The organism is Streptomyces sp. NPDC059874, assembly GCF_042731135.1.
GTDB lineage: Bacteria > Actinomycetota > Actinomycetes > Streptomycetales > Streptomycetaceae > Streptomyces.
On the sequence record NZ_JBHWJY010000042.1, the window covers coordinates 1 to 55103 of the forward strand.

Below are 55103 nucleotides of genomic sequence, written 5' to 3' on the forward strand. Positions count from 1 at the left end.
ATCCACCGAAGTGGACGGGGTATCAACTTCTGGCGTTGATTTTTGGCACGCTGTTGAGTTCTCAAGGAACGGACGCTTCCTTTGTACTCACCCTCTCGGGCTTTCCTCCGGGCTTTCGTTCTGCTGTCTTGCGTTTCCGACTCTATCAGACTCTTTCGTGTCCGACTTCCTCGGTGCTTTCCAGGTTTCCGCTTTCGCGTTTCCCTTTCCGGCAGTTCCGACTCTATCAGACTCTTTCGGGCCTGACTCCCAGTCAGTGGGCTTTGCCTTCGGGGCTGTTAGGCCCTTGCGGCGAGTGAGACAGTAGCGGATTCCTTGCCCCCGAACCTAATCGGCGGCTGCGTCCTCGGACGCGGATTCCTCATTCGCAAATACGCATGAAAACGAGACGACGAAGTGCGTCGTTTCGTTCGAATGTGTGGTGCGGGATGGCTGTCCGGGGACCGACCGGGGTCGGCGCTCACTTCGGACAACTCGAAGAACCTTACGGATCCGGCACACCTGTGTCAACCCCCGGCTGACCGGCCGGCGGTGAGCAGCGTGTGAGGGGCGAAACCTCACGACGTCTTCACCTTCTTCCGTCTACGCTCGACCCATGACTACGCATGCGCTCACGCTCAGCCTTCGCTGGTGGGCCGCCTGACGGCGGCCGACCTTCCACGCGAGCACGCATGCGCTCACGGCCGCCGCTACGGCGGCCGTCTTTGTTTCTCCCCTCCCCGGGAGTGGCTCGGTCGCCCGACGCGGTGGCCCCCGCACCACTCACACCGGACAGAGACAGAGGGAGAGACAGGACATGACGACGAGGATCTTCAGCGGGGTCAAGCCGACCGGGCACCTGACGTTGGGGAACTACCTGGGGGCCGTGCGGCAGTGGGTCGCGGCCGAGCAGGAGCCGGACGAGGCGCTGTTCTGCGTCGTGGATCTGCACGCGCTGACCGTCGAGCACGATCCGGCCCGTGTACGCAGGCTGAGCCGGCAGGCGGCGACGCTGTTGCTTGCCGCCGGTCTTTCGCCGGCGAAGTGCACCTTGTTCGTTCAGAGCCACGTCGACGAGCACACGCGGCTGGCGTACCTGTTGGAGTGCACGGCCTCCGACGGGGAGCTGCGGCGGATGATCCAGTACAAGGAGAAGGCGGCGAAGGCGCAGGCGTCCGGGGAGGGCGTACGGCTGTCGTTGCTCACCTATCCCGTGCTGATGGCCGCCGACATCCTGGCGTACGGGACGGAGGATGTGCCCGTAGGGGAGGACCAGCGGCAGCACGTCGAGCTGACACGGGACCTGGCGGTGCGGTTCAACCAGCGGTACGGGCACACCTTCACGGTGCCGAGGGCCACGCATCCGACGGTCGCGGCGCGGGTCATGGACCTGCAGGAGCCGACTTCGAAGATGGGGAAGTCGCACGAGAGCGGGGCCGGGATCGTCTACCTGCTCGACGAGCCGGGGGTCGTACGCAAGAAGGTGATGCGGGCCGTCACCGACAGCGGGGACGGCGGGGTGGTCTACGACCGAGAGTCGCGGCCGGGGGTCGCGAACCTGCTGGACATCCTGGCGGCGTGCTCCGGCGGTGATCCGGCCGTGCTCGCCACCGAGTACAGCGGGTACGGGGCGCTCAAGCGGGACGTCGCCGACGCGGTGGTCGAGATGCTGCGGCCTGTGCGGGAGCAGCACGCCGAGCTTGCGACGGATCCGGCGGAGGTGGAGAAGGTGCTGCGGGAGGGCGCGGGCCGGGCGCGTGAGCTGGCGCGGCCCGTGGTGGACCGGGCCTACCGGGCGATCGGGCTGCTGGAGCCGTGAGGGCCAGGGCCCCCGTCCGTGCGGGGGCCCGTACCCGTGCCCTGCGTCAGCTGTTGCCGGAGGCGAGTTCGCGGCTGCGGTCGCGGGCGGCTTCGAGGGCCGCGATCAGGGCCGCGCGGACGCCGTGCTTCTCCAGCTCGACGATGGCGTTGATGGTCGTACCGGCCGGGGAGGTGACGGCCTCGCGGAGCTTGACCGGGTGCTCGCCGCTGTCGCGGAGCATCACGGCGGCGCCGATGGCGGCCTGGACGATCAGGTCGTGGGCCTGGGCGCGGGGCAGGCCGAGGAGGATGCCTGCGTCGGTCATGGCCTCGACGAGGAAGTAGAAGTACGCGGGTCCGGAGCCGGAGAGGGCGGTGGCCGCGTCCTGCTGGGATTCGGGGACGCGCAGGGTCTTGCCGACGCCGCCGAAGATCTCCTCGGTGTGCGCGAGGTGTTCGGCGGTGGCGTGGCTGCCGGCCGAGATGACGGACATGGCCTCGTCGACGAGGGCGGGGGTGTTCGTCATGACGCGGACGACGGGGGTGCCGGGGGCGAGCCGTTCCTCGAAGAAGGAGGTGGGGATGCCCGCGGCGCCGCTGATGACGAGGCGGTCGGCGGGGACGTGCGGGGCCAGCTCGTCGAGGAGCTTGCCCATGTCCTGCGGCTTGACCGTGAGGATGAGGGTGTCCGCGCGCTTGGCGGCCTCGGCGTTGGAGACGGCCTCGACGCCGTAGCGGGTGCGGAGTTCCTCGGCGCGCTCGGAGCGGCGGGCGGTGACGAGGAGCTTCGAGGCGGGCCAGCCGCCGCGGATCATTCCGCTGAGCAGGGCCTCGCCGATCTTGCCGGTACCGAGGACTGCGACTGTCTGGGTCATGCCCGATCCACCTCGCCGAACTGTTCTTGCGCGTGAGCTACGTATACGTCCTCATCCTTGCACCAGGGCAGGTGGCCGGGCGGAGTTGTCCGGAGTGCGGTCATGCCCTCCGAGCGATCAGGCCCTCCGAGCGATCAAGGGGTGCGGCGGCGGAGGGTGGCCGCGCCGAGGGCGAGTACGAGCAGGGCGCAGGCGGCGACGATCACGGCGTCGCGGACGAAGTCGGCGGTCATGTCGGTGTGGGTGAGGACCTGGGTCATGCCGTCGACGGCGTAGGACATCGGCAGGACGTTCGAGATGCCTTCGAGGACCGGGTGCATGGTGTCGCGGGCCGCGAAGAGGCCGCAGAGGAGCAGCTGGGGGAAGATCACCGCCGGCATGAACTGGACGGCCTGGAACTCGGAGGCGGCGAAGGCGGAGACGAAGAGGCCGAGTGCGGTGCCGAGGAGGGCGTCGAGGAGGGCGACGAGGAGCAGCAGCCAGGGCGAGCCGACGACGTCGAGGCCGAGGAGCCAGAGGGCGAGGCCGGTGGCGAGGAGCGACTGGACGACGGCGACCGCGCCGAAGGCGAGGGCGTAGCCGGCGATGAGGTCGCCCTTGCCCAGCGGCATGGCGAGGAGGCGTTCGAGGGTGCCGGAGGTGCGCTCGCGCAGGGTCGCGATGGACGTCACCAGGAACATGGTGATGAGGGGGAAGATCCCGAGGAGTGACGCGCCGATGCTGTCGAAGGTGCGGGGGCTGCCGTCGAAGACGAAGCGCAGCAGGGTCAGCATCAGTACGGGGACCAGCAGCATCAGCGCGATCGAGCGGGGGTCGTGGCGGAGCTGGCGCAGGACGCGGGCGGCGGTGGCGAGGGTGCGGGCACTGTTCACGGGGTCGACTCCTGGGCGGCGAGTGCGTTGGCTTCGTCGACGAGGTGGAGGAAGCCCTCTTCGACGGTGTCGGAGTGGGTACGGGTGCGCAGTGCGTCGGGGGTGTCCTGGGCGAGGATGCGGCCCTCGCGCATGAGGAGCAGGTCGTGGCAGCGCTCGGCCTCGTCCATGACGTGGGAGGAGACGAGCAGGGTGGCGCCGCGGGTGGCGGCGATGTCGTGGAAGAGGTGCCACAGGTCGCGGCGCAGGACGGGGTCGAGGCCGACGGTGGGTTCGTCGAGGACGAGCAGCTCGGGGGTGCCGAGCAGGGCGACGGCGAGGGAGACCCGGCTGCGCTGGCCGCCGGAGAGGTTGCCGGCGAGGGCGTCGGCGTGGGTGGCGAGGTCGACGTCGGCGATGGCCTGCCGTACGGAGTCGGCGCGGCGCTCTCGCGCCTCCCGGCGGGGGGTACCCCCAGCGGTAGCCGGGGGAGGGTCGAGGATCGCGGCGAAGTAGTCGAGGTTCTGCCGGACGCTGAGGTCGTCGTAGACGGAGGGCGCCTGGGTGACGTAGCCGATCCGGGAGCGGAGCTCGGGGTGGCCGGCGGGGCGGCCGAGGACGTCGAGGGTGCCGGTGACGTGGGCCTGGGTGCCGACGATGGCGCGCATGAGGGTGGATTTTCCGCAGCCGGAGGGGCCGAGGAGGCCGGTGATGCGGCCGCGGGGGACGTCGAAGGCGATGCCGTCGATGACGGTGCGGGGGGCGCGGCCGGTGCCGCGGCGGACGGTGAGGCTGCGGGCCTGCACGGCGGGGGCCGGGACCCTCTCGGGTGAGTTATTCATCATGTGATGAATAATGCTCCTGGCTGTGCCGGGGCGTCAATCGGACGGGTGTCTACTTCTTGCGTCTACTTCTTGCGCTTGGGGCGGCGCGCGGCCGGGTTGCCCGTACGGGAGCTGCGGCGGCGGGCGAATTCGGCCTTGGCACGCTCGTACTCGGTGCGGCGGAGCTTCTCGCCGGGGGCCTCGACGAGGCAGCGGAGGAAGTACGCGATGAGGGAGCCGATGAAACCGATCGTCTTGAGGCCCTTGAGGGCGGCCTCGTCAGAGGACGGGGCGGGGCGGCGGCCGAAGGACTCCCAGGTCTTGGCGAAGGCGATGGAGCTGGCGATCGCGAAGAGGACGACGACGGAGATGCTGAGGAACGGGCCGACGCTGCCGATCTCCAGGCCCTCGTAGGAGAGGCGGAGCAGGAGCGCGGCGGCGACGGCGGTGACCAGCGAACCGACGGCGACACCGGCGCGGCGCAGGGCGTAGCCGCCGTCGTGGTTCACCCAGGTGGTGCCGAAGAACCGGATCGGCTCGGGCTCGGGGCCGGTGGGGACCGGGGCCGGGGACGGGGCCGGGGCCTGCGCGGCCGGCTCGGCGGGGGTGCTCTGGTCTCGCTGGTCGTCGTCGCTCACACCAGCGATTATCCCCCGCCGGGCCGGCCGGGCCGGGTGTGTCTCACGTGGCAGACGGGGTCGCGTGGCTGGTAGGTCAGCCGCAGCGGTTGGCTACGTAGCCGTCGCTGCCCGTCTTCACGTAGGCGTCCGAGACGAACTGGCCGTTGCCGATGCAGTCCCAGATGTCCGTGGTGCCGTACGGGCCCGTGATCGTCGTGCCCGGGCACTGGCAGCGGATCCACACGATGGCGTCGTAGGGCAGGACCTTGACGATCGAGTAGTTGGTGCCCGGTCCACTGCGAACGTTGACGCGGTATCCCGGGGCAACCGGGTACGACTCGAAGCCAACCTCGGCGGCCGCCTCACCGGCCGAGGCCAGGGCGATCGCCGGGACCATAGCGACGACCGAGCCACCGAGGCCGAGCATGCGTCTTCTGCTGATCATTGCGCTCATCCCCCTGGATGGTCAGCCGCAGTGCGCGGCAACGTAGCCGTCACTGCCCGTCTTCACGTAGGCGTCGGAGACGAACTGGCCGTTGCCGATGCAGTCCCAGAGGTTCGTGGTGCCGTACGGGCCCGAGATGGTGGTGCCCTCGCACTGGCAGCGGATCGTGACCCAGGCTCCCAGCGTCAGGACCTTGACCACCGAGTAGTTCGTGCCGGGTCCGCTGCGCACCTTCAGTTGGACGCCGGGTGCGACCGGATAGGACTGGTAGCCCGATTCTCCGGCAAGGCTCTGAACCTCGTTCAGCTCGTTCTCAACCGACATACAGAATCTCCCCCTTGAGCATGACGCTCTGCAACTCGCGCAGGGTAGCAGGCTCTTCCCGATTCATATGAGCCATCGACTAGGCTCCGGCGGGGGTGGTCGGCAGTGCACTCACTGCGCGCGGAAAGGGCCGGGTTTCCGGAATACGCCGGGCAGTACCGGCTGGAATCGGTGCTGGGTTCCGGCGGCATGGGGGTGGTACATCTGGCCACCTCCGACTCCGGGCTGCGGCTCGCGGTCAAGGTCGTACACGCCGAACACGCGGTGGATCCGGAGTTCAGGGCCCGCTTCCGGCAGGAGGTCGCGGCAGCCCGGCGGGTGAGCGGGGCCTTCACCGCTCCCGTCGTGGACGCGGACCCGGATGCCGAACGGCCTTGGATGGCCACCCTCTTCATCGACGCCCCGACACTCGCCGACCGGGTACGGGAGCAGCCGCTCGACGCGGCCGAGGCGGCTCGGCTCGGCGCCGGGCTGGCGGAGGCACTGCGGGACATCCACCGGGTGGGGGTCGTACACCGCGATCTGAAGCCCAGCAACGTCCTGATGGCGCCCGACGGAGTACGGGTCATCGACTTCGGGATCTCGCGGCCGGCCGACAGTGATCTGCGGACCGAGACCGGGAAGCTGATCGGGACGCCGCCCTTCATGGCCCCCGAGCAGTTCCAGCGGCCGAAGGAGGTGGGGCCGGCCGCGGACGTGTTCGCGATGGGCGCCGTACTGGTGCACGCGGTGACCGGGCACGGGCCCTTCGACTCCGACAGCCACTACCTGGTCGCGTACCAGGTGGTGCACAACGAACCCGATCTCGCCGGGGTGCCGCCCGCGCTGGCGCCGATCATCGCCCGCTGCCTGGCGAAGGATCCGGCCGACCGGCCCACGCCGGACGCGCTGCTCCTCGAGCTGCGGGCCGCCGCGTATCCGACCGGCGAGGAGACCCGGGCCTTCATCCCGCAGCCGCGACGGCCGCTGGTTGACGAGTCGAAGCCGGGTGCCGAAGTAAACACCCACCGGCAGGTGCGCCTTCCCTCCGCCGGAACGAAACCAACCCGAAGGACCTGGCGTCTCGCCGCTGCGGCGGTCATCACGGTGCTGCTGACGGCCGGGGCCGCCGGGGCCTACGCACAGTTCGGGTCGACGGGGGGCGACGAGGAACGGACGGCCTCCCATAAGGACGCGCCTGTGCAAGGAGCGGACCTCGCGGCACGCACGCCGTGGTCAGCTGCGGTCGGCGGTCCTGGGCAGGGAAACGCGGTACCGGCCTGTTCGTGGGCGCCCGGCGCCCTCTACTGTTCCGCGCCCGGCCTCCTCGCGGCCCGGCTGAACCCGGCCGACGGCACTGCGAGCTGGTCGGTACCGACGCCGGCCGCGAGCGCCCGTACGCCGGGAGCCACCTCCACCGCGCCCGTCGTGAGCGGCGGCCTGCTGCTCTCCGTGGCGACGGGAAGTGGAGTACTCCAGGCCATGGATCAGGCCACGGGTGCGCTGCGGTGGCACAAGGATCTACCGCCCGGCACGCGGATCGTGCCGTGCGGCCAGAAGGTGTTTATCTTCTCGGATTCCGGGACCGCCACGGCGGTCGATGCGGCAACCGGCAAGGCGGACTGGTCCAAGCGCCTGGGCGGAACGGGGGCCCTTTGGGCCATCGGTCCGGAGCATTCGAACGGCGGTCGCGACCTGTACGTCTCGACGCGCTCCCCTGACGGCTCCTCGTCGCAGATCTCGGCTTTCGATCCGGCGAGCGGCACGCTGCAGTGGCAGCTCCGTGTACCGGGAACGCTCGATCCCCTCGGTGCGGCGCAAGGCGGTCTGTATCTGACGTCAAGCGACGCGCAGGGCATGACAGGCGCAGTCGTGCGCATCGATCTGGGTACGCACGCGGTGCGGCGTACCGCGCTATCGGTCGCGCAGTCGCAGGCCGAGGCCGCCGTCGGACCGGACGGGGTGGTCTACGTCATGGGCGTCTCGGGCGCGCTGGCGGCCGTCGGCCCGGACAAGGAGCTGTGGCGGCTGGAGACGGCCGTGAGCACGGCCTCCCGCCCGGTCGCCGACAACGGGCGCGTGTACCTGATGGCGGCCGACGGGCGACTGATCGCCGTCGACGCCGCGGCCGGACGCCTCGTCGGGCAGACGAACCCGCGCATGGGCAGCGGCAAGGGCACCTACACCGCCACGATCCCCGCCCCCGTCATCGCCGACGGCCGGGTGTTCGGGGCCGCGCCCGACGGGTCCGTGTTCGCCGTGGATGCGGCGAACCCCGCCGGGTGGTGATGCGCCCGGCGGGGTTCCGAGTGGCAGCGGGTCAGCCCAGGCGGGAGACGTCGCGGACCGCGCCCTTGTCGGCGCTGGTGGCCATGGCGGCGTACGCGCGTAGGGCCGCCGAGACCGTGCGCTCGCGGTCCTTCGGGGCGTAGACGCCGCCGAGGGCCTCGTGGCGGGCGGCGAGGGTGGCCTCGTCGACCAGGAGCTCGATCGAGCGGTTCGGGATGTCGATGCGGATCCGGTCGCCGTCCTCCACGACCGCGATGGTGCCGCCCGAGGCCGCCTCCGGGGACGCGTGGCCGATGGAGAGGCCCGAGGTGCCGCCGGAGAAGCGGCCGTCCGTCACCAGGGCGCAGACCTTGCCGAGGCCGCGGCCCTTGAGGAAGGAGGTCGGGTAGAGCATCTCCTGCATGCCGGGACCGCCGCGCGGGCCCTCGTAACGGATGACGACGACGTCGCCCGCCTTGATCTCCTTGCGCAGGATCTTGTCGACGGCCTCGTCCTGCGACTCGCAGACGACCGCCGGGCCCTCGAAGGTCCAGATCGACTCGTCGACGCCGGCGGTCTTGACCACACAACCGTCGACGGCGAGGTTGCCCTTCAGGACGGCGAGGCCGCCGTCCTTGGAGTACGCGTGCTGCACGGAGCGGATGCAGCCGCCCTCGGCGTCGAGGTCGAGGGACTCCCAACGCTCGGACTGGGAGAAGGCGGTGGCGGAGCGCACACAGCCGGGGGCCGCGTGCCACAGCTCCATGGCCACGTCGGAGGCGGTGCCGGAACGGGCGTCCCACTGCGCCAGCCAGTCCTCCAGGTTGGAGGAGTGGACGGAGGTGACGTCCTTGTTGAGCAGACCGCCGCGGTGCAGCTCGCCCAGGATGGCGGGGATGCCGCCGGCCCGGTGGATGTCCTCCATGTAGTACGTGCCGCCCGGCGCCACGTTCGGCGCGACCTTGGCCAGGCACGGGACGCGGCGCGAGACCTCGTCGATGTCCTTGAGGTCGTAGTCCAGGCCCGCCTCCTGCGCGGCGGCGAGGAGATGGAGGATCGTGTTGGTCGAGCCGCCCATCGCGATGTCGAGGGCCATGGCGTTCTCGAAGGCCTGACGGGAGGCGATGCTGCGGGGCAGGACCGAGTAGTCGTCCTGCTCGTAGTGGCGCTTGGTGATCTCGACGATGGTGCGGCCGGCGTCCTCGTACAGGGCGCGGCGGGCGGTGTGCGTGGCGAGGACCGAGCCGTTGCCGGGGAGGGCCAGGCCGATGGCCTCGGCGAGGCAGTTCATCGAGTTGGCGGTGAACATGCCGGAACACGAGCCGCAGGTCGGACAGGCGTTCTCCTCGATCCGCAGCACGTCCTCGTCGGAGACGTTCTCGTTGGAGGCGTCGACCATCGCGTCGATCAGGTCGAGCTTGCGGACGGTGCCGTCGACGAGCGTGGCCTGACCGGCCTCCATCGGACCGCCGGAGACGAACACGACGGGGATGTTGAGGCGCATGGCGGCCATCAGCATGCCGGGCGTGATCTTGTCGCAGTTGGAGATGCAGATCAGCGCGTCCGCGCAGTGCGCCTCGACCATGTACTCCACGCTGTCCGCGATCAGGTCGCGGGAGGGCAGGGAGTAGAGCATGCCGGCGTGGCCCATGGCGATGCCGTCGTCGACCGCGATCGTGTTGAACTCGCGGGGGATGGCGCCGGCGGCCCGGATCGCGTCGGAGACGATCCGACCGACAGGGGCGAGGTGGGTGTGGCCGGGCACGAACTCGGTGAAGGAGTTGGCGACCGCGATGATCGGCTTGCCGATGTCCTCGCTCGCTACGCCCGACGCACGCATAAGGGCGCGTGCGCCCGCCATGTTGCGGCCGTGGGTGACGGTGCGGGACCTCAGCTCGGGCATGCGGTTCACTCCCCATGAGTGCGGCTGTACGGTCAGCCGCGACTGCGGATATGGCTCAGCTACGAGGCTACGCCCACCGCCCGCGATCCGGACAGCCCGTCCGGATCCCGGGACGCGAGGGTCACTCTGCGGTCACTCGCTCACACCTCACACCTCACACCTCACGCCTCGGTGAGGTACCGCTGCAGCGTGGGCGCCACGAGGACCACGATGGCCTCCGGATCCGCCGACGCCAGCGGCTCGACCTGGACCACGTACCGCAGGATCGCGATGCCGACCATGTGCGAGGCGGCCAGCTCCGCGCGGAAGGTCGGGTCGGGGACGTCCAGCTCGACGGCGACCCGCTCCAGCACCCGGCGCAGCACCAACCCGCGCAGCACCTTCGCGGCGGCCTCGTGCGTCAGGGCCGACCTGATGACGGCGAGCAGCGGAACCCGCGTGACCGGGTTCTCCCACACGCCCAGGAAATAGCGGGCGAGCCGTTCCCCGATGCCGTCCGGGCCCTCGCCGAGGATCGCCGGGACCACCAGGGCGGGCTCCATGCTCACCTCGATGGCGGCGGCGAAGAGGTCGTCCTTGCTGCCGAAGTAGTGGTGCACCAGGGCCGGGTCCACACCGGCCACCTTCGCGATGCCGCGCACGGACGTCTTGTCGTACCCGCGCTCCGCGAACACCTCCCGGGCGGCGAGCCGGATGCGCTCCTGGGTGCCGGGCCCGTCGTCGGCCTCGTCCTGCCGGGGCCGACCGGGACCGCGCCGCCGCTTCACCGGCTCGCTCACGGCCGCCGGGCCTCGTGCCGGTACGAGGTGGCGAGGTGCAGACGCGTGAAGGCCAGCGCCTCGGCGAGATCGGCCTCCCGCTCGGCGGAGGACATGGCCCGCCGCGTATTCACCTCGATCACCACATGGCCGTCGAACGACGTCCGGGCGAGCCGCTCCAGCAGCTCCGCGCAGGGCTGTGTCCCCCGCCCCGGAACCAGGTGCTCGTCCTTCGCCGAACCGTTTCCGTCGGCGAGGTGGACGTGCGCCAGCCGATCGCCCATCCGGTCGATCATCGCGGTGGCGTCCGTACGGGCGGTCGCGGTGTGCGAAAGATCAACGGTGAAGTGCCGGTAGTCGTCCTTGGTGACGTCCCACTCGGGCGCGTAGGCGAGCATCTCGCGATCCCGATACCGCCACGGATACATGTTCTCGACGGCGAACCGGACATCGGTCTCGTCGGCCATCCGCCAGATCCCGGCGACGAACTCGCGCGAGTACTGCCGCTGCCACCGGAACGGCGGATGCACGACGACGGTCGACGCCCCCAGCCGCTCGGCCGCGGCCTGGGCCCGCTGCAGCTTCGTCCACGGATCCGTCGACCACACCCGCTGGGTGATCAGCAGGCAGGGAGCGTGCACGGCGAGGATCGGCACCTGATGCCGCTCGGACAGCCGCCGCAGGGCATCCACGTCCTGGCTGACCGGGTCCGTCCAGACCATGACCTCGACGCCGTCGTAACCGAGGCGCGCGGCGATCTCGAAGGCGGTCGCCGTGGACTCCGGATATACGGAGGCGGTGGAAAGGGCGACTTTCGCGGTCGGGACACGGACTGGTTCTGCCACGGAGACAGGGTACGGGGCGAACCGGTCACGGGTCGGGTCGCTTCCCCCCACCCCGGGGGGAGGCGGTCGAACGCCGACGATGTGGGCCCGACACCGCGCGCGTACGGTGGAAGTACGGCCGCTCCCCCACAGGAGGGAAAGGCAATGCCCGAGCACAAGGTCGGCACACAGGAGGAATTCGAGGCGGCCCGCCAAGAGCTGCTCGTGGAGGAGAAGAAACTCACCCGCCGCGGCGACGAACTCGCGCGGAAGCGGCGCGAGCTTCCCTGGGTACCGGTCGAAAAGGACTACGCCTTCGAGACCGAGCACGGCCGCAAATCCCTCGCGGACCTCTTCGACGGGCGCTCGCAGCTGCTCGTCTACCACTTCATGTTCGGCCCGCCGTACGAGGCCGGATGCCCGGTCTGCTCCTCGATCGCGGACACCCTCAACCCCAACGCGATCCACCTCAAGGCCCGCGACGTGACGCTGATCTGCTCCTCCCGCGCCCCACTCGACAAACTCCTCTCCTACCGGAAGCGGATGGGCTGGAGCTTCGACTGGGTCTCCCCCGTCGGCAGCGACTTCCACCGCGACCTCGGGTTCATGTACACGGAGGAGGAGCTGAGGCCGTTCCTGGACGGCGAGATCCCACCGATCGTGAGTCAGATGGCGAAGGCGTCCGGCACGGACGTACTCGGCTACGTCACCGAGGGGCCCGGGCTGAGCTCCTACGCGCGATCGGACGGCACCGTCTACCGGACGTACGTCACCACCGCACGCGGCCTCGAACCCGCGATGGCCTACTACGGCCTCCTCGACCGCACACCGCTGGGCCGCCAGGAAGACGGCGCGCAGACCTTCTGGCTACGCCGCCACGACGAGTACGGCAGGACCTGAGAGGTCGCCCCGAACCCCGAACCCCGAACTCGGATCGTGGACGGCCCATCTCAATGACCAACCCCAGACGACCGTCGGACGCCGTCATCGAGAAGCGCGTAGCGATCTGACGCGCCCACCCTCCCCCGACGGGCCTGTGGTCGCTGCTTGGGGAAGGTTGGCCGCCTCCCTGCCCCGAAAGCGCGGTGGAAGGGCCCGGGCTCGGGCCTGGCCCCTCCCCAGACGGCCCGGACGTCCCTGACCGCCCCGTCCTTGATCCTCGGACCGGCCCGTTCTTTTGGGGGTTTCCCGGCAGTCTCTTGTCTTTCCGGGGCGGGACGGTCTGTCAAGGGCGGCCGCAGGCCGTCGCGCAGCGACGCGACCGAAGGGAGCGCCCTTGACAGGCCGGCCCGACACGGAAGGACTATGGGACTGACGGGAAACCCCCAAGACCTCTCTGATTCCGCCCAGGTCGGACCCCGCCACCGAAGCCCCCGCCGCACAGGAAATCCGGGCCCGCTCCCCACCCCCGCCGCGGTGGGTGGGCAACCACCGGCCTCGCGCATGCCCCGAGGGGGAAAAAGTCCCGCACGCGCGTGGACCCGTACCCCCCCGCTCCCCCTACACCGCCGGAGCCCCCTGCGTCGGCAGGTGGTCCAGTCTGCGGAGGATCACGCCCTCGCGGAGGGCCCACGGGCAGATTTCCAGGGTTTCGACGCCGAAGAGGTCCATCGCGCCCTCCGCCACCAGCGCGCCCGCCAGGAGCTGGTTCGCGCGGCCCTCCGAGACGCCCGGGAGGGCGGAGCGCTGGGACGTGGTCATCGCCGCCAGGCGGGGGACCCACTCCTCCAGGGACTTGCGGGTCAGGTCGCGCTGTACGTACAGGCCGTCCCCCGAGCGGGCCGCGCCCGCGATGCGGGCCAGCTGCTTGAAGGTCTTCGAGGTCGCCACGACGTGGTCCGGGGCGCCGAAGCGGCTGAACTCGCCGACCGTCCGGGCGATCTCCGCCCGCACGTGCCTGCGCAGGGAGCGGACGTCCAGGGCGTCCGGCGGGTCGCCCGGGAGCCAGGCCGTGGTGAGGCGGCCGGCGCCCAGGGGGAGGGAGACGGCCGCGTCCGGGTCCTCGTCGATGCCGTACGCGATCTCCAGGGAGCCGCCGCCGATGTCGAGGACCAGCAGCTTCCCCGCCGACCAGCCGAACCAGCGGCGGGCCGCGAGGAAGGTCAGCCGGGCCTCGTCGTCGCCGCTGAGGACCGGGAGCTCGATGCCGGTCTCGGCCTTCACCCGCGCCAAGACCTCGTCCGCGTTCGTGGCCTCGCGCACGGCGCTCGTCGCGAACGGGAGGACGTCCTCGCACCCCTTGTCCTCGGCGGCCTGCACCGCGTCGGCGATGACGGAAATCAGCCGCTCGACGCCCTCGGGAGTTATTGCGCCGCCCTCGTCGAGCAGCTCCGCCAGCCGCATCTCCACCTTGTGCGAGTGCGCCGGCAGCGGGCGCGCGCCGGGGTGCGCGTCCACCACCAGCAGGTGGACCGTGTTCGAACCCACATCCAGGACACCGAGTCTCATAGGGGGAAACGCTACTGCGACGAACGCGTGGGGGTTGCGTAAGGGCCTTGGCTTTCGCACTTCCTCACGCCATCCGTAGTGATCGAGGTGTGTTCTCGTCGTTCTGTCCGTCGCCGATGGGCACCGTACGGAGGTTCGCGGCTCGAATGCGTGACCTTTCACGCGGAGTGTCGTTGATCGGATGACAGGAGCGGGAGCCGGGGGTGGACAGTGAGTCGGAAGGTGCCACTTGCCGAGGGCGAAACCGCCCGGACCGCCTGTGCTCGTGGTCTTTGGCGGTCAGCGGTGGATCAGGCGAGCAGTGAGCTTCTGCCCTCATCCGTGCTGGCGAAGCGGGTCGGCTGGTGCGCCGATCTGGTGGCCGGCATGGTCAGCGGCCTCCTGGCCGCGCACTGGAACGCCAGAGACGTGGACGTGCTTGCGTCCGGTGAGGACTACGGGGGCAGGAGGCTCCCGTCGAATGCATGGATGGCTCTGCGCCGCTTGGGCTGGGCCGTCGCGCCTCCTGAAGGGATCCGGGTCAACGACCGGATCCTGCGCATGGCACAGGAGCAGGTCGGGTCTGTCCTGCGCTCGGCGAAGTGGCGTGCCGACATCACCGCCGGAGTCATCGCGACCTGGCCGGCCAACCCCGCCCGGCGCACGGCCCAGGAGTGGGATGCGGTGCGCGGGGCGGTGCAGGGTGGGGCCCATCTGCCATCCAGCGTCATCAAGGGCCGCACCCGGCAGGTCGCCACGTTCCTCAAGCAGCATGACGCGATGCCCGCCGATCTTTTCGATGTGGAGAGCGAGCCCGGGGCAGCGAGGATGCTGCTTCTGTCCGCCTGTGACAGGCAGCAAGCCACCATCGAACGGGCACCGGAGACAGGCCGTGCACTGCTGCGGTTGCAGCTTCCGACGTGCCCGGATCCGCAGTCGTACCGGGACTGGACCTGGGTGGCGTGCCCCATAACGCTCCCGCCGACGATCCCTGCGGGCGCGGTCCTGCACCTGCCCACCCTCCGCCCGCACCAAGGCCGCGTCCACGCCGATCTCGCCTACACCCACGCCGTACCGAAAGCGACCCCCAGCGGGCACAAGATCGCGCTCGGCGTGGACTGGGGCCTGAACACCCTGCTCAGCGCAGGAGCCGCCCTGCTCCACGACGACGAACGGATCACCGCCCTCGGGTCTGGGGGCATGTTCCGCGCCACAGGAGTACTCGCCAAGCAGCACCGCTTGCGCCGCTTGTCGGAGCATCTGCACGCCAAGGCCGACCACTACCAGCGACTCATTGCCGGAGACGAGCACCACCCTCTGGCCACCAGGCACGCCGCCTTGAGCGATGAGATCGCATGCGTGTCCGCGCGCCGGTCGCACCTGAACGACGCATTGGCCTGGGCCGCCGCCCGATGGGCAGTCGACCAGGCCATCGCCGCCGGGGCGGGTGTCATCTACGTCGAAGACCTCCGCAGCATGGAAGCCCGCGGCATGGGCCGCACGGTCAACACGCGCCTCTCCCAGCAGGTGCGCGGGCAGATCGTCGACCACATGAGACACCTGGCCGCCGAGACGGGCACCGCCGTCGTCACCGTCCCGGCGCGCAGCACCTCCAGGCACTGCCCGCGATGCCTGACCCCGCTGCGGCACCGCAAAGCACCCGACAGGCCCACCACACCCGGCTGGAAATGGGCCATCTGCCCGAATGCCGACTGCGGCTGGCAGGGCGACCGCGACCAGGGCGCCTGGCAGCGCATCGCGTCCCGCGGACTCACCCACCAGACCAAGACCGTCACCGACCGCACCACAGGCGCCATGACCATCCGCACGGTCGTGGACACACTCGAAGCGACGGCAGTCATCACGCCGACCACGCCCAATACCAGCCGGCAGGACCGGTCCAAGACCGGGCCCACCCGGCAACAGGCAGCACGCCCCGCGCCCAGGCGACGCAGGGCACCCTCCCCCACCAGTCCGCAAGGACCGGCGGGAAAGCGTCCGGAGGGACACGCTCACACGGACCGGAGACGGCTGCCCCGCGCAGCCCACCGGCACCAGGACGTGACAACGATCAGTACATCCCCCACCAGCCGACACCGGCCACGAGGAGCAGCGTTGGGGGCCGGATTCCACCTCCACGCCCACGCCAGCCACCCACGGTGGGAGATCCCGACCCCAGACACAGGTCTGACAACGGGATCACTCGGTTGATCTGAGACGCTTGTGTTTGTGCCAAATACGAAGAAGGCCAGCAAGACCCGGTCGAAGAAGGACACGGGCAAGGACACGGGCAAGGGCAAGAGCAACAGCAAGGGCAAGGCCATGAGCAGCCCCAAGGACGAGAACGCCGTCGTCGCCGACGAGAAGGGCCTGGACTTCCCCCGGGCCTGGGTGGAGTTCCCCGACCCGGCCGACGAGGAGCAGGTCTTCCGCTGCGACCTGACCTGGCTGACCTCCCGCTGGACCTGCATCTTCGGCAGTGGCTGTCAGGGCATCCAGGCGGGCCGGGCGGACGACGGCTGCTGCACGCTCGGGGCGCACTTCTCCGACGAGGACGACGAGAAGCGCGTCGCCACGCACGTGGCACGGCTGACGCCGGAGCTGTGGCAGTTCCACGACGTCGGCAGCGAGACCGGCTGGACGCAGTTCGACGACGACGGGGAGAAGCAGACCCGCCGCTGGGACGGCGCCTGCATCTTCCTGAACCGGCCCGGTTTCGCGGCCGGGGCCGGCTGCTCGCTGCACATCCTCGCCGTGCGGGAGGGCAAGGAGCCGCTGGAGACCAAGCCGGACGTGTGCTGGCAGCTGCCGATCCGCCGTACGTACGACTGGATCGACCGGCCCGACGACACGCGCGTGCTCCAGGTGTCGATCGGCGAGTACGACCGCCGCGGCTGGGGCCCGGGCGGCCACGACCTGCACTGGTGGTGCACGTCGGCCACGTCCGCGCACGGCGCCGGCAAGCCGGTGTACGAGTCGTACAAGGCGGAGCTGACGGAGCTGATGGGCAAGGAGGGCTACGAGGCTCTCGTGGTGCTGTGCGAGGCGCGGCTGTCCTCGCTGCTGCCGATGGCTCCGCACCCGGCCGACCCGGTCTAGCCCGGCCCGATCCAGCCCGGCCCGGTCACGGCGACGGCTCCGGTCCCGGGTCGGGGGAAACCGTTCCGCCTGGGACCGTCGCGGTCGCGGTGGGCGTGGGCGTCGGGGACCCCGGCGGGGTCTCGGACGGCGTGGGAGTGGGAGTCGGCGTAGGGGTCGGCGTGGGTGTGGGCGTCGGCTGCGGGGTCTGGGACGGCGTGGGCGTCGGGGTCGGCGTCGGCTGTGGCGCCGGGCGGCCCCGGCCCTGGATGGAGACCACGGTGCCGCCCGGGTCCACGCCCACCCGGGCCGTCCACGCGCCCACGGGCTGGGCCTCCGGGTCCACGGCGATGGTCAGGGTGACCGATTCTCCGGGGGCCAGGGTGCCCGCCGTCCGGCTCGCGCGCAGCCAGGGCGCGTCGGACCAGAGCCGCCAATCCACCGGGGCGCCGCCGGAGGCGGTGAGGGTGAGCAGGGTCGTGGTGCCGTGCGAGGACGCTGCCACGGTGAGCCGGCCGGGGGCGCCGGCCCGGTCCGCGGCGGGGGCGCCGGTGCTGATCACCTCGACGGAGACGTCGGGGTCCGCGCTGTCCGGGGCGAACCCGGGGCTGCCGGTGGTGGTGGCGGTGTTCCCCGTGTTCTCGTACGCGGTCAGCGGGCGGCCGTCGGTGCGCGCCGTCGGGAGCTCCGACTCGCTCGCGGAGATCCGCGCGGCGGCGCCGCCGACGGGCTCTCCCGTACTGGGCGCGCCGCGGTAGGCCGCCCACAGCGCGAGGACCGGGGCCGCGACGACGGTGGCGACCACGGTGGTGGTCACGGCGCGGGCGCGGAACCGGTCGCGGCGGGCCGCGCGGTCCTTGGGGTCCATCGGGAAGCCGGTGCGGTCGAAGCGCGGGCCCGGGCCGCGGCCCCGGCCGGCGCGGCCGGCGCGGAGCATCGCGGCGTGGACGGCGGTGCGGGGCGCCGGGATGAGCGGGAGCCCGACCGGGTCGATGCCGCCGGAGCCGGGCCAGGGGGCGGCGGCGCCCACGCGTTCGGCGACGCGGCGGCAGCGCGGGCAGTCGTCCACGTGGCGTACGAGCTCGGCGCGCAGGCTGCTGGAGAGGAGCACGCCGCCGCACTCGCCCCCGCTGCCGTCGTCGCCGGTGAGGCGGGAGACGGCCGGGCAGCTGCCGGTCTCGACGACGGCGAGGGCGGCGCGGGTGCGTTCCACCTCGCAGGCGGCGCCGGTCAGCAGCTCGCGGGCGGCCGCGGGGGGTGTGCCGAGGACGGCGGCGAGTTCGGTGACGCCGAGGCGGTGGCGGACGGCGAGTTCGAGGGCCTCTCGCTGTTCGGGCGTGGTCCCGGCCGCCTCGGGCCAGGCGAGCCGGGCCAGCTCGGTACGGCGGTAGGCGCTCACGTCAAGCGGGCGGTGGGCGGCGGGCGCGGTGGTTGCGCCGCGTTCACCACCCGGCGCACGGCCGTGATCGGTGTGCTCCGGCGCACGCCGGGTGGAATGTGCGCCCTGCCTCGCGCGCCGCTGGTGCGCGAGCCGGCGCAGGCAGCCCCAGCGGGCGAGGGCGTACAGCCAGGCCCGCCGATCCCCCTCGTCGGGACATCGGCCTGGGTGCCGCTCGGCCACGGCGAGGACGTCGCCGAGCACGTCGGTGGCGGTGTCGTGGTCGCACAGCACGGAGAGGCAGTACGTGAACAGGCCGTCCAGGTAGGGCTCGTGCCGGAAGGGCGGCGGCTGCTCCCCTTCGATGGGGGCGCGCCCGTGCGCCCGGTGTGCGCCGGTGCGCGGTGAGGGGTGTGCCTGGCTGCTGCTGTTCACCTGGCGACCGTAGGCGGCGCGCCGGTGGCGCCCCGGAAGCCTTCAGCACATTTAGCCCTTACGGGTGAACAGATCGGTACCGCACTGACGGCGGCCCTGACGGCTTCGGGCCCTCGCGCGCAGCTTCGCTGTCGGTGGGGGCGGCTACGGTGGGGCGCATGGCTGCCCGCACTGCTCGTTCATCCGCCAAGGACCGGCCGTCCTACCGCTGCACCGACTGCGGCTGGACGACCGCGAAATGGCTCGGGCGGTGCCCCGAGTGCCAGGCGTGGGGGACCGTCGAGGAGATGGGCGCGCCCGCCGTACGGACCACCGCCGCCGGGCGGGTGTCGACGGCCGCCGTGCCGATCGGGCAGGTGGACGGGCGGACGGCGACCGCGCGCAGCACCGGCGTGGACGAGCTGGATCGCGTCCTCGGCGGCGGGCTCGTGCCCGGCGCCGTCGTGCTGCTCGCCGGGGAGCCCGGCGTCGGCAAGTCGACGCTGCTCCTGGACGTCGCGGCGAAGGCGGCCAGCGACGAGCACCGCACGCTGTACGTCACGGGCGAGGAGTCCGCGAGCCAGGTGCGGCTGCGCGCCGACCGGATCAACGCGCTGAGCGACCACCTCTACCTGGCCGCCGAGACCGACCTGTCCGCCGTGCTCGGGCACCTGGACGCGGTGAAGCCGTCCCTTCTCATCCTGGACTCCGTACAGACCGTCGCGTCCCCCGAGATCGACGGCGCGCCCGGCGGCATGGCCCAGGTCCGCGAGGTGGCCGGCGCACTGATCCGGGCCTCCAAGGAACGCGGCATGTCCACCCTCCTCGTGGGCCACGTGACCAAGGAGGGGGCCATCGCCGGCCCCCGGCTGCTGGAGCACCTGGTCGACGTGGTGCTGAGCTTCGAGGGCGACCGGCACGCCCGGCTCCGGCTCGTGCGCGGGGTCAAGAACCGCTACGGCGCCACCGACGAGGTCGGCTGCTTCGAGCTGCACGACGAGGGGATCACCGGGCTGGCCGACCCGAGCGGGCTGTTCCTGACCCGCCGCGCCGAGGCCGTGCCCGGCACCTGCCTGACCGTCACCCTGGAGGGCAAGCGCCCGCTGGTCGCCGAGGTGCAGGCGCTCACGGTGGACTCGCAGATCCCCTCCCCCCGGCGCACCACCTCCGGTCTGGAGACCTCGCGCGTCTCGATGATGCTGGCGGTGCTGGAGCAGCGCGGCCGGATCACCGCGCTCGGCAAGCGCGACATCTACAGCGCGACCGTCGGCGGCGTGAAGCTCACGGAGCCGGCCGCCGACCTGGCGATCGCGCTCGCCCTGGCCTCCGCCGCCAGTGACGTCCCGCTCCCGAAGAACCTGGTGGCCATCGGAGAGGTCGGGCTGGCGGGCGAGGTGCGGCGCGTGACCGGCGTACAGCGGCGGCTCGCGGAGGCGCACCGGCTCGGGTTCACGCACGCGCTGGTGCCGGCCGATCCGGGGAAGGTGCCGGCCGGGATGAAGGTCATCGAGGTGGCCGACATGGGCGATGCGCTACGCGTCCTGCCGCGCGGGCGGTCCCGTACGCCTGCCAAGGAGCGGGCCGAGGGCTGAAGACCGCCGAGGGCTGACGGCCGCCGAGGGCTGACGGCCGCCGACGGCCGCCGACGACTGACGGCCGCCTACGGCCGAAGCCGCCGACGATCTCCGGCTGACGGGCCAAGCCCCTGGTCAGGGGGTCCGTCCGGGGTGCTCCCGGGTCGTACCTGGCCAAGCCACGGCAGGCCCACAGCGCGCGCCGGTAGACTTCTGGATGGTCCGCCCGGCCGTACGCAGGCGGCGCAACCCGCGACCGGAGGAGTGCAGTGGCAGCCAAGGACGGGGCAGCAGCATCCGGCAAGTCGGGCGCGAGCTCCAAGCAGGAGGCCATGATGCGTGCCTCGCTGAGCGCGGTCGCACCTGGTCAGCCGCTGCGTGACGGCCTGGAACGGATCGTCCGCGGCAACACCGGCGGGCTGATCGTCCTCGGCATGGACAAGACCGTCGACGCGATGTGCACCGGCGGCTTCGTGCTGGACGTGGAGTTCACGGCGACCCGGCTGCGCGAGCTGTGCAAGCTCGACGGCGCGCTCATCCTCGACAAGGACATCACCAAGATCCTGCGGGCCGGCGTACAGCTGGTGCCGGACGCGTCGATCCCCACGGAGGAGACGGGCACCCGTCACCGGACCGCGGACCGCGTCTCCAAGCAGTGCGGTTTCCCGGTGGTGTCGGTGTCGCAGTCGATGCGGCTGATCGCCCTGTACGTGGACGGTGAGCGGCGGGTCCTGGAGGAGTCCGGGGCGATCCTGTCGCGGGCGAACCAGGCGCTGGCCACGCTGGAGCGGTACAAGCTGCGGCTCGACGAGGTCGCGGGCACGCTGTCGGCGCTGGAGATCGAGGACCTGGTCACCGTCCGCGACGTGACGGCGGTCGCGCAGCGACTGGAAATGGTCCGCCGGATCGCGACCGAGATCGCCGAGTACGTGGTCGAACTGGGCACGGACGGGCGACTGCTGTCGCTCCAGCTGGACGAGCTGACGGTCGGCATCGAGCAGGAGCGTGAGCTCGTCATCCGGGACTACGTGCCGGAGCCGACGGCGAAGCGTTCCCGCACGGTGGACGAGGCGCTGGCCGAGCTGGACGCGCTGACGCACGCGGAGCTGCTGGAACTGCCGATCGTGGCGCGGGCGCTGGGGTACACCGGCTCGCCTGAGACGCTGGACTCGGCGGTGTCCCCGCGGGGCTACCGGCTGCTGGCGAAGATCCCCCGGCTGCCGGGGGCCATCATCGAGCGGCTGGTGGAGCACTTCGGCGGGCTGCAGAAGCTTCTCGCTGCCAGCGTGGACGACCTGCAGACGGTGGACGGGGTGGGCGAAGCCCGTGCCCGCAGCGTCCGCGAGGGCCTCTCCCGCCTGGCGGAGTCGTCCATCCTGGAGCGGTACGTCTAGGCTGCGCCGCGGCTGGACGTGTTCGCCCAGCCCACCGCTGCTGGGGCTCCGCCCCAGACCCCGCGCCTCAAACGCCGGCGAGGCTGGAATTGCCCTCCGGGAAATCCAGCCGCGCCCGGCTCAAAATTGCGCTGCGCGCACTTGCAAGTCGGCACCGGCCAAAATCCAGCCCCGCCGGCGTTTGAGGCGCGGGGGTTCCGGGGGCAGCGCCCCCGGCAGCGGCGCCGCGCCCGTCCGCCACGGAGCGGGGCACGGGGCGGAGCCCCGGCAACCGCGCCGCAGCCGGGCCGCGCCACACCGCGGCCCCGGGGACCCCGTGCAGCGGCGCAGCCAACCGGCCCGATAGCCTTCGGCTCATGACCGCACCGCTTTTCTCGGGTAGGGCCCGCCGCAGCGTCGCGGCCCTCGGAGCCGTGTCCGCCGGCCTCCTCCTCCTCTCCGCCTGCGACAAGCCGACACCGCTGGCGACCGTGACGGTCGGCACCTCGTCGGTGTCCGCCGAAGCCGCCTGCCACTCGGACAAGGAGCCGCTCTCCATGGACAAGGTCCAGGAGTGCGTCACCGACATCAAGGACGCCAAGACCATCCAGTACGGCCGCGGGGACACCCTGCGCCTCGGCGTCGAGCCGGATGTCGTCGAGGACGGCAAGCGCTGGTCGGCGATCCTCGACGGCCAGCCGATCACCGAGCCGTCGTCGAACACCTACCGCAGCTTCCCCGGCGCGGACGTCTTCGCGACCGGCGGCCAGGGCGAGGCCCCGGCCTCGAAGAAGCTCGCCATCCTGCAGATCGCCGAGGACGGCAAGCCGCTGGCCGTCTGGTCCTTCAACCTCGAACTCAAGTAACCGGCGGCCACCGGTGCGCGCGCTCGTCGTGACCGCGGTGGCGGCGGAGGCAGACTCCGTCGTTGCCGGTCTGACCCCTCATCCGGACACCCCCGGCCCCGAGCCGCGCACCCTTCCCGGTGGCTACCGCACGACCCGGCGGGACCTCCCCGGCATCGCCCTCGACGTGCTCGTCGGGGGCGTCGGGCCGGCGGCGGCCGCCGCCGGTACCGCCACCGCCCTGGCCCTCGCCGACTACGCCCTCGTGATCTCGGCCGGCATCGGCGGTGGGTTCGCGCCCGCCGCCCCGGTCGGCTCGCTCGTGGTCGCCGACGCGATCGTCGCCGCCGACCTGGGGGCCGAGACCGCCGAGGGCTTCCTCGACGTCACCGCCCTCGGCTTCGGGCACAGCGTGCACCTGCCGCCCGCCGAACTGGCCGCCCGCGCCGCCGAGGCGACCGGCGCGCTGCTCGCGCCCGTACTGACCGTCTCCACCGTCACCGGCACCGCCGACCGGGCCGCCGCGCTCGCCGTCCGGCACCCGCTGGCCGGGGCGGAGGCCATGGAGGGCTTCGGGGTCGCGGAGGCGGCCGCCGCGCACGGGTTGCCCGTACTGGAGATCCGCGCCGTGTCCAACGCCGTGGGCCCGCGTGACCGCGCCGCCTGGCGGATCGGGGACGCGCTCAACACGCTCGCGGGAGGCTTCCGCGCACTGGGCCCCGTACTCGCGAACTGGGGAGAACGCCATGAGCAGCACCGCTGACGGCCCGCTGAAGATCGCCTACTCGCCCTGCCCCAACGACACCTTCGTCTTCGACGCCTGGGCGCACGGCCGCGTCCCGGGGGCGCCCGCCCTCGACGTCACCTTCGCCGACATCGACATCACCAACGGCATGGCCGAGCGCGGCGAACTCGACGTGCTGAAGGTCTCGTACGCCGTCCTTCCGTGGGTGCTGGAGGAGTACGCGCTGCTCCCCTGCGGCGGGGCCCTGGGGCGCGGCTGCGGCCCCTTGGTGCTCACCCGTGAGCCGGGCGTCGACCTCACCGGCAAGACGGTCGCCGTGCCCAGCGAACGCTCCACCGCCTACCTGCTGTTCCGGCTGTGGGCGGCGGACGTGCTGCCCGAGGGGGTCGGCAAGGTGGTCGTGCTGCCGTTCAACGAGATCATGCCGGCGGTGCGCGACGGCCGGGTGGACGCCGGACTGGTCATCCACGAGGCCCGGTTCACCTATCAGGACTACGGGCTGCACTGCCTGGCCGACATGGGCGAGCACTGGGAGTCCACGACCGGCCTGCCGATCCCGCTCGGCGCGATCATCGCCAAGCGTTCGCTGGGCGCCGAGACCCTGCACCTGCTGGCCGAGTCGGCCCGTACGTCGGTCCTGATGGCCTGGGACGACCCGGAGGCCTCCCGCCCGTACGTACGCGCCCACGCCCAGGAGCTGGACCCGGCCGTCGCCGACCAGCACATCGGCCTGTACGTCAACGAGTTCACGGCCGGACTCGGCGAGGACGGCTACGCGGCGGTGCGCGGGCTGCTGACCCGGGCGGCCGCCGAGGGTCTGGTACCGGCCATCGCGGCCGGCGCGCTCGACTTCCCGTAGGTCCGAAAACAGTTGTGCCCCGCCGCTCTTTCGAGCGGCGGGGCACAGCTGTGCGTACGTGCGTACGGATCAGACGTCGAGCTGGTCCGCCACCGCGCGCAGCAGTCCGGCGATCTTCGTGCCGTGCGTCCGGTCGGGGTAGCGGCCCCGCTCCAGCATCGGCGTGATGTTCTCCAGGAGCGTCGTGAGGTCCTGGACGATCGAGGCGAGCTCGTCGGGCTTGCGCCGCTGCGCGGCCGCGACGGACGGCGCCGGATCCAGCACCGTCACAGAAAGTGCCTGGTCACCGCGCTGTCCGGCGACCACGCCGAACTCGACGCGCTGACCGGGCTTGAGGGCCTCGACCCCTGCGGGGAGCACCGACGAGTGGACGAAGACGTCACCGCCGTCGTCGCGGGAGAGGAAGCCGAAGCCCTTCTCACTGTTGAACCACTTGACCTTGCCGGTGGGCAAAGCACGCACCCCGTCTCACATACCCGAAACCGAACCAACATGTCTCAGCAGGTCAGGGTATCCATGTCCCAGGGCCGTGACTGCCTGCTCTCGCTGTGAAGAGTCTCCCCTCACAACCACCCCGTCAAGCATGGCCGAAGGCCCTCTGCCCGGATCTCGACCATGAGGGCCACGAGCCCCCGGAAGGCCGTCGCTTGGGGTGGCCCCTCGGGCGAAGTAGCCTGGTGCGGTGACTGACACTTCTCGCGGCGACGAAGCCAGGCCCGGCGACGCACTGGTCAAGGCCGGCGGCATCGTCTTCATCGCCGGTGCCGTCGCCACGCTGGTGACGATGGCCCCACTGTTCCTCGACATCGACCCGTTCCCGTCGTACGCGTGGGCCGTGTGCATGCTCATGGGCGTCGGCTTCGCGATCTCGGCAGCGGGCGTACTGCGCTCCGCGGCGGCCCAGCGCAGGGCCGCCCGCGCCTCACAGGCGGCCTGAGCCGAGGGTCACACGGGCTGCGCGGCCACGTACGCCGCCAGCCACTGCGGCAGCGCCGTGAGGTCCGGCAGCACCACGTCGGCGCCCGCCGCACGCAGTTCCGGCTCCGGGCACGGCCCGGTCGGCACCGCCACCGACAACGCGCCGGCCGTACGGGCACCGCGCACGTCGCCCACGTGGTCGCCGACGTAGACCTGCGCCCCGTACTCGCGCAGCGCACCCGCCTTGGCCTCCGCCCACAGCCAACCGATGACCGCGTCCGGCTCGATGCCGAGGTGCGCCAGGTGCAGGCGGGCGTTCGGCTCATGCTTGGCGGTGACCACGATCGCGCGGCCGCCGAGGGCCTGCACGGCCTCGATCGCCTCGCGGGCGCCCGGCATCGCCGGGGTCGGCTCGATCGCGTACGTGGGGTAGATCTCACGGTAGCGGTCCGCCATGGCCGGGATCTCGGCCTCCGGGAACCAGTAGGCGAGCTCCTCGTCGAGCGGCGGACCGAGCCGCGTGACGGCCTCGTCGGCGTCGATGAACGTACCCGTCTCGACCGAAAGCGCCTGGTAGGCGGCCTTGATTCCCGGGCGCGAGTCGATGAGGGTCATGTCGAGGTCGAAGCCGACTGTGAGGTTCATACCGTCCATTGTGCCGAGGCAGGCGGACACCGGACCTACGGCGGGGGAACGGCACATCCACAAACCTTCAAACTCGTTCTCAACCTTTTCCGTGCGGCAGTGCTCAGGACAGGGGTGAGAGACACGACGTGAAGGGGAGGGCGGATGCCACCAGGCACCGAGCACGACTTCGAGGCCTTTGCCCGGGCCAGTCAGCGCAAGCTGTACCGGACCGCGTACCTGCTGTGCGGAAACGCCGACAGCGCACGCGATCTGACCCAGACGACGCTCGCGAAGCTGTTCCAGCACTGGCGGAAGGTGTCCGCCGCCGAGAGTCCCGACGCCTACGCCAGGACCGTACTGACCCGCACCTTCCTCGCCGAACGACGCCGGCGGCTGCGGGACCTCCTGGCCCACAGGCACGTCGACACGCCACCGCTGCCCGAGTACGCCGAGCTGCGCGTCACCCTGCTCGCCGCACTGGCCGAACTGCCGCCGCGGGCCCGCGCCATGGTCGTCCTGCGCTACTGGGACGACCTCAGCGTCGGCACGGTCGCCGAACTGCTGCGGTGCAGCGAGGGAACGGTCAAGAGCCAGTGCTCGCGCGCCCTGTCGAGGCTGCGCGTGCAGCTCGGCGAGGCCCACATCTACGCCACCGAGAACTGAGGAGACGCCATGGGTACCAACGAAGACCTCTACGCGGTCCCCGACGACACGGCCGTCGTGCTGGTCCGCGACGCGATGGACCGCACGACCGCCGACCTGCCGCCGCTGCCGGACCTCGTCGGCGCGGCCCGCGCCCAGGGGCGGCGCCGCAAGGCACGCGTCCGCTTCGCGATCGGCGGCGGGGCGCTGGCCGTCGCCGCGCTCGGCGTGGCCGGAGCCGTGGCGCTGCCGGTCGACAACGACAAGCAGAAGTCGTCGGGCGTGATCAACGTGGCCGCCCCGCCGTCGAGCCCGAGCACCACGCCGCAGCCGCCGGTACACATCACGCCGTCCCCGGGCGAAACCTCGATGGCCCACCTGCCGCCGGCCGAGCGGGCCAAGCAGGAGGACTTCCAGAACCGGGCCGTGCCCGTACTCCAGAGCCTGCTGCCGCCGACGGTCGGCACCGTGCAGCGAACGGACCTCAACGTCCGCATGTACCACGGCACGAAGGACGGCAAGACGTTCACCATCATGTTCTCGGTACGCCCGTCGGGTCCGGGCACCAACCCCAAGCCCTGCCTGGAGGTGAAGGGCCAGGTCTGCAAGAAGACCGTGCTGCCCGGCGGCATCCAGGCACATGCGGGCACCGCGCCCATCAACAACGGAAACGTCACCGAGACCCGCCTCTCCTTCCATTACGGCAGGAGCGACGTCTCCCTGTCCATCAGCCCGCATGACGAGTCCAACACCTCGGCACCGGTCACCAACGACCAGATCCTGGAACTCGCCAAGGCCCCCGCCTTCCTGGACCTGGTCAAGGCAGCCGACGCCGACCCGGTCGAGAAGGAACAGAAGACCGCCCCGGCCTCCTGAGCGGGTCGGTGCTCGCCCACCCGCCCCCCTCGGGGGCGGGGCGGGGCCGGGGTGTTGACCTCAAGTGCGCTTCAGGTCGGAGGCTTCCTCGTGTACCGCCGGACGCCGGCAGTTCACACAACGGAGGAAGTCCCATGTCGAGCACCACCGTTCACAACCCAGGCCCCACCGTGTCCGACGCATCCCCGGTCCACCGCGCCGGCCTCATCTGGTGGAAGGCACTGATCACCGGCGCGGTCGGCGCGGTCGTCGTCAATCTGATCGTTTTCGCCGTCGCCAAGCTGGCCGATGCCTCGCTCACGGTCGTCAACGGCACCGACGAGCACGCGATCACGGTCGGCGACGTCATCGGCGCCTCACTCGTCCCGCTCCTCATCGGAACGGGCGCCGCGCTCCTGCTGGCACTGTGGAAGCCGGTGTTCCTGCGGATCGCGCAGTACGTGGGCGGCGGCCTGGCCCTGCTGTCGGTCGCAGGCCCGCTCTCGTCCGACGCGGACGGCGGCACCGTCGCCGCCCTGTCCCTGATGCACATCACCCTCGGCCTGGCGACCGTCACGACCCTGGAACTCCACCGCCGAAACCGGATCCTTCGGACCTCAGACGGGGGTCAGTCGCCCACGCCGAAAAGCGCGTAGCGATCTGTGGCGGCCCCTGCCCAGCCCCAGACGACCGGCGGACGCCGTCATCGAGAAGCGCGTAGCGATCTGACGCGCCCACCCTCCCCCGACGGGCCTGTGGTCGGTGTTTGGGGAAGGTTGGCCGCCTGCCCGGCTCGGGAAGCGACCTGCGAGGGCCCGGGCTCGGGCCTGCCCCCAGCCGCAGCGGGGCCCGGACATCCCCGACCGCCCCGTCCATTCCCCTCGGACCGGCCCGTTCCTTTGGGGGTTCCCGGCGGTCTTCGGTTTTCCGTGGCGGGACGGCCTGTCAAGGGCGGCCGCAGGCCGTCGCGCAGCGACGCGACGACGAAGGAGGAGCGCCCTTGACAGGCCGGCCCGACACGGAAGGACGATGAGACTGACGGGAAACCCCCGAGTCCACTCCGATTCCGCCCGGCCCAGACCCCGCCACCCGAAGCCCCCGCCGTACAGGCCCACCCGCCGTCACCGCTGACGGGCCCGCCACACCAGGTACGCCGCCGAGGCGATGCCCGCGCCTCGTAGGAGCCAGGGCCACATGCCTTGCAGGGCGGCGCTCAGCTGATCGTCCGCCAGGGCCTCGCCCCAGCGGCCGTTCATGCGGCCCCACACCCAAACCACCGCCCCCGTGAGCACCACGCCCGGGGGGCCGAAGACGGTCCATTTGCGTTCGGCGGGGCCCAGTGCCCGCGAGGCGTACGGCAGAAGCCAGCCGACGACCAGGAGCAGCCAGTAGCCGCTGACCACGCCGGCGAGGAGGACGGCCGCGGCCAGCAGGAGGAAGGCGTTCGGGCGGGGGCGGCCGGTGGCCGCGGGAGCCTCCGGCTCCGGTGCGGCGGCCGCGGCCGCCGCCTCCCGCTTGGCTCGCCGTCGATCGCGTACGAACCGTACGAGGCTCCGCGCGCGCCCCTCCCCCGCACCCGGCGCCGGCGGGGACTTCGGCTCGGCGGCGTCCGCGTCCTCCTCCGCCCCCTCCTTGAACAGGTCCGGGATCTCGATGCCGCCCGCGAACCCGTCGACCTGCGGCCCGGCGCCGTACGCGCCCGGCGCCACCCGCCACCAGTCGGGCTCGGCTCCGCCGGAGGGGCCGAGTTCGTCGAGGCCGGCCAGGTGCGGCGGCACGTTCTCGGGCTCGGCCGCCGGGCGGGGAGGGGGCACGCGCTTGCGGCCGAGGCGGCCGGGAGCGCGCTGCGTGGGCACCGACACCCCAGGGGCGGAGGCGGACGCGGAACCGGACCCAGGCCCAACCCCGGAACCGGAACCGAACCCAGCCCCGGACCCAGACCCAGACCCAGACCCAGCCCCAGCCCCGGACCCGGACAGCGTGCCCATGCTGCCCAGGCTGCCCAAGGTGTCCAGGACCTCCTCCGGCGTGCCGATGCGCTCCAGGATGCGGCGTACGGCCGCCGGGGTCTCCGGGTCGTACTTGGCGCGCCGACGGTCGATCTCGTCCCGCAGGCCGGCCACCAGCCTCATCCGGTCACCGGAGGACAGCTGCCGCCGCTGCGCCAAGTCCCCGACGCGGCTCAGATATTCGTAGACCAGATGGTCGCTTTCGATCCCCATGCCCCGGCTCCTCCCAAACCCGCTGCCCGAAAGGTAGCGCGTGCGCCCGTGGAGCGGCCGTGGGCGCAGCGGATACCGTTGACCGGATGGGGACCGGCCGACGCACTGGCCGACCGACCGGCCGAGGCGACCAGGAGGCGACTGTGCCCGAGGCAAGCACTGCGGGGGCATCCGGCGGGAGCGGCGCGCCGCGCTCCCTCGCCGAGGCGCTCCGCGCCCGCGACGACGCGGCGCTCGCCGCGCTGCTGCACGCCCGCCCGGACCTGCTCAACCCGGTGCCCGGCGACGTGACGCAGCTGGCGACCCGGGCCGGGACCCGGGCCTCGGTGGTGCGGGCCCTGGACCGCCTCGACCGTTTCGCCCTACAGGTCGCCGAGGCGCTCGCGGTGGCCCCCGAGCCGTGCCCGTACGCGGTACTGGAGGGGCTGCTGACCGGCGGCGAGGACGAGGCGGCGCGCGGCGCGCTCCCCCGCGCCGTGGGCACCCTGCGCGACCAGGCCCTGGTGTGGGGCGACGAGGACCGGCTGCGGCTGGTGCGCACCGCCCGCGAACTGCTCGCGCCCTCCGCACAGCGGCCCTCCCCCACGGGCCTCGGGCCGACCGTCGCCGAGGCCACGGCCGGGATGTCGCCGACCCGCATCCAGGAGATCGTGGCGGCCGCCGGGCTGCCCGCGACGCACGATCCGGTGTCGGCGGTGAGCGCGCTGACCGCCCTGTTCACCGACGAGCGGCGCATGTCGGCGCTGCTGGACGAGGCCCCGGCGGAGGCGCACCAGGTACTGGGCCGGCTGGTGTGGGGACCGCCGTACGGGGAGGTGACGCCGAACCCGACGACGCCGGTTCGCTGGCTGCGCGACCGGGGGCTGCTGTTGCCCGCGTCGGCGCGGACGGTGGTGCTGCCCCGCGAGGTGGCGCTGCACCTGCGCGGCGGGCTCGCGCACCGCTCCGTGGAGCCGGTGGCCCCGGCGGTTCCGGCGCACCGCGAGCACCGTCCACAGCTTGTGGACGCGAACGCGGCCGGGCAGGCGCTGGCCGCGCTGTCCACCGTCGAGGAACTGGTCAAGTCCTGGGAGCACGCCGGTCCGCCGGTGCTGCGCGCGGGCGGGCTCTCCGTACGGGACCTCAAGCGGACCGCGGTCACCCTCGACGCGGCCGAGCCACAGGCGGCTTTCTGGGTCGAACTTGCCTATGCCGCAGGCCTGTTGGCCAGTGACGGTGAGGCCGACGAGCGCTACGCCCCCACCCCCGCCTTCGACGACTGGCGCGAACTGCCACCCGCCGAGCGCTGGTCGGCCCTCGCGGCGGCCTGGCTGCCGGCCACCCGCACGCCCGGTCTGGTCGGCGAGCAGGACGCCAAGGGCCGCACCCTCTCGGTGCTGGGCCCCGAACTCGACCGCTCCGCCGCCCCCGAGGTGCGCCGGCGGGTCCTCGAACTCCTCGCCGACCTCCCCGAGGGCGCCGCCGCCGACCCGGACGCGATCCTCGCCCGGCTCGCGTGGGAGCGTCCCGTGCGCGGTACGAGCGAACTGCGCGCCCGCCTCGCACGGTGGACGCTGACCGAGGCGGAGGTCCTCGGCGTCACCGGCCGCGGCGCCCTGTCCGGCCCGGGCCGCGCCCTCCTCGCACACGCCGATCCGGCGCCGCTGCTGGCCCCGCTCCTGCCCGAGCCGGTGGACCACGTCCTCCTCCAGGCCGACCTGACGGCGGTGGCCCCGGGCCCCCTGCGCCGCCCGCTCGCCGAGGTCCTCGCGGTCCTCGCGGACGTGGAATCCAAGGGCGGGGCGACCGTCTACCGCTTCACGCCCGGCTCGGTCCGCCGCGCCCTGGACGCCGGGCGGACCGCCACCGACCTGCACGCCTTCCTCGCCGAGCACAGCATTACCCCGGTCCCCCAGCCCCTCGCCTATCTGATCGACGACGTCGCCCGGCGCCACGGGCACCTGCGCGTCGGCGCCGCGTCCTCGTACGTGCGCTGCGACGACGACGGCATGCTGAACGAGATCCTGGCCGACAAGCGCTCGGCCTCCCTGGGCCTGCGCCGGCTGGCCCCCACCGTGCTGGCCGCCCAGGCCGACCCCACCGCCCTCCTCGACGGGCTGCGGGCGATGGGCTACGCCCCGGCGGCGGAATCCCGTACCGGCGATGTCCTGGTGGCCCGAGCCGACGCCCACCGCACCCCCGCCCGCCAGGCACCCGCCCCGGTCCCGGACGGCCCACCGGTCCCGGACGAGACGCTGCTCGGCGCGGCCGTACGGGCGATCCGCGCGGGCGACGTGGCGGCGACGGCGGTCCGCAAGGAGCCCGCGTCGGCAACGGTCGTCCCCGGCGAACTCCCGCGCACGAGCCCGGCGGAGACCCTCGCGACGGTCCAGGCGGCGGCCCTGACGGGCTCGGCGGTGTGGATCGGCTACGTGAACGCGGAGGGCGCGGCGAGCCAGCGGGTCATCGCCCCGGTCCGCGTGGAGGGCGGCTTCGTGACGGGCTACGACCACACGGCGGACGAGGTCCGCACGTACGCCCTACACCGCATCACGGGCGTGGCGGAACTGGCGGAGGAACACCTGTAGGCCACGCCCGCCACGGCCCGGCCGGGCCACCCCAGCCCCGCCGGCGTTTGAGGCGTGGGGTCTGGGGCGAAGCCCCAGCAACGGCGCCGCACCGGCACCCTCACCCGCCCCGGCACCGGCACCGGCACCGGCACCGGCACGCGCACGGAAAACGGCTCGCGGCCCGCCCAACCACCCCGCACCCTTATCGACATGCAAGCCGTACCCACCCACCAGATCCGCGCCGTCCACACCGACAGCACCATCACCGTCTACCAGGCCTACGCCCCCTCCCTCGGCGTCCCCGCGGGACGCGACGGGCGGTTCCCGCCCACCTGGAAGCGCGAGCGCATGACATGGATCAAGCCCTCGTTCCTGTGGATGATGTACCGCTGCGGCTGGGCCACCAAGGCCGACCAGGAGACCGTGCTGGCGATCGAGATCACCCGCGCCGGCTTCGACCGCGCGCTGCGCGAGGCCTGCCTGTCCCACTACGCCCCCGCCGTACACGCGGACCGTGCGGCCTGGCAGGAGTCGGTGCGCACGACGTCGGCCCGGGTCCAGTGGGACCCGGAGCGCGACCTCCACCTCAACCCGCTCCCGTACCGCTCGCTCCAGCTCGGCCTGTCGGGGCCGCTCTCGCGGGCGTACGCCGACGACTGGACGGTCTCCATCCGCGACGTCACCCCGCTGGCCCGGGAGATCCACGGCCTGATCCGAGCCGGCGATCCGGACGCGGCCCGTGCGCTGCTGCCCACGGAAACCCCGTACGCCGCGGGCCCGTTGCCTCACCTGGGCGCGTAGTCGACCCGCTCGGCCGCGAAGGGCCACACCTCAGCGAGCCAGCGGCCGACGGCCTCGTACACCGGCGCGTCGAGGTGCGCCCGGTCCTCCCGCACCCAGGAGCTGACGTGCACCCGCCCGGGCTGCTCCTTGGCGGGGTAGACGTACAGACAACCGATGACCTCCCCATCCCCGGCCCCTGCCCCTTCGAGCACGCTGTACGTGAATCCCCGGCGCTCGGCGAAGTCCCGCGCGTGCCGCTCCAGGTCGGCCAGGTTCTCCTCGGCCGACATGCCCTCCAGCGGCGGCCAGTTCCGCCCCACGAACCCGGGCGTCGCCCGTACGTGCGCGATGCTCCCGCTCCAGGCTGCGAGGTCCCGTTCGTTGTGCTGCGGCCCCAGCGGCTCCATGCGGAACCCGGCCCCTTCCAGAGCCGTCGGAACCTCGAAGTCATCCGGCACGAAACGCTGCTGATCATCACTCATGCCCGGACCCTACGCACCTCCTCCGCCAGCGTCAGCAGCTTTTCCACCGGCCACTGGTCGTCGACGTGCTCCCCGTACGACCGGGCGAGGACGGTCCCGTCCGGCCCGATCAGGAAGTCCGCCGGCAGCCCGTAGCGCCCGCCGTCCGGGAAGAACGACGGCGCCTTCGCCCGCCCGCGCAGCATCTCGGCCGTGGTGTGGGCGAGCGCGCGCAGTACGGGCCACCAGGCGCGCGGGCTGAGCAGCGACCGGTAGGACGACTCGACGCCGAAGTCCACGTACAGCCGCTTGTCCGGGTCCGCGACGACCGCGAACGGGAAGTCGGCCACGTGCGCGCGCAGTTCCTCGGCACTCGAATGGAAGACGACGACCTCCCGGATCCCGGCCGCCTCGATCTCGGCGTGCCGGCGCACCACGGAGCGCAGGTGCAGGTGGCAGACGGGGCAGCCGGCGAACCGGCGGAACTGGAGGTGCACCAGCCGGCCGGATTCCGAGTCCGGGACGGCGACGGGTGCGCCGTCCAAGACAGCGGTGAGCGTGCGCGTGCGCGTGCGGGTGGGGACTGCGGAACCCACGGAGAGCTTCATCGGAACGGGACCCCCTGCTTCGACGTAGGCGTATGCCGTACACCTACCAGCGTAGGCGTATGTCGTACGCTGTCAACCACCATGCCTCGCCCCCGCTCGCTCACCCCGGCCCGACTGGCCGCCGCGGCCCTCGCCGTCATCGACCGCGACGGGCTCACCGGGCTGTCCATGCGCGCCGTCGCCGTCGAACTCGGCATCAGCACGATGGCCCTGTACCGCTACGTCCAGGACCGCGAGGAGCTCGAAGCCCTCGTCGTGGAACTGGTCCTCAGCGCGGTCGACCCCACCCCGCCCCCCGTCGGCCACTCGTGGCAGGACCGGGTCACCGAGCTCGTCGGCCGGCTTCGCGGCGCGGTCGCCGCCCACCCGGCCGTCCTCCCCCTGACCCTCACCCACCGCCACCGCTCCCCGAGCGTGATGCGCTGGGGCGAGACGCTGCTCGGGGTGCTCACCGAGGCCGGCATCGGGCCCGAGGAGCGGATCATCGCCCTACGGGCCCTGCTCGCCTACGTGATCGGCGCGGTCCAGCAGGAACACCTCGGCGCCCTCTCCGGCGCGGGCACGGCCGCCATCGCCGAACTCCCGCCCGAGCGGTTCCCGTACCTGACCGAGGCCGCGCGCGGCGCCCCGACCCTCACCCCGGACCGGGAGTTCCACGGCGGCCTGATGCTGCTCGTACGCGGCCTGGGCTCAGCCTAGTTCGAGGTCGATGAACGGCACGGTGTCCCCGGGCAGCAGGTAGCGCTCGACCTCGACGAAGCCCCGAGCGAGCGCGAACCGCAGCCCCTCCGAGTTGGACTCCAGGACCACGGTCTGAATCCGCGCCGCCCCGAGCTCCCGCGCCTGCGCGAGCCCGTGCGCGTACAGCCGCGTACCGAAACCCCGCCCCCGATACCCCGGCAGCACGCGTGCGATCACGGTGGCCACGGCCGCCTCGTCATCGGGCGGCCGGACCGTCATGCACCCGACCAGTTCACCACCGAGGTACGCCACGTCCAGCCGGTGACGCCCCGCCCGCTCCCGCACGTCATCCAGGGTCAACGGGTCCGTGGGGATGATCAGGTTGTGGACGTGTCGCCAGTCCCAAAGCGCGGCTTCGTCGCCCGCAACCGACTCGATACGAAGATCAGACATCCGCCCAGCCAAACCGCCCCCGCGCCGTCCCGTCAAGGCTCCCCAAACGTTCCCGGCGGCCCAGAACCACCCGGGCCGCCCGGCGATGCGGCAGACTGGAGGTTTGGCCGCCCGCGCCCGGGCGGACCACCCATGCCGGAAAGGGACGTGCGTGAACGGGCCTCTCATCGTCCAGAGCGACAAGACCCTCCTCCTGGAGGTCGACCACGAGCTCGCCGGAGCCGCGCGCCGCGCCATCGCGCCCTTCGCCGAGCTGGAGCGGGCTCCCGAGCACATCCATACCTACCGGATCACCCCGCTCGGCCTGTGGAACGCCCGGGCCGCCGGGCACGACGCCGAGCAGGTCGTCGACGCGCTCGTCGAGTACTCCCGCTACCCCGTCCCGCACGCCCTGCTCGTCGACGTCGCCGAGACCATGGCCCGCTACGGCCGCCTCACCCTCTCCAAGCACCCCGTGCACGGGCTGGTTCTGACCAGCACCGACCGGCCGGTGCTGGAGGAGATCCTGCGGTCCAAGCGGATCACCCCGCTCGTCGGCGCACGCCTCGACCCCGACACCGTGGCCGTGCACCCCTCCGAGCGCGGGCAGATCAAGCAGACGCTGCTCAAGCTGGGCTGGCCGGCCGAGGACCTCGCCGGTTACGTGGACGGCGAGGCCCACCCGATCGACCTGGCCGAGAACGGCTGGGCGCTGCGGCCGTACCAGCAGCAGGCCGTCGAGGGCTTCTGGCACGGCGGATCCGGCGTGGTCGTACTGCCCTGCGGCGCCGGAAAGACGCTGGTCGGCGCGGGTGCCATGGCGATGGCCAAGGCGACCACCCTGATCCTCGTGACGAACACGGTCTCGGCCCGCCAGTGGAAGCACGAGCTGGTGAAGCGGACCTCGCTGACGGAGGAGGAGATCGGCGAGTACTCCGGTACGCGGAAGGAGATCCGACCCGTCACCATCGCCACGTACCAGGTCCTCACGACCAAGCGGAAGGGCGTCTACCCGCACCTGGAGCTCTTCGACTCCCGGGACTGGGGCCTGATCGTCTACGACGAGGTGCACCTGCTGCCCGCGCCGGTCTTCAAGTTCACCGCCGACCTCCAGGCCCGCCGCCGGCTCGGCCTGACGGCCACCCTCGTCCGTGAGGACGGGCGCGAGTCGGACGTGTTCTCGCTCATCGGGCCGAAGCGGTTCGACGCGCCGTGGAAGGAGATCGAGGCGCAGGGCTACATCGCCCCGGCGGACTGCGTCGAGGTCCGGGTCAACCTGACGGAGTCGGAGCGACTCGCGTACGCGACCGCCGAGACGGAGGAGAAGTACCGCTTCTGCGCGACGACCGCGACGAAGCGGAAGGTGACGGAGGCGCTGGTCCGCAAGCACAAGGGCGAGCAGACCCTGGTGATCGGCCAGTACATCGACCAGCTCGACGAGCTCGGCGAGCACCTGGACGCGCCCGTCATCAAGGGCGAGACGTCGAACGCGCAGCGCGAGAAGCTGTTCAACGCCTTCCGCGAGGGCGAGATCAGCGTGCTGGTGGTGTCGAAGGTCGCGAACTTCTCCATCGACCTGCCGGAGGCGACGGTCGCCATCCAGGTGTCGGGCACCTTCGGCTCCCGCCAGGAGGAGGCGCAGCGCCTGGGCCGCGTCCTGCGCCCGAAGGCGGACGGCCACGAGGCACGGTTCTACTCGGTCGTCGCACGCGACACGATCGACCAGGACTTCGCGGCCCACCGCCAACGCTTCCTGGCCGAACAGGGCTACGCATACCGAATCATGGACGCGGACGAACTACTGACCAGCGACTAAGGCAATCCCAGCCCCGCCGGCGGCATTCTCAGCCCCGCCGGCGTTTGAGGCGCGGGGGCTCGGGGGCGGAGCCCCCGCAGCGGCGCCGCGCAGGCGCACGAACAGAGGCGGCGACCCGGACCGACCCGGACCGGGAGGTCAGCGGCGGAGGACGCCCGCATCCTCGGCGTATTCACCCAGCACGACGACGCTCACCGCAGCCGCCGCGAAGACCTTGGCCGCGCGCAGCGCATTGCCGACGAAGTGCCGGGGAGGGGAGTCGGAGCCGGCGGTGGCGCCGCTAGGGCGGCCGCCCTGGATCGGGGTGAAGGTTGCGGTGCTCATGTATCCATGGTGCGTTTTCGGCCCGCCAACCACATCGCCCTCGGGGCGGAACCTCAAGGCGCCGCACGTCCTCCTCTCGGCCCATGCCACCCCCTAGTGGCCCCACCCAAGGTGTGACACCCCTGGGTATGACGCCCGGACGGAGGTCCCGGACCCGATGGACTTTCGGCCGAGGAAATCGTTCGCGCCCGCACCACCCGGTGACTACAATCTCCGCTCTTGCCGCCTCCCACCGCCCCACCGGGGAGAGCCGCCCGCCGGACGGAAACCGGCGGGCCAACTGTTCCGCACCAGCAGCTGGAGGCAGTCCCGTGCCCGCGCACGCCCCCGACACCGATCCGCTCGGCCGCGAACGAGCGCACCTCGCCGCCTCCCGCGCCGCGCTCCGCGCCATGCGCGAGGACGTGGAGGCCCTCGACATCCGCGACGTCACCGCGAACTGGGTCAACGCCATCGTGCTCCAGGCCCAGATCGACGACCGCATCAAGGCCCTCGCCGACCTGTCCCACACCCCCCTCTTCTTCGGCCGCCTGAACTACCTGCACGCGCCCGGCGCGGAGCTCGCCGAGGGTGCGGAGGGCGAGCAGTTCTACATCGGCCGCCGCCACGTCCACGACGCCGGCGGCGACCCGATGGTCATCGACTGGCGCGCGCCGGTCTCCCAGCCGTTCTACCGGGCCTCCAAGGCCGACCCGCAGGACGTCTCGCTGCGCCGCCGCTTCGGCTACACCGGCGGCGAGCTGACCGCGTACGAGGACGAGCACCTCTCCGACCCCGCCGAGGCGGCCGCCGTCAGCAAGCTGCTCCAGCAGGAGATCGAGCGTCCGCGCGTCGGCCCCATGCGGGACATCGTCGCGACGATCCAGCCCGAGCAGGACGAGATCGTCCGCTCCGGGCTGTCCGGATCCGTCTGCGTGCAGGGCGGCCCCGGCACCGGGAAGACGGCGGTCGGCCTGCACCGGGTCGCGTACCTGCTCTACGCGCACCGCGACCGCCTCGCCCGCACCGGCACGCTCGTCATCGGGCCGAACCGTTCCTTCCTGCACTACATCGAGCAGGTCCTGCCCGCGCTGGGCGAGCTGGAGGTCAAGCAGGCCACCGTCGACGACCTGGTGGCCCGTGAGGGCCTGGAGGTACGCGGCACGGACGCCGCCGAAACCGCCGTGGTCAAGGGCGACGCCCGGATGGCCGAGGTACTGCGCCGCGCGGTGCGCTCGCACGTCACGGCCCCCACCGAGGCGCTGATGGTGGTGCGCGGTTCACGCCGCTGGCGCGTGCCGGCGTACGAGATCGCCGAGATGGTCGAGGAGCTCCAGAACCGCGACATCCGCTACGGGGCCGCCCGTGAGGCGCTCCCCCAGCGCATCGCGCACGCGGTGCTCGTACGGATGGAACAGGCGGGCGAGGCCCCGGACGACCGCGTGCAGGACGCGGTGGCGCGGAACGCGGCGGTGAAGGCGGCGGTCAAGGAGATCTGGCCGCCGGTCGACCCGGCGAAGCTGGTGCTCCGCCTCCTCTCCGACCCCGAGTTCCTGGCGCTGCACGCGGCGGACGTGCTGAGCGCGGACGAGCAGAAGCTGCTGGTGTGGCCGAAGCCGTTCCGCAGCGTGAAGTCGGCGAAGTGGTCGGCGGCGGACCTGGTGCTGATCGACGAGGCGGCCGACCTGGTGGAACGGACGCATTCGCTGGGCCACGTGGTCGTCGACGAGGCGCAGGACCTCTCCCCGATGCAGTACCGGGCGGTGGGGCGGCGCTGCACGACGGGCTCGGCGACGGTACTGGGCGACCTCGCGCAGGGCACCACCCCGTGGGCCACCCGCAGCTGGGACGAGGCCCTGACCCACCTGGGCAAGCCGCAGGCGGTGGTCGAGGAACTGACGGCGGGCTTCCGCGTGCCGCGCGAGGTGATCGCGTACGCCTCCCGGCTGCTGCCGTCGATCTCACCGGGTCTGGCCCCGGTCTCCTCGGTGCGTGAGACGCCGGGCTCGCTGGTCGTCACGGAGACGGCCGACCTCACGACCGCGGTGATCGAGGCCTGCCGGGCCTCCCTCTCCCACGAGGGCTCGATCGGCCTGATCGCGGCGGACGCCCGTATCCCGGTCCTGGCGGAGGCCCTGCGGGCGGCGGCCCTGTCGTACCTGGCTCCGGGCGAGGAGACGACGGCCGAGTCCCGTCTGACCCTGGTCCCGGCCTCGCTCGCCAAGGGCCTGGAGTACGACTACGTGGTCCTGGACGAGCCGGCCGCGATCGTGGACGGCGAGCCGGACGAACGGACGGGCCTGCGCCGCCTGTACGTCTGCCTCACCCGAGCCGTCTCGGGCCTGACCCTCCTCCACGCGACCGCCTTGCCGGAGGCCCTGGCCTGACCCGTGCGGTAGCCGCTGCGCGGAGCCGTCCCGGGGCTCCGCCCCGGCCCCCACTGGTGCAGCACCGCTGTCGGGGGCTCCGCCCCCGAACCCCGCGCCTCAAACGCCGGCGAGGCTGAAATTGCCCTCCGGGCAATCCAGCCCCGCGGCGCGCACCCACAGGCTGACGCCAGGCGAAATCCAGCCTCGCCGGCGTTTGAGGCGCGGGGTACGGGGCGGAGCCCCGGATTCAGCCCCGCCGGCGTTTGAGGCGCGGGGTCTGGGGCGGAGCCCCAGGAGGACGGCCCGCATGGGTCAGGACAGCGCGGCTCGCCACTCCGCGACGGCCGCCGCAGAGACGGGCCGCCCCCACCCGGAGGGCCTGGCCGCGCCGCCGATGTGGAAGGCGTCGATGCCCGCCCCCCGCAGCACCGGCAGGTGCGACAGCGTCAGCCCGCCGCCGACCAGGATCCGCGGCCCATACCCCGGCTCACCCCGCCGCGCCGCCTCCGCGAGCAGCACCGGCAGGCCCTCGTCGACCCCGGCCGCCGAGCCGGCCGTCAGGTACGTGTCCAGTCCCGGCAGGTCGGCGAGCGCCTTGCGCAGCCCGTCCCGGTCCGCCGCGCGGTCGATCGCCCGGTGGAAGGTCCACCGGCAGCCGTCCAGCTCGGCCACCAGCGCCTCGACGGCGGACAGGTCGGGGCTGCCGTCCGGGTTCAGGAAGCCGAGGACGAACTCCTCCGCGCCCTCCGCCCGCATCTGCCGTGCCGTCCGCACGAGTACCGAGACGTCACCCGCCGCGAACCCGTCCGTCTTGCGGAGCATCACGCGCAGCGGGATGTCGACCGCCGCTCTGATCGCCGCGAAGGTCTCGCGCGGCGGGGTGAGCCCGTCGGCGGCCATGTCGGTGACCAGTTCGAGTCGGTCCGCCCCACCGGCCTGGGCCGCGATCGCGTCCTCCGCGTCGAGGGCGATCACCTCCAGGAGCGCACGGTTGCTCATTCGTTGCCGTCCTTTGTCCGGTAATGGAAAATAGGTCTAGTCCAATCTCAGGGTACGGGTCTCCGCCCGCGCTCCACCAGCACAATCACGCCACCCGCACAATGTGCCCATGGACACAGGCACCCCGCACGACGACACCACCGCTCTGCGCGCCCACTGGCAGGCCACCGTCGCCGCCGCCGGCGCCTCCCCCGACCACGACCCGACCCCCTGCGCCGACCGGCTCCTCGCCGCCTGGGCGGAGCCCCAGCGCAGGTACCACACCACCGCGCACCTGGCCGACGTACTCGCGCGGATCGACGTACTCGCCCCGCACGCCGCCGACCCCGCGGCCGTCCGGCTCGCGGCCTGGTTCCACGACGCCGTCTACCGGCCGGACCGCTCCGAGAACGAGGAGCGCAGCGCCGCCATGGCCGAGCGCGCCCTGCCCGAGCTCGGCGTCGACGCCGCCCGCACCGCCGAGGTGGCCCGGCTGGTCCGGCTCACCGTCACCCACGACCCCGACCCCGGCGACACCAACGGCGAGGCCCTGTGCGACGCCGACCTCGCCGTCCTCGCCGGCGCCCCGGACGCCTACGCCGCCTACGCCGCCGCCGTCCGCGACGAGTACGGCTTCGTCCCCGACGAGGCCTTCCGCACCGGCCGCGCCGCCGTCCTGGACCAGCTGCTCGACCTGCCGCGGCTCTACCGCACGCCGTACGGGGCCGCGCACTGGGAGGCCCCGGCCCGCGCCAACCTCACGGAGGAACTCTCCCGGCTGCGGGGAATTTGATCCCGTTCGCCACGGTTGGCCATAGTCATGCCCGCAGAAGCCGTACGCCCCCGCATGCCAGTCGCCGTCTACGTCCTCGGACTCTCCGTCTTCGCGCTCGGCACCAGCGAGTTCATGCTCTCCGGGCTGCTGCCGCCCATCGCCGAGGACATGGGCGTCACCATCCCGCAGGCGGGCCTGCTCATATCCGCCTTCGCGATCGGCATGGTCATCGGGGCGCCGCTGCTGGCCGTGGCCACCCTGCGCCTCCCGCGCCGCACCACCCTCGTCGCCCTCATCAGCCTGTTCGGCCTCGGGCAGGTCGCGGGCGCGCTGGCCCCCTCGTACGAGCTCCTCTTCGCCTCCCGCGTGGTCTCGGCCCTCGCGTGCGCGGGCTTCTGGGCCGTCGGCGCGGCCGTCGCCATCGCCATGGTCGACAAGGACCAGCGGGCCCGTGCGATGGCCGTCATGATCGGCGGGCTGTCCATCGCGAACGTCCTCGGCGTCCCGGCCGGCGCCTTCCTCGGCGAGCACCTGGGCTGGCGCTCCGCGTTCTGGTCGGTGGGCGCGGCCTCCGCGATAGCCCTGGTCGGGATCCTGGCGCTGATCCCGAAGATCCCCCTCCCCGCCGAGCGCCCCACCCTCACCCGCGAGCTGCGCATCTACCGCGACCGCCAGGTGTGGCTGTCCGTCGGCGTCACGGCCCTCGCCGCGGGCGGCGTCTTCTGCGCGTTCAGCTACCTGTCGCCGCTGCTCACGGACGTGGCCGGGCTCGACTCCGGCTGGGTCCCGTGGATCCTCGGCCTCTTCGGCATCGGAGCCCTCGTCGGCACCACCATCGGCGGCCGGGTCGCGGACGCGCACCTCTTCGGCGTCATGATCTGGGGCATCACCGCCTCCACCGTCTTCCTCGCGGCGCTCGCCCTGTTCGCCTCCGCGGCCGTCGCGGCGATCGCCCTGTCCTTCCTCCTCGGCGTCTCGGCCTTCTTCACCGCGCCCGCGCTCAACGCCCGCATGTTCAACGTGGCGGGCGCGGCCCCGACCCTGGCCGGCGCCACCACCACGGCCGCCTTCAACCTCGGCAACACCGGCGGCCCCTGGCTCGGCGGCACCGTCATCGACGCCGGCCTCGGCTTCTCCGCCACCGCGTGGGCGGGCGCGGCGATGACCATCACGGCGATCGCCCTGGCGATCACAGCCCTCCGCCTGGACCGGCCCGCTCGGCCTCGCGTGACGCGGGTGGTCGCGGCCTCTGAGCCGGCCGCGGCGGCCGTCGGGCCCGTGACCAGGCAGACCGCGGGCCGCCGCTGACACTGCCGGACTTTGAGGGCCGGGCCGTACGCGGGAGGAGGGCCGGTCCGACGGCCCTCCTCCCGCTGCGCAGACCTCCGCCGGCCCCGCCCGCCGCACTGCTTACTGGAGCGGCGAATCGGGTGGTCTGAGCTCGTACGTGCGGTCGCGCTCCACGGCTTCGACGCCGTCGATTCCTTCGAGCCCTTGCAGCCGGTCCTCCGCGACCCTTCCGGTGAGCGAACCGATGTCGGGATACTCGGCGTCCAAGACCAGGCCCGCTTCCCGCAGCGCCTTCACGGCGTCGGTGAACCGCTCCGGGTCGACCGCCACGACGACACGTACGTCCGGTGCCGTGCTGCTCACGGAGCCTGGACCAGGCCGACTCCGACGTCCGCGCCCGGAATCGTCGACCGGCGCGCCCCGGCCAGCAGGAGCGACTTCAGCTCGGCCGCGCTCGCGTCCGGATTGGCCTGGGCGAGCAGGGCGAGGATACCGGCGACGTGCGGCGTGGCCATGCTCGTACCCATCAGCGTCTTGTGCTCCTTGGGCATGGGGAATGCCGAGATCACACCGACACCAGGGGCCGCGATGTCCACCTGACCACCGTCGGGGTTGATGCCGCGGTTGGAGAAGAACGCGACCTTCTGGTCCTTGTCGAGCGCGGCGACGGCAAGGATCGAGGGGCAGTTGGCCGGGTGCTCGACCGGTTCGATCAGATCAGGACGGTCGCTGCCGTTGCCGGCCGCGCAGACGATCAGCGTCCCGGCCCGCAGCGCCCGTTGCGCGGCGTGCTCGAACACCCGCGAGAAGCGCTGCCCCACGCCGATCGGAGCTCCGAGCGACATGGAGACGACGCGACACCCGTGACGGACCGCCCAGTTGACGCCGGCCAGGATCGAGGAGTCGGGGCCACGGCCCTGGTTGTTCAGGACCTTACCGACGAAGATCTCCGACTCGCAGGCCACGCCGTAGCGCGGGAGCGAGCGCGGCGCCTTCGGTCCGCAGGCCGTGCCGATGCAGTGTGTGCCGTGGCCGACGACGTCATCCGCGGTCTCGCCCTGCACGAACGACTTCACTCCGCCGAAGCGCCCCATCAGGTCGGGGTGGGTGCGGTCCACTCCGGTGTCCAGGACGGCGACCTTCACGCCCTGTCCCGTGAACGTGGACTCGACCACGCGGGTCGCCTGGAGTCCCCAGGTCGCCTGCGACTCGTCGAAGGCCGCCGCGAGGACCTCGGCCAGGTTGGCTGCCTCGAAGCGCTGCAACGCGTGGTTGACCAGCTCCTCGACACCGTCCTGGTAGCCGCGCAGATAGTCCGCGGTCGTGCCTGCGGTTCCCGGTGGCGCGGCAACGAGCTGCGTCGCGTACAGGACGCGTTCCCGCTCCATGGTGATGATGGCCGACTCTTCCTGAGCCGTGGCCTGCAGGGCATGGAGCTGATCGGGAGCGGCCCGGACGACACCGACTCCGAGCTCTTCGAACACGATGGAGCCGCCCTGCTCCAGCATCTCGGCCACGGCCTCGGGCTCGGCTCCGCGCGCTCGCTCCGCACGGGCGATCCCCGCCTTGCTCTGCAGTGCCGCCATTCCCTGATCGGCGGCCCCGGGATCAAGGAGGACGAGGAACCGGTCCGTGAACTCGTCCTTCTGCCTCATCACCCCCGCGTCGGACATCTCCGACCGCGCGCCGCGCGGGCTGCCGTTTGCTGCGTCTCGGTTCATGGTTTCTCCGTTCAGTGCCCCCGCTGGACGTGGACGCACCGATCCCGAGCATCACGACGGCTTACTGACGCGTAGGTCATCCCCCGCGGTTCGGCGTCGCGCGCTCCCTCCCGGCCGGTGCTCCTCCACGCTCGCGGCACCCCTGACGCGCTGCAACCGGGCGCCCGGGCCCGCCCACGCGTCCCACCCGGCCGACACGCGGGCGCCGCGCAGCAGTGGCCGAACTTGCGCCCGTACGGCCGCAGGGCTTCGGTACTCCAGCTGCTGTGCGCCATCGGGGCGAGAGCCGGAGCGAGCGGGCGCGCAGGCCACGACAGGCCGGCGGCCAGGCCCGGCCGGCGCCTACGCCGGCCGGCCCTTCGGGCGGCGCAGGCCGGCGGTCGTGAGGCGGCGGACCAGTTCCTTGCTGCCGATCTCCACCGCGCCGGCCGCCACCGCGTCCGCGTAGCGGTGCGAGGGCACGTCGTAGTGGTCCCGCTCGAAGGCGCGCGGCGGGCAGCCGATCGACGCCGCGAAGGTGTGCAGTTCCTCGTACGAGACGTCGCTGACCAGGTGCGACCACATGCGGCCGTGGCCCGGCCAGGTCGGCGGGTCGATGTACAGCGTCACCGGCGGCTCACCGGCCCGGGTGGAAGACCGGCCCGAGGGAGCCGACGGCCGCCACCCTCACGCCCGCCTCCGAGCACACCCAGTGCGGGTCGGGTCCCAGCTCCGGCTCCACGTCCAGCGCGTGCGGGTCTCCGTGCCCGCAGACCGGGCACAGCGGCCAGCGGCCGTACTTCTGCAGCAGGGCGTCCTGCACGTCCTGCGCGACGAGTCCGGCAAGGTAGTCGACCCCCTCCGGCCACTGCTCCACCCACCACCGGCGGTGCGTGACCGAGTCCTCGACGAGGGAGACGACATCGGCATCGGCGACCTCACCGGCGGCGAGATCGGCGAGAACAAGTGCACGGGCGACATGCAGCGCCTGTTCGAGGGGGGTCGCGTGGTCCATGCGCCCATTGTGGCCCCGCGGCAAGCCCGTGGCGAAGGTCCTTTTTCGAGGGCCTTATGGCGTCTTGCCCCACCCTGCTCGTGAAAATAGATTTCACGCGTGAGCAAGAAGCCGAAGGAAACTTCCACCCCGCCGCCGGCCACGACGGCGAGAGCCACGGCAACGGCCCGGCCGGGCAAGCCCGGCACCACCGGCACCGCCACCCCCAAGCCCCGCCCGGACCGGCCCGGCGCAGCCAAGCCCCGCACCACCGAGACGGCCCCCGCCGAACCCGGCACCCCCAAGCCCCGCACCACCGAGACGGTCCCCGCCGAACCCGGCACCCCCAAGCCCGACGCAGCCGCGGGCACCCGCCCCGCCGGGCCCGCGCCCACCTCGCCCCCGCCGCCCCCTCCGGCCTCGGCCCTGCGGGCCCGCGTGCGCGGTCTCGGCCCCTCCATGACGCGGTCCGTGCGGTCCGTCGCCGAAGCCGTGGTCTCCGATCCCGCGGGGTGCGCGCAGCTCACCGTCACCGCCCTCGCCGAGCGCACCGGCACCAGCGAGGCCACCGTCGTCCGCACCGCGCGCCTCCTCGGCTACCCCGGCTACCGCGACCTGCGCCTCGCGCTCGCCGCCCTCGCCGCGCGGCAGGAGTCCGGCGCCGCGCCCGCCGTCACCGTCGACATAGCCGTAGACGACCCCCTCGCCGAGGTGGTCGCCAAGCTGGCGCACGAGGAGGCGCAGACCCTCGCCGACACCGCCGCCGGCCTCGACCTGACCGCGCTCGCCGCCGCCGTCGTCGCCCTCGCGGCCGCCCGCCGCATCGACGTCTACGGCATCGGCGCGTCCGCCCTCGTCGGCCAGGACCTCGCCCAGAAGCTGCTCCGCATCGGGCTGATCGCGCACGCCCACAGCGACCCCCACCTCGCCGTGACCAACGCCGTCCAACTGCGCCCCGGTGACGTGGCCGTCGCCATCACCCACTCCGGCTCCACGGGCGACGTGATCGAGCCGCTCCGTACCGCCTTCGAGCACGGCGCCACCACCATCGCCCTCACCGGCCGCCCGAACTCGCCCGTCACCCACTACGCCGACCACGTCCTGGCCACGTCCGCCGCCCGCGAGACCGAGCTGCGCCCGGCCGCCATGTCCAGCCGGACCGGCCAGCTCCTCGTCGTCGACTGCCTGTTCGTCGCCGTCGCGCAGCGGACGTACGAGACGGCCGCCCCCGCGCTCGCGGCCTCGTACGAGGCCCTCGCCCACCGCCACAGCAGCAGATAGGAGTCCCCCGCCCATGACCGCGTACGACGAACTCCGCGCCCAGCTCGCCACCCTGACCACCGAGGCCTTCCGCCCCGAACTCGCCGAGATCGACCGGCTGTCCACCCTCGACATCGCCCGCACCATGAACGCCGAGGACGCCACCGTCCCGGCCGCCGTCGCCGGACAGCTCCCGCGGATCGCCGCCGCGATCGACGCGATCGCCGCCCGCATGGCCCGCGGCGGCCGGCTCGTCTACGCGGGCGCCGGCACCGCCGGCCGGATGGGCGTGCTGGACGCCAGCGAGTGCCCGCCCACCTTCAACACGGACCCGGCCGAGGTCGTCGGCCTGATCGCGGGCGGCCCCTCCGCGATGGTCAAGGCCGTCGAAGGCGCCGAGGATTCGAAGGAGCTGGCCGCCGAGGACCTCACCGCACTCGCCATCGGCCCCGACGACACGGTCATCGGCATCTCCGCCTCCGGCCGCACCCCGTACGCGATCGGCGCCGTCGAGTTCGCCCGTACCCGCGGGGCGCTCACCGTCGGGCTCTCCTGCAACGCGGGCTCCGCGCTCGCCGCGGCCGCCGAGCACGGCATCGAGGTGGTCGTCGGACCCGAGCTGCTCACCGGTTCCACCCGGTTGAAGGCGGGCACCGCGCAGAAGCTCGTCCTCAACCTCATCTCGACGATCACCATGATCCGCCTGGGCAAGACCTACGGGAACCTCATGGTCGACATGCGCTCCTCGAACGAGAAGCTGCGCGCCCGCGCCCGCCGCATCGTCGCGCTGGCCACCGGCGCGCCGGACGAGGAGATCGAGGCCGCGCTGACCGCCACCGACGGCGAGGTCAAGAACGCCGTCCTCGTCATCCTCGGCGGGGTCGACGGCAACGAGGCCGCCGAACTCCTCGCCACCACCCAGGGCCACCTCCGCGCGGCCCTGGCCGCCGCCGGCCCTCGGACCCGCTAGCCCACCACCCCCCACAGCAAGGCGACCCCCCACGATGCCCACTGACAAGAACCGCGCCACAGCCGCCGCGATCCTTCCTCTGGTCGGCGGCCCGGACAACGTCACCTCGATCGCGCACTGCATGACCCGCCTGCGCATCGCCCTGCGCGACCGCTCGCTCGTCGACGACGAGGCGCTGAAGGCCCTCCCCGCGGTGATGGGAGTGGTCGAGGACGACACCTACCAGATCGTGCTCGGCCCGGGCACCGTCGCCCGGGTGACGCCGGAGTTCGAGGCGCTGGTCGAGGAGGGCCGCTCGGCGGCGGCCGCCGCCCATCCGCATACGCATGCGCATGCGCATCCGGTCACGGCGGAGGAACTCCAGGCCCAGGGCGCTGCGTTGAAGGAGGCCCGGAAGGCCCGCAACGCGACCCCCTTCAAGCTCTTCCTGCGCCGCATCGCGAACATCTTCGTCCCACTGATCCCGGCCCTGATCGGCTGCGGTGTGATCGCGGGTCTGAACGGCGTCCTCACCAACCTCGGGTGGCTGCCGGGCCTCGTTCCGGCGCTGACCGCGATGGCCTCCGGGTTCATGTCGCTGATCGCGGTGTTCGTCGGCCACAACACCGCGAAGGAGTTCGGCGGCACGGCCGTCCTGGGCGGTGCGGTCGCCGCCATCATCGTGTTCCCCGGAGTCGCGAAGATCACCGCCTTCGGCCTGGAACTCAAGCCCGGGCAGGGCGGCGTACTCGGCGCCCTGGCCGCCGCGCTCCTCGCGGTGCACGTCGAGAAGTGGTGCCGGCGCTGGGTTCCGGAGGCCCTGGACGTGCTGGTCACCCCCACCCTCACGGTCCTTGTCTCGGGCCTGGTCACCCTCTTCGGCCTGATGTTCATCGCCGGCGAGGCCTCCTCCGCCATCGGCACCTTCGCCAACCGGCTGCTCGCCACCGGCGGCGCGTTCGCGGGCCTGATCCTCGGCGGCCTCTTCCTCCCCCTGGTGATGCTGGGCCTGCACCAGGCCCTGATCCCGATCCACACCACCCTCATCGAGCAGTCCGGATACACGGTCCTGCTGCCCATCCTCGCCATGGCGGGCGCGGGGCAGGTGGGTGCGGCCATCGCCGTCTACTACAAGCTCCCGCGCAACGGCTCGCTCCGCGCCACCATCAAGTCCGCGCTCCCGGCCGGTTTCCTGGGTGTCGGCGAGCCCCTCATCTACGGCGTCTCCCTGCCACTGGGCCGGCCCTTCGTCACGGCCTGCGTGGGCGGCGCGGCCGGCGGAGCCTTCGTGGGCCTCTGCAACCAGCTGGGCGTCGCCTTCGGCTCCACCGCCATCGGCCCCTCGGGCTGGGCCCTCTTCCCCCTCCTGGACGGCAAGTCGGGCATGGGCGTCACGATCGCCATCTACGCGGGCGGCCTGACGGTCGGCTACCTGGTGGGCTTCGCCGCCACGTACTTCTTCGGGTTCACGCGCCTTCTCTGCACTTCACTCAATCAGGGGGACGAGGAGGCGGACATGACGGCGGAAGAGCCGGGCGCCCCCACGGACCAAGCCGGTCCGAGGGCCACAGATTCGGCCGCACTCACTCGCTGAGCAGCTTGGCGGGGCGCCCAGCCCGAACGTAGTCCCGATAGTCGTCACCGGCAATGCCCTGACTGACCCACCGGCCCCGATCGGCTCCGATCATCCGCTCAGCGGTGGCCAAGGCCGCCAGGGCGCCGTCCACAACGGCGAGCCGGCGGCCGAAGTCCTCCTCCCCGTCCTCGCGCTCGAAGGACGGGAACTCGACCAGGTCGTAACAGCCCTCGTCGCCGATGTCCTCGACCTCATGGACCACGAGAACGAAGCCCTCGGACTTGGGCCAGATCTCGGCCCACCGGATGCCGGGCTTCTCCGGTGTTCCGGCGGCGCCAAGGAACTGCTCGATCGACCGCCCACGCTTGAGCGCGCCAAGCGCGAAGGGTTCAACGAGGTAGCGCATTCGGGCCGGGTAGACGCTGCCCCCACGCACGGACAGGTCTGATCATTGGCTGCGCGGCCGGGAGAACCCGAGGTCGACCACCGGCCGCACTGTGTGCCTGGCGGCCTCAACCTGTTTCGTGCGGAGGAACGTCAACGTCAGATCGATCCCGTCGATCTCGCCCAGCCACCTTCCTCGACAGGTAGCGGCAGTTGCTGCCGCTCCGGCGCCCTGCAGCGGGCGGCCGACGAGTCGGAAGACGACGAGTTCCGGCTCGCGCCCGGCGAGACCCTAGCCGGGCTGCCGGCCGACTACGAGCCGGCGACCGGGGAGACCGACGAGGCCGTCGCCGACATCATCCGCGAGAGCCTGGACGGCGCCACCCTCTACCCGCTGATGGCCGCCGCCGAGCAGTGGCCCGACCCGTGGTTCGAGCCCTGGGAGCCCGCCGCGCCCGCCGGCTGTGGGCTACGGCCGTCAGATGTCGTGCCCCATCGGCCGGATGTGGTCGAGGCCCTCTTGCGGACCGGTCCTACGCTGGAGGCATGGCCACCGATCCCTTGCTGAGACAAGGCCCCGACTCGACGGATCTGGTCCTGCGCGTCGGCCCGGTCGGGCGGACGTGGAACGTGCTGACCTCGGCGGGGCCGGCGCTGTTCACTCCGCTCGCTCTGGGCGTGCCGACCCTGCTCGTCGCCTTCTGGATGGCGCTGGCCGGGGCGCGGGCGTCGACCGTGTTCGTGGTGGTGGGGGTGATCGCCGGGCTGGAGTACCTGATCGGCTGGCTGGCGGTGGCCTCTTCGCGGGCCCGGGACATTCTCCGGGTGGAGTTCGCGCCGGCCGGGGTGCCCACGTCTCTGCGGCTGGTCCGGGGCGCCGGGCCGGATGACTGGCTGCCCGTCAAGACCCTGCGCGAGGTGCGGCTGACGCACAAGGTGGTGGAGCCGTACCAGGGGGACTACAAGCCGGCCGTCTCCACGCTCACGCTGGAACTCGCCCTGCGGGGCGTCCGGGAGCAGCTCACGCTCCCGTTCGACGGCGACCCGCAGCGGCTCGCCGACTCGCTGAAGGCCCTGCTCGGCCCGGCTGGGGTCGTGGTGATGCTGCGCACCGAGCGCAGCACGCGCGATCGGCCGCAGCGCAACTCGGGCTGGACGTCAGGCGGTTCGGCCTCGGCCAACTCGGGTGGCGGCTGACCCCGGGCTCCCCGTGGCGCTCCCCGGTTGGGCGTGTTGAGCCGCCGGGTCGGCTCGGCCGCAGCCGGGTCCTCCGGCCACGGGTGGCGGGGGTAGCGGCCGCGGAGCTCGGCCCGCACGGCGCGGTGGCCCTCGCGCCAGAACGACGCGAGGTCGCCGGTGACGGCCGCCGGGTGCCCAGCCGGGGAGAGCAGGTGGACGGTCAGCGGGGCCGCCCGTCCGCCAGCGCGAAGGCGGCAGACCAGCCGAACAACTCCTGCAGTTTCACCGCGAGTACGGGCCGCTCGCCGCTGCCCCGGACAACGAAACCCCACTGCCGGTCCTCGTCAGCTCTGCTGGAGTCGTGGCCCGCTGAATGACCCGCCGCATCGCCCAGTAACTCAGCGGCCTGTCGGGCCCTCGGCGCGTCCGCAGCACGGGCTCGTGGGCGGCTGGCAGGCCGATGGAGTCGAGGTAGGCCGCGAGCACGATCAATGCCTGTGGGCTGGCCGGTACCGGCTCCCGCTCCTTCGTCCCCTTGGAGATCACGTGGAAGACCTGCCCCGACCAGTCGATGTCGGCCGGGGTGACCCCTAGTAGCTCTTCCGCCCGGGCCCCGCTTGAGCCGTAGAGCAGCACAGCAGCCCGGTCCCGGTCGTGGGTCATCGCTTCGAAGAACTCGTCCCACATGGCATCGGGAATCGCCCTCGGGTCCGTCTTCGGTACTCGCTGCCGCAGCCGTGCCCGCCGGAACGGCTGCGCCGGCTCGGTCGGGCTTCGGTGCGCCAGAGCCCTGCGGCGCGCAAGGGACTCCGGAGCAGGGTTGGTCAGGGGGCCGCGTCCGTAGTGGCGGTGGAAGGCGTAGAAGCTGCCGACCACGGTCAGGGCATGATTGATCGTGCTCGGCGCATAGCCGGCCTGGAGGTACCGCTTGCCCGTGCGCTGGTTCGCCGACCCTGGTGGGGGCGACGCCGGGTTGCTGCGCCGCCACTGCGGGGTTGGGCGCCGTGCGAAGCCAGCCCACCAGGGCAGCCGCCTCCGCCTCGGACGCCTTGTCCCACGGCAGGTCGAACTCTCCTTGAGCAGGGAACACATCGCCCTGCTCAACGAGCCGGAGAAGGTGCAGTTAACACACCAGATGCTGGCCGAGGTCAACACCGCCCCGCAGCCCACGGCCGCGTCCACGACCGGCGACCCGACGAAGGAACCGGCCCTGGCCTGAATGCGGCCCGGCCCGGCCCGGCCCGGCGGGGAGCCCGTATCCATGCGGCTCCCCGCCGTAGCCGTCACCGAAAACGCACCACGGAATAGCTGTTCGGACAGCCAATCCGCGCCACTCAGCCGAGGGTCGGATAGTCGGTGTAGCCGCGGTGGTCACCGCCGAAGAAGGCGGTGGCGTCGGGGGTGTTGAACGGGCCTCCGGCGGCCAGGCGGGCGGGGAGGTCGGGGTTGGCCAGGAACAGCGCGCCGTAGGCGATCAGGTCCGCCGTGCCGTCCTCGATCAGCTCGAGCTCCTCCGGCCCCGTCACGTCCGTGCCGGTGAAGGGGTTGAGGACGAACGTGCCGGGCCACTCCTTGCGCAGCCGCAGGGCCAACTCGCGCTGCCCCTCGGCCTCCAACTGGTGCAGGTAGGCCAGGCCCAGCGGTGCCAGCCGCTCCAGCAGGGCGCCGTAGGTCTCGTCGAGGTCGTCCTCGGCGATGTCGTTGTACGGGTTGCCGGGCGAGATGCGGAAGCCCACCCGGTCCCCGCCGATGGCCTCGGCCACCGCGGTCGCCACCTCGACGGCGAAACGGATCCGGCCCTTGACCGAGCCGCCCCAGCCGTCGGTGCGCCGGTTGGAGCCCGGGGCGAGGAACTGGTGGATCAGGTAGCCGTTCGCCCCGTGCAGCTCCACCCCGTCGAACCCGGCGGCGACCGCGTTCCGGGCGGCGGCGGCATAGTCCTCGACGGTCCGGGCGATCTCGTCCTCGGTCAGCTCCTTGGGCGTGGGGAAGTCCAGCGGGCCCTGGTGGGTGTAGACCTGCCCCTTCGCCGCCACCGCCGACGGGGCGACGGGGTGCAGGCCGTCCGGCAGCAGGCTGGGATGGCCGATCCGGCCGGTGTGCATCAGCTGCGCGAAGATCACGCCGCCCTCGCGGTGCACGGCGTCGGTCACCGGGCGCCAGGAGGCGATCTGCTCCGCGGAGTGCAGGCCCGGGGTGTCGGTGTAGCCCTGGCCGACCACCGAGGGCTGGATGCCCTCGCTGATGATCAGGCCGGCGCTCGCGCGCTGGGCGTAGTAGGTCGCCATGAGGTCCGTGGCGGTCGCCCGGGAGGTGTGGGCGCGGCTGCGGGTCATCGGAGCCATCGCGATGCGGTTGGCCAGGCGCTTACCGGCGAGCTCGTACGAGTCGAATGCCGTCGACATGATCACGTTCCTTGTCTTCGCAGGATGCCGCCGCTCGATGCGGAGTTAACTGTTCGAACAAGTAAATACCCTCGACCCATTCCCGCGCATACGTGACCCGCGTCACAATCGACCACGGTCCGGCGGCAAAATAAGGACATACGGCGTCACACCGCGCGCACGGTGATGGCGATAGGCTGGTCTCTGTCCGAGCAGTTACACACCACACCGGGGGACCCATGAGCCAGCCGAAGGGAACGCCCGTCAGCGCGCCGGCCACCGACCCGACCGAGGCCGCCGAAGCGGCGGCCCTCCCGTCGATGCCGCCCTCGGTCCAGGCCGGCCCCCTGTCCCACGCGATCTTCCGCGTCGCCCGCCTGCACCGCATGCTCGCCCAGCAGCTCCTGCGCCGCGTGGGCCTCCACACCGGGCAGGAACTGGTCATGATGCAGCTGTGGGACCGCGGCCCACAGCGTCAGACCGACCTCGTGCGGATGCTCGGATCCGACGCCGCCACCATGACCCGCACCATCAAGCGCCTCGAACACGCCGGCTTCGTCCGCCGCAGCCCCTGCGCCGCCGACAAGCGCGCCACCATCATCGAACCCACCACCGCCAGCCTCGCCCTGCGCCGCGAGGTCGAAAACATCTGGGCCGAACTCGAAAGCAACGTCACCGACCACCTGACCCCCGACCAGCAGGCCGAAGCCCTCGAAGTCCTCGCCCGGATCGCGGACGGCCTCGCCCACGCCACGACGCGCGGCGCCACGGACACGGCGGCTCCGGCATGATGCCGTGATGATCTACGAGATACCTCCCGTGGTCCCGGCGGGCCGGATGGCCGCCCTGCCGCAGCCGGGGTTCGCCCTCCCCGGCGGGATGTCACTGCGCCCGTGGCAGCCGTCCGACGCCCCCGCGCTCGTCGCGGCGTACGAGGACCCGGACATCCGGCACTGGAACCGCCCGGGCCACCGCACCTTGGCGCAGGCCGAGGAGCGCGTCACCCGGTTCCACGACCTCTGGCAGGCCGAACAGGCCGCGATCTGGGCGATCGCCCCGGCTGCCGGTGGCCAGGCCGTCGGCACGATCGGCTTGGCCGATCTCGATCTGGCGGGTGGCAGCGGCGAGTTCCTCTACTGGCTCCTCCCCGCCGGCCGCGGCAGCGGCGCCGCGGTCTCGGCCACGTCCCGCGTCACCCGCTGGGCCTTCGAGGACCTCGGCCTGCACCGCCTGCGCATCACCCACTCCGTGCACAACCCCGGCTCGTGCGCCGTCGCGACCAAAGCCGGCTTCCCCCTGGAGGGCACCATGCGCGGCGCCCTCCTCCACGCGGACGGCTGGCACGACGAACACCTCCACGCCCGCCTCCGAACGGACACCCCCGCCCCCGCATGAAGCTCCCCGCGGGGAGGCGCGCGGATCACGCCCTCCCCCGGGCATCCGGAGGCTAGGCCGGCGGGAGGGGAACGTCCCAGCGCTGCCAGGCGGCGCCCGTGCAGTTGCGCACGTTGATGCCCGCCCCCTGACTCGGGTCCCCGGCGTTCTGGATGCTGAGGCACTGGTTGTTCACCTGGGTCGCCAACTGACGGCCGACGACGTCCCAGCGCTGATTGGCCTGGCCGTGGCAGTCGCCCACGACCTGGGCGGCCGCGTTCAGCTCCCCGTTGCGGACGTCCAGACAGTGGCGCTCGGCGAGGTTGCGCAGCTTGCGGCCCTCCCAGAACCAGAGCTGGCTTCCGACCCCTCCGGCGCAGTTGCGGACCTCCACGTTGTCGCCGTTGCTGGTCAGGCAGCGGCCGTCAAGGTCGGTGTGGATCTCGAAGAAGTCGGCTGCCCCGGCCGGCGATGCCAGCCCCGGAGCGAGCGCGCCCGCCAGGGCGAGCGTCAGGGCCGCGGCGGCGAGTCGAATGCGCATACGGAAGGTCCTGTCGTTCCCGTGCACCCGCCGCACTCCACGACGGGTCGTCACGGACCGGTACTACCCATGCACGCAACGTAATCAACCCTGGGATTTCAGCTGGCCGCCGGAGCCCCTGCCGCAGATTCGCCCCCCGGGCGCGGCACCTCTACGCGGATGAGCCCAAGTGCCTTGCCAGGGTCGCACCCTGATGTGGTGTCAGGGTTTGCTCGGGGTAAGCCAAGGGGCCGCCCCGATAGCTGTCGGGGCGGGAGCGGCGGGAGGCTGAAGCCATGCAGAACGCCACTGACAAGCGCCCCCAGGTCCT

56 protein-coding genes and 1 pseudogene (1 of these 57 running past the window's edge) are annotated in these 55103 nt (G+C 72.3%); 29 read left to right on the top strand and 28 right to left on the bottom strand.

Annotation, left to right across the window (positions count from 1 at the left end):
* Positions 1–796: 796 nt before the first annotated feature.
* Positions 797–1798 carry a tryptophan--tRNA ligase gene (gene trpS, locus ACFV9H_RS23300; RefSeq protein WP_385401368.1) on the top strand — a complete coding sequence of 334 codons (1002 nt, stop codon included), beginning with the start codon at positions 797–799 and terminating at the stop codon, positions 1796–1798.
* Positions 1799–1844: 46 nt separating this feature from the next.
* On the opposite strand, the gene proC is transcribed toward trpS, so the two are convergent.
* The 6 genes from proC to ACFV9H_RS23330 all read right to left on the bottom strand — a co-directional run bounded on the left by proC (position 1845) and on the right by ACFV9H_RS23330 (position 5718).
* Complete coding sequence (gene proC / locus ACFV9H_RS23305) at positions 1845–2654, bottom strand: pyrroline-5-carboxylate reductase (protein ID WP_385401371.1); 810 nt, start codon at positions 2652–2654, stop codon at positions 1845–1847.
* A 134-nt stretch (positions 2655–2788) separates the two neighbouring features.
* Positions 2789–3526, bottom strand: coding sequence for an ABC transporter permease (locus tag ACFV9H_RS23310; protein ID WP_385401374.1), 738 nt, complete (start codon positions 3524–3526; stop codon positions 2789–2791).
* Complete coding sequence (locus ACFV9H_RS23315; protein WP_385401377.1) at positions 3523–4350, bottom strand: ABC transporter ATP-binding protein; 828 nt, start codon at positions 4348–4350, stop codon at positions 3523–3525. Before ACFV9H_RS23315 ends, ACFV9H_RS23310 begins: the two co-directional genes overlap by 4 nt.
* Before the next feature lie 62 nt (positions 4351–4412).
* Positions 4413–4967: a hypothetical protein gene (locus ACFV9H_RS23320; protein ID WP_385401380.1), complete on the bottom strand. Its 555-nt coding sequence runs from the start codon at positions 4965–4967 to the stop codon at positions 4413–4415.
* A 76-nt stretch (positions 4968–5043) separates the two neighbouring features.
* Positions 5044–5346, bottom strand: coding sequence for a peptidase (locus ACFV9H_RS23325; RefSeq protein WP_385401535.1), 303 nt, complete (start codon positions 5344–5346; stop codon positions 5044–5046).
* 69 nt (positions 5347–5415) lie between these two features.
* Complete coding sequence (locus ACFV9H_RS23330; RefSeq protein ID WP_385401383.1) at positions 5416–5718, bottom strand: peptidase; 303 nt, start codon at positions 5716–5718, stop codon at positions 5416–5418.
* Positions 5719–5823: 105 nt separating this feature from the next.
* Here ACFV9H_RS23330 and ACFV9H_RS23335 point away from each other — a divergent pair, with 105 nt between their 5' ends.
* A complete protein-coding gene (locus tag ACFV9H_RS23335) occupies positions 5824–7986 on the top strand; it encodes a PQQ-binding-like beta-propeller repeat protein (protein WP_385401385.1) in 2163 nt (720 codons plus the stop codon).
* 31 nt (positions 7987–8017) lie between these two features.
* On the opposite strand, the gene ilvD is transcribed toward ACFV9H_RS23335, so the two are convergent.
* The 3 genes from ilvD to ACFV9H_RS23350 all read right to left on the bottom strand — a co-directional run bounded on the left by ilvD (position 8018) and on the right by ACFV9H_RS23350 (position 11471).
* Positions 8018–9868 (bottom strand): dihydroxy-acid dehydratase, encoded by a 1851-nt coding sequence (gene ilvD / locus ACFV9H_RS23340; protein WP_385401388.1) that lies wholly within the window; start codon positions 9866–9868, stop codon positions 8018–8020.
* A gap of 161 nt (positions 9869–10029) precedes the next feature.
* The gene (locus ACFV9H_RS23345; protein WP_385401390.1) at positions 10030–10647 is read right to left on the bottom strand and encodes a TetR family transcriptional regulator; all 618 of its coding nucleotides are present in this window, start codon (positions 10645–10647) and stop codon (positions 10030–10032) included.
* Positions 10644–11471 (bottom strand): sugar phosphate isomerase/epimerase family protein, encoded by an 828-nt coding sequence (locus ACFV9H_RS23350; RefSeq protein ID WP_385401393.1) that lies wholly within the window; start codon positions 11469–11471, stop codon positions 10644–10646. Before ACFV9H_RS23350 ends, ACFV9H_RS23345 begins: the two co-directional genes overlap by 4 nt.
* 144 nt (positions 11472–11615) lie before the next feature.
* On the opposite strand from ACFV9H_RS23350, the gene ACFV9H_RS23355 reads away from it, so the two are divergent.
* The gene (locus ACFV9H_RS23355; protein ID WP_385401396.1) at positions 11616–12350 is read left to right on the top strand and encodes a DUF899 domain-containing protein; all 735 of its coding nucleotides are present in this window, start codon (positions 11616–11618) and stop codon (positions 12348–12350) included.
* A gap of 600 nt (positions 12351–12950) precedes the next feature.
* Here ACFV9H_RS23355 and ACFV9H_RS23360 read toward each other — a convergent pair.
* The gene (locus tag ACFV9H_RS23360; RefSeq protein ID WP_385401398.1) at positions 12951–13898 is read right to left on the bottom strand and encodes a Ppx/GppA family phosphatase; all 948 of its coding nucleotides are present in this window, start codon (positions 13896–13898) and stop codon (positions 12951–12953) included.
* 321 nt (positions 13899–14219) lie between these two features.
* Between ACFV9H_RS23360 and ACFV9H_RS23365 the strand changes: the two genes are divergently transcribed.
* Entirely contained in the window at positions 14220–16088 is a 1869-nt protein-coding gene (locus ACFV9H_RS23365) for a transposase (protein WP_385401400.1), read from the top strand.
* 18 nt (positions 16089–16106) lie between these two features.
* Positions 16107–16976, top strand: a complete 870-nt coding sequence (locus ACFV9H_RS23370; RefSeq protein ID WP_385401402.1) for a hypothetical protein — start codon at positions 16107–16109, stop codon at positions 16974–16976.
* A gap of 25 nt (positions 16977–17001) precedes the next feature.
* Here ACFV9H_RS23370 and ACFV9H_RS23375 read toward each other — a convergent pair whose 3' ends face one another.
* Positions 17002–18768 (bottom strand): hypothetical protein, encoded by a 1767-nt coding sequence (locus tag ACFV9H_RS23375; protein WP_385401404.1) that lies wholly within the window; start codon positions 18766–18768, stop codon positions 17002–17004.
* A 158-nt stretch (positions 18769–18926) separates the two neighbouring features.
* Here ACFV9H_RS23375 and radA point away from each other — a divergent pair, with 158 nt between their 5' ends.
* From radA to ACFV9H_RS23400, 5 genes are all read left to right on the top strand, one after another.
* The gene (radA, locus tag ACFV9H_RS23380) at positions 18927–20339 is read left to right on the top strand and encodes a DNA repair protein RadA (protein WP_385401407.1); all 1413 of its coding nucleotides are present in this window, start codon (positions 18927–18929) and stop codon (positions 20337–20339) included.
* A 251-nt stretch (positions 20340–20590) separates the two neighbouring features.
* Positions 20591–21715, top strand: a complete 1125-nt coding sequence (gene disA / locus ACFV9H_RS23385) for a DNA integrity scanning diadenylate cyclase DisA (RefSeq protein ID WP_385401410.1) — start codon at positions 20591–20593, stop codon at positions 21713–21715.
* Positions 21716–22071: 356 nt separating this feature from the next.
* Complete coding sequence (locus ACFV9H_RS23390) at positions 22072–22560, top strand: DUF2771 domain-containing protein (RefSeq protein WP_385401413.1); 489 nt, start codon at positions 22072–22074, stop codon at positions 22558–22560.
* Positions 22561–22573: 13 nt separating this feature from the next.
* Complete coding sequence (locus ACFV9H_RS23395; protein WP_385401416.1) at positions 22574–23302, top strand: futalosine hydrolase; 729 nt, start codon at positions 22574–22576, stop codon at positions 23300–23302.
* Positions 23286–24143: a 1,4-dihydroxy-6-naphthoate synthase gene (locus ACFV9H_RS23400; protein ID WP_385401418.1), complete on the top strand. Its 858-nt coding sequence runs from the start codon at positions 23286–23288 to the stop codon at positions 24141–24143. The genes ACFV9H_RS23395 and ACFV9H_RS23400 overlap by 17 nt, the downstream gene beginning before the upstream one ends.
* Before the next feature lie 69 nt (positions 24144–24212).
* Here ACFV9H_RS23400 and ACFV9H_RS23405 read toward each other — a convergent pair whose 3' ends face one another.
* Entirely contained in the window at positions 24213–24596 is a 384-nt protein-coding gene (locus ACFV9H_RS23405) for a cold-shock protein (RefSeq protein ID WP_385132124.1), read from the bottom strand.
* Between the two features lie 229 nt (positions 24597–24825).
* Between ACFV9H_RS23405 and ACFV9H_RS23410 the strand changes: the two genes are divergently transcribed.
* Positions 24826–25080, top strand: coding sequence for a hypothetical protein (locus tag ACFV9H_RS23410; RefSeq protein WP_385401420.1), 255 nt, complete (start codon positions 24826–24828; stop codon positions 25078–25080).
* A gap of 8 nt (positions 25081–25088) precedes the next feature.
* Here the strand turns inward: ACFV9H_RS23410 and ACFV9H_RS23415 are convergent, their stop codons facing one another.
* Positions 25089–25706 (bottom strand): HAD family hydrolase, encoded by a 618-nt coding sequence (locus ACFV9H_RS23415; RefSeq protein ID WP_385401423.1) that lies wholly within the window; start codon positions 25704–25706, stop codon positions 25089–25091.
* A 144-nt stretch (positions 25707–25850) separates the two neighbouring features.
* Between ACFV9H_RS23415 and ACFV9H_RS23420 the strand changes: the two genes are divergently transcribed.
* The 3 genes from ACFV9H_RS23420 to ACFV9H_RS23430 all read left to right on the top strand — a co-directional run bounded on the left by ACFV9H_RS23420 (position 25851) and on the right by ACFV9H_RS23430 (position 27841).
* The gene (locus tag ACFV9H_RS23420; protein ID WP_385401425.1) at positions 25851–26351 is read left to right on the top strand and encodes a SigE family RNA polymerase sigma factor; all 501 of its coding nucleotides are present in this window, start codon (positions 25851–25853) and stop codon (positions 26349–26351) included.
* Between the two features lie 9 nt (positions 26352–26360).
* Positions 26361–27206, top strand: coding sequence for a hypothetical protein (locus ACFV9H_RS23425; RefSeq protein ID WP_385401428.1), 846 nt, complete (start codon positions 26361–26363; stop codon positions 27204–27206).
* A 134-nt stretch (positions 27207–27340) separates the two neighbouring features.
* Positions 27341–27841 (top strand): DUF6069 family protein, encoded by a 501-nt coding sequence (locus ACFV9H_RS23430; RefSeq protein ID WP_385401430.1) that lies wholly within the window; start codon positions 27341–27343, stop codon positions 27839–27841.
* Between the two features lie 465 nt (positions 27842–28306).
* Here ACFV9H_RS23430 and ACFV9H_RS23435 read toward each other — a convergent pair whose 3' ends face one another.
* Entirely contained in the window at positions 28307–29407 is a 1101-nt protein-coding gene (locus ACFV9H_RS23435) for a hypothetical protein (RefSeq protein ID WP_385401432.1), read from the bottom strand.
* An 86-nt stretch (positions 29408–29493) separates the two neighbouring features.
* Between ACFV9H_RS23435 and ACFV9H_RS23440 the strand changes: the two genes are divergently transcribed.
* Together ACFV9H_RS23440 and ACFV9H_RS23445 are read left to right on the top strand one after the other, a co-directional pair.
* Positions 29494–31974: a helicase-associated domain-containing protein gene (locus tag ACFV9H_RS23440; RefSeq protein WP_385401434.1), complete on the top strand. Its 2481-nt coding sequence runs from the start codon at positions 29494–29496 to the stop codon at positions 31972–31974.
* Between the two features lie 192 nt (positions 31975–32166).
* Positions 32167–32757, top strand: a complete 591-nt coding sequence (locus ACFV9H_RS23445; protein WP_385401437.1) for a DUF4291 domain-containing protein — start codon at positions 32167–32169, stop codon at positions 32755–32757.
* Here ACFV9H_RS23445 and ACFV9H_RS23450 read toward each other — a convergent pair.
* Positions 32742–33221 carry an N-acetyltransferase gene (locus ACFV9H_RS23450; RefSeq protein ID WP_385401440.1) on the bottom strand — a complete coding sequence of 160 codons (480 nt, stop codon included), beginning with the start codon at positions 33219–33221 and terminating at the stop codon, positions 32742–32744. The genes ACFV9H_RS23445 and ACFV9H_RS23450 overlap by 16 nt on opposite strands.
* The gene (locus ACFV9H_RS23455; protein ID WP_385401443.1) at positions 33218–33796 is read right to left on the bottom strand and encodes a peroxiredoxin-like family protein; all 579 of its coding nucleotides are present in this window, start codon (positions 33794–33796) and stop codon (positions 33218–33220) included. The genes ACFV9H_RS23450 and ACFV9H_RS23455 overlap by 4 nt, the downstream gene beginning before the upstream one ends.
* A 93-nt stretch (positions 33797–33889) precedes the next feature.
* Between ACFV9H_RS23455 and ACFV9H_RS23460 the strand changes: the two genes are divergently transcribed.
* Positions 33890–34507, top strand: a complete 618-nt coding sequence (locus ACFV9H_RS23460; RefSeq protein ID WP_385401446.1) for a TetR/AcrR family transcriptional regulator C-terminal domain-containing protein — start codon at positions 33890–33892, stop codon at positions 34505–34507.
* Here ACFV9H_RS23460 and ACFV9H_RS23465 read toward each other — a convergent pair.
* Complete coding sequence (locus tag ACFV9H_RS23465) at positions 34499–34942, bottom strand: GNAT family N-acetyltransferase (protein ID WP_385401449.1); 444 nt, start codon at positions 34940–34942, stop codon at positions 34499–34501. The genes ACFV9H_RS23460 and ACFV9H_RS23465 overlap by 9 nt on opposite strands.
* 151 nt (positions 34943–35093) lie before the next feature.
* On the opposite strand from ACFV9H_RS23465, the gene ACFV9H_RS23470 reads away from it, so the two are divergent.
* Positions 35094–36737 (top strand): DNA repair helicase XPB, encoded by a 1644-nt coding sequence (locus tag ACFV9H_RS23470; protein WP_385401452.1) that lies wholly within the window; start codon positions 35094–35096, stop codon positions 36735–36737.
* Positions 36738–36875: 138 nt separating this feature from the next.
* Here ACFV9H_RS23470 and ACFV9H_RS23475 read toward each other — a convergent pair whose 3' ends face one another.
* Positions 36876–37061, bottom strand: a complete 186-nt coding sequence (locus ACFV9H_RS23475; RefSeq protein WP_385401454.1) for a hypothetical protein — start codon at positions 37059–37061, stop codon at positions 36876–36878.
* Between the two features lie 392 nt (positions 37062–37453).
* Here ACFV9H_RS23475 and ACFV9H_RS23480 point away from each other — a divergent pair, with 392 nt between their 5' ends.
* A complete protein-coding gene (locus ACFV9H_RS23480) occupies positions 37454–39427 on the top strand; it encodes a HelD family protein (RefSeq protein WP_385401537.1) in 1974 nt (657 codons plus the stop codon).
* Positions 39428–39721: 294 nt separating this feature from the next.
* On the opposite strand, the gene ACFV9H_RS23485 is transcribed toward ACFV9H_RS23480, so the two are convergent.
* Positions 39722–40408, bottom strand: coding sequence for a copper homeostasis protein CutC (locus tag ACFV9H_RS23485; RefSeq protein ID WP_385401457.1), 687 nt, complete (start codon positions 40406–40408; stop codon positions 39722–39724).
* 109 nt (positions 40409–40517) lie between these two features.
* Here ACFV9H_RS23485 and ACFV9H_RS23490 point away from each other — a divergent pair, with 109 nt between their 5' ends.
* Positions 40518–41180, top strand: a complete 663-nt coding sequence (locus ACFV9H_RS23490; RefSeq protein ID WP_385401460.1) for a hypothetical protein — start codon at positions 40518–40520, stop codon at positions 41178–41180.
* Positions 41181–41234: 54 nt separating this feature from the next.
* On the top strand, positions 41235–42470 hold the full coding sequence (locus ACFV9H_RS23495; protein ID WP_385401540.1) for a Cmx/CmrA family chloramphenicol efflux MFS transporter: 1236 nt from the start codon (positions 41235–41237) through the stop codon (positions 42468–42470).
* Positions 42471–42572: 102 nt separating this feature from the next.
* On the opposite strand, the gene ACFV9H_RS23500 is transcribed toward ACFV9H_RS23495, so the two are convergent.
* The 4 genes from ACFV9H_RS23500 to ACFV9H_RS23515 form a co-directional block, all read right to left on the bottom strand.
* Positions 42573–42815, bottom strand: a complete 243-nt coding sequence (locus ACFV9H_RS23500) for a hypothetical protein (protein WP_385401462.1) — start codon at positions 42813–42815, stop codon at positions 42573–42575.
* Positions 42812–44173 carry a S8 family serine peptidase gene (locus tag ACFV9H_RS23505; RefSeq protein ID WP_385401464.1) on the bottom strand — a complete coding sequence of 454 codons (1362 nt, stop codon included), beginning with the start codon at positions 44171–44173 and terminating at the stop codon, positions 42812–42814. Before ACFV9H_RS23505 ends, ACFV9H_RS23500 begins: the two co-directional genes overlap by 4 nt.
* Positions 44174–44515: 342 nt before the next feature.
* Positions 44516–44782, bottom strand: a complete 267-nt coding sequence (locus tag ACFV9H_RS23510; RefSeq protein ID WP_385401466.1) for a DUF4031 domain-containing protein — start codon at positions 44780–44782, stop codon at positions 44516–44518.
* Positions 44783–44789: 7 nt separating this feature from the next.
* Positions 44790–45167, bottom strand: a complete 378-nt coding sequence (locus tag ACFV9H_RS23515; protein ID WP_385401468.1) for a hypothetical protein — start codon at positions 45165–45167, stop codon at positions 44790–44792.
* Between the two features lie 405 nt (positions 45168–45572).
* Here ACFV9H_RS23515 and ACFV9H_RS23520 point away from each other — a divergent pair, with 405 nt between their 5' ends.
* Genes ACFV9H_RS23520 through ACFV9H_RS23530 form a run of 3 tightly spaced genes read left to right on the top strand, consistent with a single transcriptional unit; the run spans position 45573 to position 48949 of the window.
* A complete protein-coding gene (locus tag ACFV9H_RS23520) occupies positions 45573–46427 on the top strand; it encodes a MurR/RpiR family transcriptional regulator (RefSeq protein ID WP_385401542.1) in 855 nt (284 codons plus the stop codon).
* Positions 46428–46440: 13 nt separating this feature from the next.
* Positions 46441–47376 carry an N-acetylmuramic acid 6-phosphate etherase gene (murQ, locus tag ACFV9H_RS23525; protein ID WP_385401470.1) on the top strand — a complete coding sequence of 312 codons (936 nt, stop codon included), beginning with the start codon at positions 46441–46443 and terminating at the stop codon, positions 47374–47376.
* 34 nt (positions 47377–47410) lie between these two features.
* Positions 47411–48949, top strand: coding sequence for a PTS transporter subunit EIIC (locus ACFV9H_RS23530; RefSeq protein WP_385401472.1), 1539 nt, complete (start codon positions 47411–47413; stop codon positions 48947–48949).
* Here the strand turns inward: ACFV9H_RS23530 and ACFV9H_RS23535 are convergent.
* Positions 48939–49337: a hypothetical protein gene (locus ACFV9H_RS23535; RefSeq protein WP_385401474.1), complete on the bottom strand. Its 399-nt coding sequence runs from the start codon at positions 49335–49337 to the stop codon at positions 48939–48941. The two genes, ACFV9H_RS23530 and ACFV9H_RS23535, sit on opposite strands and share 11 nt — an antisense overlap.
* A gap of 45 nt (positions 49338–49382) precedes the next feature.
* On the opposite strand from ACFV9H_RS23535, the gene ACFV9H_RS23540 reads away from it, so the two are divergent.
* Entirely contained in the window at positions 49383–49883 is a 501-nt protein-coding gene (locus tag ACFV9H_RS23540; protein ID WP_385401476.1) for a hypothetical protein, read from the top strand.
* Positions 49862–50512, top strand: coding sequence for a hypothetical protein (locus tag ACFV9H_RS23545; RefSeq protein ID WP_385401479.1), 651 nt, complete (start codon positions 49862–49864; stop codon positions 50510–50512). Before ACFV9H_RS23540 ends, ACFV9H_RS23545 begins: the two co-directional genes overlap by 22 nt.
* A gap of 125 nt (positions 50513–50637) precedes the next feature.
* Here the strand turns inward: ACFV9H_RS23545 and ACFV9H_RS23550 are convergent.
* From ACFV9H_RS23550 to ACFV9H_RS23560, 3 genes and pseudogenes are all read right to left on the bottom strand, one after another.
* Positions 50638–50826, bottom strand: a pseudogene (locus ACFV9H_RS23550) (ATP-dependent helicase C-terminal domain-containing protein); the annotation flags it as partial.
* On the bottom strand, positions 50777–51370 hold the full coding sequence (locus ACFV9H_RS23555; protein WP_385401482.1) for a tyrosine-type recombinase/integrase: 594 nt from the start codon (positions 51368–51370) through the stop codon (positions 50777–50779). The gene ACFV9H_RS23555 and the pseudogene ACFV9H_RS23550, both read right to left, overlap by 50 nt.
* Positions 51371–51828: 458 nt before the next feature.
* On the bottom strand, positions 51829–52899 hold the full coding sequence (locus tag ACFV9H_RS23560; protein ID WP_385401484.1) for an alkene reductase: 1071 nt from the start codon (positions 52897–52899) through the stop codon (positions 51829–51831).
* A gap of 299 nt (positions 52900–53198) precedes the next feature.
* Between ACFV9H_RS23560 and ACFV9H_RS23565 the strand changes: the two genes are divergently transcribed.
* Both ACFV9H_RS23565 and ACFV9H_RS23570 read left to right on the top strand, forming a co-directional pair.
* On the top strand, positions 53199–53669 hold the full coding sequence (locus ACFV9H_RS23565; protein ID WP_385401545.1) for a MarR family winged helix-turn-helix transcriptional regulator: 471 nt from the start codon (positions 53199–53201) through the stop codon (positions 53667–53669).
* 7 nt (positions 53670–53676) lie between these two features.
* Positions 53677–54273, top strand: coding sequence for a GNAT family N-acetyltransferase (locus ACFV9H_RS23570; RefSeq protein WP_385401487.1), 597 nt, complete (start codon positions 53677–53679; stop codon positions 54271–54273).
* Between the two features lie 52 nt (positions 54274–54325).
* On the opposite strand, the gene ACFV9H_RS23575 is transcribed toward ACFV9H_RS23570, so the two are convergent.
* Entirely contained in the window at positions 54326–54793 is a 468-nt protein-coding gene (locus ACFV9H_RS23575) for an RICIN domain-containing protein (RefSeq protein WP_385401489.1), read from the bottom strand.
* Between the two features lie 275 nt (positions 54794–55068).
* On the opposite strand from ACFV9H_RS23575, the gene ACFV9H_RS23580 reads away from it, so the two are divergent.
* Positions 55069–55103, top strand: partial view of a hypothetical protein gene (locus ACFV9H_RS23580; protein WP_385401491.1) — the start only. The gene runs 739 nt beyond the window's last position; the window shows 35 of its 774 coding nt (coding positions 1–35); the start codon lies at positions 55069–55071; its stop codon lies beyond the right edge, outside the window.

Bases quoted from the DNA above. Each gene is read 5' to 3' on its own strand.
- ACFV9H_RS23330 (WP_385401383.1), bottom strand. From the start codon at position 5,718: ATGTCGGTTGAGAACGAGCTGAACGAGGTTCAGAGCCTTGCCGGAGAA.
- ilvD (WP_385401388.1), bottom strand. From the start codon at position 9,868: ATGCCCGAGCTGAGGTCCCGCACCGTCACCCACGGCCGCAACATGGCG.
- ACFV9H_RS23390 (WP_385401413.1), top strand. From the start codon at position 22,072: ATGACCGCACCGCTTTTCTCGGGTAGGGCCCGCCGCAGCGTCGCGGCC.
- ACFV9H_RS23355 (WP_385401396.1), top strand. From the start codon at position 11,616: ATGCCCGAGCACAAGGTCGGCACACAGGAGGAATTCGAGGCGGCCCGC.
- proC (WP_385401371.1), bottom strand. From the start codon at position 2,654: ATGACCCAGACAGTCGCAGTCCTCGGTACCGGCAAGATCGGCGAGGCC.
- trpS (WP_385401368.1), top strand. From the start codon at position 797: ATGACGACGAGGATCTTCAGCGGGGTCAAGCCGACCGGGCACCTGACG.
- ACFV9H_RS23360 (WP_385401398.1), bottom strand. From the start codon at position 13,898: ATGAGACTCGGTGTCCTGGATGTGGGTTCGAACACGGTCCACCTGCTG.
- radA (WP_385401407.1), top strand. From the start codon at position 18,927: ATGGCTGCCCGCACTGCTCGTTCATCCGCCAAGGACCGGCCGTCCTAC.
- ACFV9H_RS23325 (WP_385401535.1), bottom strand. From the start codon at position 5,346: ATGGTCCCGGCGATCGCCCTGGCCTCGGCCGGTGAGGCGGCCGCCGAG.
- ACFV9H_RS23490 (WP_385401460.1), top strand. From the start codon at position 40,518: ATGGACACAGGCACCCCGCACGACGACACCACCGCTCTGCGCGCCCAC.
- ACFV9H_RS23575 (WP_385401489.1), bottom strand. From the start codon at position 54,793: ATGCGCATTCGACTCGCCGCCGCGGCCCTGACGCTCGCCCTGGCGGGC.
- ACFV9H_RS23570 (WP_385401487.1), top strand. From the start codon at position 53,677: ATGATCTACGAGATACCTCCCGTGGTCCCGGCGGGCCGGATGGCCGCC.
- ACFV9H_RS23545 (WP_385401479.1), top strand. From the start codon at position 49,862: ATGGCCACCGATCCCTTGCTGAGACAAGGCCCCGACTCGACGGATCTG.
- ACFV9H_RS23485 (WP_385401457.1), bottom strand. From the start codon at position 40,408: ATGAGCAACCGTGCGCTCCTGGAGGTGATCGCCCTCGACGCGGAGGAC.
- ACFV9H_RS23530 (WP_385401472.1), top strand. From the start codon at position 47,411: ATGCCCACTGACAAGAACCGCGCCACAGCCGCCGCGATCCTTCCTCTG.
- ACFV9H_RS23400 (WP_385401418.1), top strand. From the start codon at position 23,286: ATGAGCAGCACCGCTGACGGCCCGCTGAAGATCGCCTACTCGCCCTGC.
- murQ (WP_385401470.1), top strand. From the start codon at position 46,441: ATGACCGCGTACGACGAACTCCGCGCCCAGCTCGCCACCCTGACCACC.
- ACFV9H_RS23565 (WP_385401545.1), top strand. From the start codon at position 53,199: ATGCCGCCCTCGGTCCAGGCCGGCCCCCTGTCCCACGCGATCTTCCGC.
- ACFV9H_RS23420 (WP_385401425.1), top strand. From the start codon at position 25,851: ATGCCACCAGGCACCGAGCACGACTTCGAGGCCTTTGCCCGGGCCAGT.
- ACFV9H_RS23495 (WP_385401540.1), top strand. From the start codon at position 41,235: ATGCCAGTCGCCGTCTACGTCCTCGGACTCTCCGTCTTCGCGCTCGGC.
- ACFV9H_RS23480 (WP_385401537.1), top strand. From the start codon at position 37,454: ATGCGCGAGGACGTGGAGGCCCTCGACATCCGCGACGTCACCGCGAAC.
- ACFV9H_RS23505 (WP_385401464.1), bottom strand. From the start codon at position 44,173: ATGAACCGAGACGCAGCAAACGGCAGCCCGCGCGGCGCGCGGTCGGAG.
- ACFV9H_RS23465 (WP_385401449.1), bottom strand. From the start codon at position 34,942: ATGTCTGATCTTCGTATCGAGTCGGTTGCGGGCGACGAAGCCGCGCTT.
- ACFV9H_RS23315 (WP_385401377.1), bottom strand. From the start codon at position 4,350: ATGATGAATAACTCACCCGAGAGGGTCCCGGCCCCCGCCGTGCAGGCC.
- ACFV9H_RS23460 (WP_385401446.1), top strand. From the start codon at position 33,890: ATGCCTCGCCCCCGCTCGCTCACCCCGGCCCGACTGGCCGCCGCGGCC.
- ACFV9H_RS23430 (WP_385401430.1), top strand. From the start codon at position 27,341: ATGTCGAGCACCACCGTTCACAACCCAGGCCCCACCGTGTCCGACGCA.
- ACFV9H_RS23560 (WP_385401484.1), bottom strand. From the start codon at position 52,899: ATGTCGACGGCATTCGACTCGTACGAGCTCGCCGGTAAGCGCCTGGCC.
- ACFV9H_RS23415 (WP_385401423.1), bottom strand. From the start codon at position 25,706: ATGAACCTCACAGTCGGCTTCGACCTCGACATGACCCTCATCGACTCG.
- ACFV9H_RS23425 (WP_385401428.1), top strand. From the start codon at position 26,361: ATGGGTACCAACGAAGACCTCTACGCGGTCCCCGACGACACGGCCGTC.
- ACFV9H_RS23535 (WP_385401474.1), bottom strand. From the start codon at position 49,337: ATGCGCTACCTCGTTGAACCCTTCGCGCTTGGCGCGCTCAAGCGTGGG.
- ACFV9H_RS23445 (WP_385401437.1), top strand. From the start codon at position 32,167: ATGCAAGCCGTACCCACCCACCAGATCCGCGCCGTCCACACCGACAGC.
- ACFV9H_RS23435 (WP_385401432.1), bottom strand. From the start codon at position 29,407: ATGGGGATCGAAAGCGACCATCTGGTCTACGAATATCTGAGCCGCGTC.
- ACFV9H_RS23440 (WP_385401434.1), top strand. From the start codon at position 29,494: ATGGGGACCGGCCGACGCACTGGCCGACCGACCGGCCGAGGCGACCAG.
- ACFV9H_RS23475 (WP_385401454.1), bottom strand. From the start codon at position 37,061: ATGAGCACCGCAACCTTCACCCCGATCCAGGGCGGCCGCCCTAGCGGC.
- ACFV9H_RS23450 (WP_385401440.1), bottom strand. From the start codon at position 33,221: ATGAGTGATGATCAGCAGCGTTTCGTGCCGGATGACTTCGAGGTTCCG.
- ACFV9H_RS23515 (WP_385401468.1), bottom strand. From the start codon at position 45,167: ATGGACCACGCGACCCCCCTCGAACAGGCGCTGCATGTCGCCCGTGCA.